This is a genomic window from Nocardia sp. NPDC055321 (assembly GCF_053645575.1).
The window spans coordinates 25,771-82,128 of sequence record NZ_JBSHMS010000013.1; the positions used below are offsets into that span (position 1 = coordinate 25,771).

Below are 56,358 nucleotides of genomic sequence, written 5' to 3' on the forward strand. Positions count from 1 at the left end.
GGTCTCTCTTTTTCTCATATCCCCTGCCGCACGCCGGGCAGAATCCCCCGGGGGTGTCGTGGCCGGCCCGGGGGTTTTGGCGCCCCGGCATGAACCGCCGCTAGCCGCGGGCGTGGACCGCGGCCAGGCGCGCCGCGCGGATCGCGTTCCAGAGCGGGCGCAGCAGGGACTCCTGGGCCGCGATGGCGGTGCCGGACACCGGGGCCGAGGCGGGTGCGCGCTCGGCGACGGTGAGGATGGCGGCCACCTGGTCGGCGGTGTCGAGGATGCGGCGGGCGCGCAGCGGGAGCGAATCGGGATAACCGTGCTGGGAGTAGGCGGCGAGTTCGTCCTCGATGAGATCGCGGGGGCTCGGGCCGTTGGAGTCGACGCGGGTGGTGTGCAACTGCTGCAGGGCGTCCGCGGCGTCGCGCACGGCCTGGCGCATCGTGTATTCGGCTTCGCCGAGCGGCATCTCGGGCTCGGTGGCGAAGGGGATGGGTGTGGTGTAGACCCGCCACTGCAGGGCGTCGTCGTCGGTCCACACCGGGACCAGCCCGGTGCCCCGGGTACCGGGAGCGCCGACGTACAACCCTTCCCCGGCTTCGGTTGCCGCGGCGGCGAATTCGGTGCCGACCGGCAGGCCGCGCACGTCGCCGGGAATCGGCAGCACCAGTCGGACCTGCGCCTCGGGGGACGCGGTCGCCTCGCGAATCAGCTTGAGCAGCACCATGATTCCGGCGCCATCCGAGGTCTCGTCGTCGGCCCACGGTAACCCGGTGTGACCGCCGGTAACCGGGTCGCCTGCGGTCACGCTCTGCCGCGCGGCCCACAGGCGCAGCGCGTCCAGCACGTCATCGGGCGCGCTGCGGCCGGCGACCCAGGAACCGGCCCACACCGTCAATGTGGCACTCGGGCTACTCATGACTACGAGGATAACTGGCTGGCTACTACGCTTCGGTGCGGAAACCGAGGAGCAAAGGATCCGGGATTCGGGCTACTCCGGCTCGGTGACGAAATCGATGAGCCGTTCCACCGCGCCGATGAGCGGGGTCTCGAGATCGCGGAACGATTCGACCGAGTTGTAGACCCGGCGCCAGCCCTCCTGCGGGGTGCCCCATTTCAGGCGCCGGCAGATGCCGGTCTTCCAGTCCTCGCCGCGCGGAACCTCCGGCCACGCGGCGATGCCGACGGCGGCGGGCCGGACCGCCTGCCACACATCGATGTACGGGTGTCCGGTGACGAGGACGTGCGGTCCGAGGCCGGTGGTGAGCCTGGTCTCCTTCGAACCCGTCACGAGGTGATCGACGAGCACGCCCACGCGCGCGCCCGGCCCCGGCCGGAACTCGGTGAGCCGCGCGGCCAGGTGATCCAGGCCCTCGAGCTGTTCCACGACCACGCCCTCGACCCGCAGATCGTGCCCCCACACCCGTTCGACCAGAGCGGCGTCGTGCACGCCCTCGACCCAGATGCGGCTGGCCCGCGCCACCCGGGCCTTGTGGTCGACCACCCGGGTGGATCCCGAGGCGGAGCGCGTCGGCTGCTTCGGCGCGGCGGCGACCGGGCGCACCAGCGTCACCGGGCTGCCGTCGATGAGGAAGGCCGCCTCGCGCATGGCGAACAGGCGCACGCGCCGGGCGCGGTCCTCGAGTTTGACGAAGTCGCCGTCGTAGGTGCGGTCGAAACCCACTACCGCACCGCAGAATCCGGTAGCCGCGTCCTCCACCACCAGATCGCGTTCGGCCGCGACCTTCGGTATCTCGCGTTTGCGGTTCCGTGCGTGCCCGCTGAAGATGTCACCGCCGTAGCTGTCGCGCCCGCTCATCCGATCGACGGTACCGGTGCCCCGCCCGCCCGGCGGTGCTGCGACACGGTGCTTTGCGGGTGGGAATCGGTGAAATCCCTTGTGACATAGCGGACAAGCCGGGCGATTCATATCGGATGCGCATCGAATAGCTGTGTGGCGCAGCGTAAGTGCGGGGTGGCCGGCCGGCGGGTAGATCACGTCCGCTCGGCCGGGTAACGGTGAGTTATCGGATCCGGGGGCCGGGGGTGCGAGGTTGTCGATCTCCGGCCGGGGCGCGCCGGAAGGTTTACTGTGGGTGATGTGGCCGCAATAGTGTGGCTGGTCGCGGGGCTACTTCTCGCGGCGGCCGAAATGCTCGTCGGAGAACTCACGCTGCTCATGCTGGGCGGCGCGGCGCTGGTCACGGCGGGGGTGAGCGCGCTTGCCGATACGAGCATCGTGGTCGACGCCGTGGTTTTCGGTGTCACCGCCGTCGCCCTGCTGCTGCTCGTCCGCCCGATGCTCCTGCGGCGCTACGCGAGTCCCCCTTCCACGCCCACCGGCATGGACGCGCTACCGGGGAAGTCCGCGAAGGTGCTCGAGACGGTGGACGAGCACGGCGGGCGAGTGAAGTTGGACGGTGACGTCTGGAGCGCGCGTCCCTTCGACGCGCAGGAGAGTTATCCGGAGGGAACAACCGTCTATGTCATGCGGGTCGATGGCGCGCACGTCGTCGTTTGGAAGGGGCCGTAAATGGCTGTCCTCATTGTCGCCCTGGTATTGATCCTGCTGGTCGTGGTGGTGATCTTCAAGTCGGTGGCGCTGGTGCCGCAGGCCGAGGCCGCCGTCATCGAACGGCTGGGTCGCTATTCGCGCACGGTCTCGGGCCAGCTGACCTTCCTGGTCCCGTTCGCCGACCGCGTCCGCGCCAAGGTGGATCTGCGCGAACGCGTGGTGTCCTTCCCGCCGCAGCCGGTCATCACCCAGGACAACCTGACGGTGCAGATCGACTCGGTGGTCTACTTCCAGGTCACCAGTCCGCAGGCCGCGGTGTACGAGATCAGCAATTACATTGCCGCCGTAGAGCAATTGACCATCACCACGCTGCGCAACGTCGTCGGCGGTATGACGCTGGAGGAGACCCTCACCTCGCGCGACCAGATCAACAGTCAGCTGCGCGGCGTGCTCGACGAGGCCACCGGCCGCTGGGGTCTGCGCGTCTCGCGCGTGGAGCTCAAGGCCATCGATCCGCCGCCGTCGATCCAGGAATCGATGGAGAAGCAGATGAAGGCGGATCGCGAGAAGCGCGCCATCATCCTCACCGCCGAGGGCCAGCGCGAGGCGTCCATCAAGACCGCCGAAGGTCAGAAACAGGCGCAGATCCTGTCCGCCGAGGGTTCCAAGCAGGCCTCGATCCTCTCGGCCGAGGGTGAGCGGCAGTCGCGCATCCTGCGCGCCCAGGGTGAGCGCGCCGCCGCCTACCTGCAGGCCCAGGGCCAGGCCAAGGCCATCGAGAAGGTGTTCGCCGCCATCAAGAGCGGCAAACCGACCCCCGAGCTGCTGGCCTACCAGTACATGCAGACCCTGCCGCTGGTGGCCAAGGGCGATGCCAACAAGGTGTGGCTCGTCCCCAGCGATTTCGGCAAGGCCCTCGAAGGCTTCGCCCGCAACTTCGGCACCCAGGGCGAGGACGGCACCTTCCGCTACCAGCCCACCCCCGACGACGCGGGATCCGAACGCCCCGAGGACGATTCCGACGAGGTGGCCGACTGGTTCGACACCGCCACCGACCCGGCCGCCGAACGCGCGGTGCGCGCCGCCGAAGCCGACGCCCGCACCCCGGCCGACCCCACGGCCCTGCCCTCGACGTCCCGCCCCCGCGCCGACCACCCCGGCTTCCCGGATCCCGAGGCCCTCCCGCAACGCCACGACGCCCCGCCCCCGCAACAACCCCTCCGCCGCCCGGAGGATCCCCAGCACCAGCCGCCACCCCACCGCCCCGAGCCCCCACAGGGCGACGAGCGCTGGCAGCAGCCCCCGCCCCCGCACCGCCCTCTCGGCCGCTAGCTCCCGCCCCGATGCCGTCCTCCGGATGGGCGGCATCGGAGTTTCTTCGCGGACCTGTGACGCCGCGTCGCTCGCGCTGACCGATCGGCCGGCCCGTCGTGACGGGGAGGACGGTGACGGTGAGGACGCCGGGATCCAACGCACGCGATCCCGGTACCGGACAACTCCGGTACCGGGACCACCGTCGTTCTCGGCTCGCGCCTCAGGCCGCGTCGTGCTCCGGAGCACCCGCGTTCCCCACGAACTTCGCCCCGCTGATCGAGCGCGACGGCTCACCGTCCACGCCGACCGGCACCTCGCCCTCCAGGGTGGTGCGGTACAGCACCCGGGTGACGTCGAGGTGATTCAGGTCGCTGGGGGCCAGGTGCGCGGTCGCGCGGTTGTCCCAGAACGCGAGACTGCCTTGCTCCCAGCGGAATCGGACCGTGTACGCGGTATCGGACAGCTCCGCGTACAGCAGTTCGAGCAGCGCGTCGCTCTGGCGCGGGCTCAACCCGACGATGCGCGTGGTGAAGCCGGGATTGACGAAGAGGATCTTCTCCCCGGTCACCGGGTGCACCCGGACCACCGGATGCTCGGTCACCAGCGGCGCCGCGGCCACCTTCTTGGCGTAGTCGCTCTCGGAATCCCAGGCGGGGTTCTTCCCGCCGAACCGGTGTTCGGCACGCAGCCCGTCCAGCAGCGACTTGAGCGAATCGGGCAGTCCGGCGTAGACGGCGGCCAGATTCGTCCAGTGCGTGTCCCCGCCGCGCTCGGGCGCGATCTCCGCGCGCAGCAGCGAGGCCGCGGGCGGATTGATGAGCGGGGACACATCGGTGTGCCAGTGGTTGGTGTAGCTGAACTTGCGCACCCCGAAACGCTTTTCGTACAGCCGGCTGTCGACGGCCAGGATCTCCGGGTACTCGGTCGGCGCGTCATCGTCGTAGGGATGGGACGGGGTGACCGCGCCGAACCGGCGCGAGAACGCGATCTGCTCGGCGTGCCCGATCCGCTGATCCCGGAAGAACAGCACCTTGTACTCGTACAGCGCCGCGGTGAGTTCGGCGATCTGCGCGTCGGTGAACTCGGTCCGCAGATCGATGTCGGTCACCTCCGCGCCGATGTGCCCGGCGACGGGAACCACTCGGAAGGTCCCGGCGGTGTCGGTGGCGCCGGTGTCGGTGACGGTGGGTTCGGAGACAGTGGTCATGATCGTGCCCTTCGTTCTCGAAAAAGATTGGGGGACATGCGTTGTGCGCATGCCCCCCGGTGCTGCTAGGCGGTGGCCTGAATGTCGGTTCGTGCGGCGAACTGGCTGTCCACGGGCTCGAGCCCGTAGTGCCCGCGCAGCGTGGTGGCGGTGTACTCGGTGCGGAAGAGCCCGCGCTCCTGCAGGATCGGCACCACCTTGTCCACGAAGTCCTCGAGCCCGCCCGGCAGGTACGGCGGCATGATGTTGAAGCCGTCCGCCGCACCCTGCTCGAACCAGGCCTGCAGGTCGTCCGCGATCTGCTCGGGCGTGCCGGCCAGGGTCCGGTGCCCGCGCCCGCCGCCGAGCTTGCCGATGAGCTGGCGCACGGTCAGCTCCTCCTTCTCGGCGAGCTCTTTGACCAGGGTGAACCGGCTCTTGCCGCCCTCGATCTCGCTCTCGTCCGGCAGCGGCGGCAGCGGTGCGTCGAGCGCGTGTTCGGTGAGATCCACACCCAGCAGCGTGGAGAGCTGGCGCAGCGCGTAGTCGGGGGAGATGAGGTCGGTGAACTCCTGCTCGAGCGCGCGGGCCTGCTCTTCGGTGTCCGCGATGAACGGCACCAGACCGGGCAGCACCTTGAGCTCGTCGGCCGAACGCCCGTACTTGGTCAGGCGCGCCTTGAGATCGCGGTAGAACGCCTGCCCCTCCTCGATGGTGCGCTGCGCGGTGAACACGGCCTCGGCGTAGCGGGCGGCGAATTCCTTACCGCTCTCCGACGATCCGGCCTGCACCAGCAGCGGCCGTCCCTGCGGGCTGCGCGGGGAGTTCAGCGGCCCGCGCACCTGGAATCGATCACCGCGGTAATCGATGGTGTGCACCTTGTCCGGGTCGGCGAACACCCCGGCCTCGGGATCGAGCACGATCGCGCCGTCCTCCCAGCTGTCCCACAGCTGGATGGCCACGTCCACGAACTCCTGAGCGCGCTCGTAGCGGCGGGCGTGCTCGGGAATCGAGTCGTAGCCGAAGTTGAACGCCTCCTCCTCGTTGCCGGAGGTGACGATGTTCCAGCCGGCCCGCCCGGCGCTGATGTGATCGAGCGAGGCGAACTTGCGGGCCAGGTTGAACGGCTCGTTGTAGGTGGTCGAGGCGGTGGCGATGAGCCCGACGTGCTCGGTCGCGCTCGCGATGGCGGCCAGCAGGGTGACCGGCTCGAAGACCGCGAGGGTGTTGCGCTTGATCCGCGGGCCCACGGCCAGGCCGTCGGCGAAGAAGACCGAATCCAGCCGGCCGCGTTCGGCGATGCGGCCCAGTTCCTGGAAGTGCTTGACGTCCAGCACCTGGTGCTCGCTGGTGCGCGGGTGCCGCCAGGCGGCTTCGTGGTGGCCCACACCCATGAGGAAGGCATTGATGTGGAAGGGCTTGCGTGACATGAAGAGTGTTCCTTCGGAAGCGTTGTCGAGGGGGAGGGGTCAGTGCTCGGCCTGCACGCGCCAGCGCGAGAGCCTGCGCTCGAGCAGCACGATCAGCCCGTTGAAGGTCAGACCCACCAGCGAGATGGCGACGATGCCGGCGTACATGGCCGGGATCTGGAAGTTCTGCTGCGCCGAGGTGATCAGGTAGCCCAGACCCGCTCGCGCCCCGACCATTTCGGCGGCGATCAGCACCAGGATCGAGGCCGAGGCCGCCATCCGGATACCGGTGAAGATGGCGGGCACCGCGGCGGGCAGCACCACCTTCGCGAACAGCGGAATCGGTGTGAACCCCAGCGAGACAGCGGATTTGATGAGCAGCGGATCGACCGTTCGCACACCGCTGATGGTGTTGAGCAGGATCGGGAAGAAGCTGGCGTACACCACCAGCGCGACCTTGGAGGTCTCGCCGATGCCCAGGATGAGCACGAAGACCGGCAGCAGCGCGAGCGCGGCGGTGTTGCGGAAGAGCTCGAGGAACGGGCTCAGGAACTCCGCGACCGGCCGGTACCAGGCGATGGCGATACCCACCGGCACCGCCGCGGACAGCGCGATGGCGAAACCGACCAGTGACCGCGACAGACTCGCGCCCACGTGCTCGGCCATCTGCCCGGAGCGGATCAGCTCCTGACCCGCGTCGACCACGGTCGTGAACGGCGGCAGGAATACGGGGTCGACGATGCCGACCCGGGGCGCGACCTCCCAGAACACCAGGAACAGCGCGATGACGACACTGGGCTTGAACACCCGCCACAGCAGGTGCGCGGCGGCGCGCGCCAGGCGCGTGGCGGTCTCGCGCCCGGTCGAACGGGCCGGGGTTCGCGGTGGCGCCGTCGTCTCCGGCTCGAAACGGACCGGGGTTTCGGCGATCTGGATCGCGCTAGACATGGGTGTTCCTCCGATCGGCACCCGCGATGGCGGCCGCCTCGAGATCCTGTGCCCGCGCGACCTCGTCGTGCAGGAGCGACCAGATGTGGTGGCGGACTTCCCGGAAGCGTTCGCTCGAGCGCACGTCCGGGTCGCCCGCGCGATCGAGGTCGATGTCGACGATGGCCTTGACCCGGCCGGGCCGCGAGGTGAGCACCGCCACCCGCTGACCCAGGTACACGGCCTCGTCGATGCCGTGGGTGATGAACAGGATCGTCTTGCCGGTGGCCTGCCAGATCCGCAGCAACTCGTCCTGCAGTGATTCGCGGGTCTGTGCGTCCAGGGCCGCGAACGGCTCGTCCATCAGCAGCACCTCCGGATCGAAGGCGAGGCTGCGCGCGATGGCCACGCGCTGCTTCATACCGCCGGACAGCTCGTGCGGGTACCGGTCGCCGAACCCGCCGAGTCCGACCAGCTCGAGGTAGTGCTCGGCGATGGCGCGCCGCTCTTTACGTCGAATTCCCTTGGCCTCCAAGCCGAATTCGATATTGGTGCGGGCGGTGCGCCACGGCAGCAGCGCGTACTGCTGAAAGACGATGCCGCGATCCAGGCCCGGCCCGGTGATGGGGGACCCGTCCAGCAGGATCTGTCCCGAGGTGGGCGAGCTCAGCCCGCCGAGCAGATCGAGCAGGGTGGATTTGCCCGAGCCGCTGGGACCGACCAGGACCAGGAACTCCCCGTCCCGCACCTCGACGCTGATGTCCTCGAGGGCCGTGAACGACTCCCGGGTCCCGCGAATCGCGAATTCCTTGCGTACCTCGCTCAGTGCGAGCTTGACCGCGGTGCTCATTTCGCCGCCACCGCCTCACCGCTCGGCCCGCCGGTGGCGGGGTAGGTGCCATTGCTGTACGGGTTGAACTCGTTGGTGAAAAGATCCTTGGCCGCGAACTTGTCCGCGGGCAGCTCGCCGTTGCGCACGAGCCAGTCCAGCCAGACCTGGAATTCGCGCTCCTCGACCACCGCGCCCGGAATCGGGATGCCCGAGCTGCGCCAGTACTTCAGCAGCGCGACGTTCTCGTTGCGGCCGCGCTTGGCGATGATGTCCTCGAACTTCTTCAGCACCTCATCGCGCGGGGTGAGCTGCAGCCAGCGGGTGGCGCGGGCGGTGCCCTGCACGAAGTCGGCGACCTCCGCCGAATGCTGTTCGACGTAGTCCTTGCGGAAAACGTAGGTGCCGTAGTCGAACTGGCCGAACAGATCCTTGTCGGTGTACAGCGGGTGGATGCCGCCGCGCTCGAGCGCGTTGTCCCGGAAGATCGAGCCGAGGGCCGCGGCGTCGATCTGCCCGGTGCGCAGCGCCTCCTCGGTGTTGGCCGGCGGCAGGACCACCAGCTGCACCTGCTTGATCTCCGCCGCGCTCAGGCCCTGCCGGTGCAGCCATTCGCGGGTGACGAATTCATGATGCGCGCCAAGGGTATTGACGCCGACCTTCTTGCCGATCAGATCCCGCGCGGAGGTAATTCCGGAGTCGTCCTTCACGAAATAGCCGGTGAAGGACTTGTCGTCGGCCCCGTAGGAACTCAGCACCGAGGTGACCGGCGCGCCGCCGGCGACCAGCTTGATGACCGCGCCGTTGAACGCGCTGCCGAATTCGATCTGCTTGGTGGCCGCGGCCTGGATGTTGGCCGGTCCGCTGGTGGTGTCGCCCTCCCAGTGCAGGCTGATCCTGCTGAAGTAGCCGAGGTCCGCGGCCAGCTCGAACGGCGTCACCTGGCCGGTCTGGCCCTGGTACCGCAGCACCGTCTTGCCGTCGGCGGTGGTGGCGGATTCGGAGCCGCCGCAGGCGGTCACCGTCGTGAGGACGGCTGCCGCGGTGAGCGCGGCGGCCACGACGCGCAGCACGCGCGGTGGTCGGAGCGATGAGAACATGGGTGTTTCTTTCGGTGAATGCGGCTGTCGCGTGGGCTGTTTCGGGCGGGGCGATCAGGGCCGACAGGCACCGGGCGCCAGGCGCATGAGATCCACGGCCCGGCGGCGCGTGAGCGGGGTGTGCGAAGTCATTCCAAGCCCTAGGGGAGAGTGCGGAATCGGCGGATCGAATGGCACTCATCGTGCGGGCGGGCCCGTGGGGGAGCAACCGCCATTTCACGATGTGGAAATCAGCGTGATTCTAATTGCACGTCCGAATCCATTGTGTCGCCGCCATTTTGGAAAAGCGGCCCGATGCGCCCGGCGGCGATGCGCATTGCCGGCACGATGCTGCGCACCAGCTCGGCGTCCAGGCGGGCCGAGCGCGCCTGCACGGCCAGCGCCCCGTGCACGCGGCGATCCGAGCCGACGATGGGCACCGCGATGGCGCGGATCGGGTCGGCGGTGTCCAGGACCTGCGAGGCGAACCCGGTGCGCCGGACCCGGTCCAGGTCCGAGTGCAACAGCGTCGGCTGCCGGCGGTCGCGCCGCCGGGCGTCCTGTTCGGCGGCGCGCTCCTGTTCGGCGACCGTTCCGGTGGGGGCGTAGGCCAGCAGCGCGTGCCCGACCGCGCTCGCGCGCAGCGGCTGGCGGGCCCGGGGCACCTGGTTGGCGCAGAAGAGCACGGGCGGGCGGGCCTGGAAGACGGTGACGGCGTCGCGGTCCTCCATCACGCTCACGCTCACGGTGATGCGGATTCCCGCGGCCAGCGCGTACAGGTGCGGCGCGGCCGACTCCAGGCCGAGCCGGGCCAGCGCGGGCCGGGCCAGCGCGGCCAGGCCCTGTCCGACCCGGTAGCGGTCGGTCGTGGGGTCCTGTTCGAGCAGCCGGCCGCGCACCAGCGCCTGGGCGAGCCGGTGCGAGGTGCTCACGGGCAGATCCGCGAGCGCCGCCAGTTCGCTCAGCGAGAGCTCGGGGTCGTCGCCCTCGAAGCAGTTCAGGACCTGTACGGCACGGTCGACGGCGCGGGCGCCGGAGCGCGGTTCCTCGGGGCTCATGGTTCCTCCTGCGAGACCGAAACGGTGTCCCCAGCACTATTTACATGCTTCTGACCGGGGGCAATGGTTCCGTGCAGCCGGATTCCAGCAGGTCGGAAAGGGTATGCGACAACCCCGATAAAGCGACCGATCGTCCGAAAAGATTTTGAATTCGCGACCGGCGTCACGATTTTCCAGTGGTCTCGGTCACAATTTCGGGGGTGAATACCGGCCGTGTAATTAATACCGCGTCCGAATTGTGCTGCGAAAACGACGTGAGTAAGCGCGAGTCCAATTTGTCAACCGGCTGTGATCGCCCCGTGATTAGTTGTGATTGTTCCGTTACCGTCGTTCTCGGCTCGGATCAACGCCAAGCCCGAACTCGAACCGCCGAACATCGGCAACCCCGTCCCGCGGTTCGCAGTGCCATCGACTTCCCTGGGGACGGGGACCCGCAGCACAAGCTCGGAGCGCGGGCCGGATGGGCGCAGGCCAGGAATCCCCTATGACTCGTAAGTTCAGCACCCGCATGCTCGTTGCCACCGCCGCCACCGGCATCCTCGCCGCCGTTCCGTTCGCGGTCGGCACCGCGACCGCCTCGGCCGCCTCGGGCAACTGGGACGCCGTCGCACAGTGCGAGAGCAGCGGCAACTGGGCCGCCAACACGGGCAACGGCTTCTACGGCGGCCTGCAGTTCACCCAGAGCACCTGGAACGCCTACGGTGGCCAGGGTAACGCCGCCAACGCCAGCCGCGAGGAGCAGATCCGCGTCGCGGAGAACGTGCTCGCCGGCCAGGGCGTCGGCGCGTGGCCGCACTGCGGCGCCTACCTCTAAGCAGGCGTCCGCCGGGCTCGGCCCGGCACCCGAACCATCGATGACCCCGTACCCCGCTGACGCGGTACGGGGTCATCGCCGTTTCCCGGCCGAGGTTGTGCTCGGGTCCGAACTGCTGAACGGTGGGGGAGGAGCTTCGCTACCGAAGCTCGCTGTACCGCAAGTGAGTTCGAGACAACTGGAGGGGAATCGTATGAAGGCCATCATCGTCTGTACGTCGGTCTCGCACGGCAACACCCGGCGGGTCGCCGACATCGCCGGGGAGGTCCTGGGCGCGCGGGTGGTCGCGCCCGGGCAGGTCGAGCCCGCCGAACTGGCCGGGTACGACCTGGTCGGCTTCGGCTCGGGGATCTTCCTCGGCAAGTTCCACGCCGACCTGCGCGGATTCATCGACGCGCTGCCGCAGCGCCCCGGCCGGGCGTTCGTCTTCGCCACCAGCGGGTTCGCCGACGCCGGACCGCAGCGCTTCTCACGGCCGCTGATCCGGCAGCTCGAGGGCCGGGGGTTCGAGGTGCTGGACACCTTCTCCTGCCGGGCCCACGACACCTACCTGCCGTTCAAGCTGGTCGGCGGCATCCGCAAGGGCCGGCCCGACACGGCGGATCTGGCCGCCGCGCGCGCCTTCGCCGAGGGCCTGCTGATGCGGGTGAGCACGCCGTCCTGAGATGAACTCGGGCCCCGCGAACGCTCGCGGGGCCCGAGTGTGCGGCACGGTCTACTTCGGGGCGTTCGGGTTGTACTCGTTCGTGTAGAGCTTGCGCACATCCAGCTCGCCGGTGACCGCGCCGGTGTCGCGCAGCCACGGCTCCCAGCGCTGGAAGTCGATATCGGTGATGACGCCGTTCGCCGACGGCACGCCCACCGATTGCCAGTACTTCACCGAGGAGGCGTCCTCACCGGATCGCTTGCGGTCGTTGATGATCTGCGTGAACTTCGCGATGACCTGATCGCGCGGGGTGGTCTTCTGCCATTCGATCGCCTTGGCGATGCCGCCCACGAACGCCTCGACGACGTCGGGATTCTTGGCGAGGAAGTCGTTGCGGAACACGTACTGCCCGCCGTTGAACGGGCCGAACTGCTCGAAATCGGTGAACACGGCACGCAATCCGCCGTTCGAGAGCGCGCGCTGCTGGAACTGGCCGCTGAGCCCCGCGACGTCGATCTGCCCGCGCCGGAGCGCGTCCTCGGTGTTCGGCGGCGGCAGCACCACCAGCTGCACCGAGCGGATCTGCTCCTCGCTGAGCCCGTTCTTCTTCAGCGCGGTGTGCACGTCCGCCTCGGCCTGCCCGCCGAGGGTGTTCACGCCGATCTTCTTGCCCAGCAGGTCGTTCGGCGTCCGAATGGGGCTGTCCTCGGGGACGTAGAAACCGGTGAAGGTCTTCTCGTCCGAGCCGTAGTAGTTGATCACCGCGGTGATCCCGGCGCCGGCCTGGGCGAGCTTGGCCACCGCGCCGCCGAACGCACCGCCGAAATCGACCTGGCCGGTCGCGGCGGACTGCACGTCCTGCGGCCCGCTGATGGTGTTGCCCTGCCATTCCAGCTTCACCTTGCCGTCGAAAAAGCCCAGATTCTCGGCCAATTCGGGGATGGTGACCTGTGAGGCCCAGCCCTGGTAGCGCAGCACCGGCACGCCGCCGTCCTCGCGGATATCCGATCCGCCGCCGCACGCGGTCACCAGCATCGACACCGTCGCCGCGACCAGCGCGCTCGCCAGGAACCTTCTACGGGCCTTCATAGTGAAACCTTCCTCGGTAATGCCGCATCGCCTATATCGCGGTGCGTTGAAAAGAGATTCGAGTACTCGCGACCGCCGGTCGATGGTTGGCATCGCGGAGATTCGAAGAACGTCAACTCGTTCGGGCGGTTGCCCCGAACTGTTCGCCTGGAGATCGCCCCGCGCGCTGCGGCCACGGAATGTACACGGGGATATAGCGACCCATCGTCACCGCGCCGAGAATCGATATCGCGCCGATCGACAGCACCGCCGCCGCCAGCGGTGCGACGGCCACCAATCCACTGATCGCCAAGGGCCCCACGAAGAATCCGCAATCGTGCGTGAGTCGCCAGGCCGCCAGGAATTCGGCCCGGGTCGCCGCCGGGGCGACGTCCGCGCCGATGGTCATGATCACCCCGTTGCCGATGCCGTTGCCCACGCCCATGATGACCGCGGCCAGAGTCAGGGTGAACGCGGTATCGGTGAACGGCACCGCGAAGTAGCCCAGACCCAGAATCACCAGCGACGGCACGGCGATGAAACGGCGGCCGTAGCGGTCCATCAAATGCCCGGCGGGATAGGCGCACAGCACATCCAGGCCCGCGCCGATGCCGTAGATCAGGCTCGCGGTGGCGGCGGTGGTGCCGAGATGATCGGCCCACAGCGGCAGCACCGCTTCGCGCGAGGCCCGCGCCGCGCCCATCAGCAGCGATCCGGTGCCCAGGGTGAGCAGCAGCGTGCGGTGCGCGCGCCCGATACCCAGCAGGGACAGCGGCGGTTGCGCGGCGTCGCGGCCCGCGGCCGATACCGGATCGGGCAGGCGCGCCATCAGATACCCCGCCAGGGCGATGGCCAGCAGTTGCACCACGAAGCCGCCGCGGGTGCCCACCCCGAAGATCACCGCCGCGCCGAGGAACGGGCCGATGAAGAACCCCAGCCGCATGGCCCCGCCGAACAGCGACATCGCGCGCGCCCGGCGGTCGAAGGGAATGACCTCGGACAGGTAGCTCATGCGCGCCAGGCCCCAGATGGCATTGGAGAGTCCGACCACGATGAGCCCCGCGCACAGCACCGGCACGCTCGGCGCGAGCAGGCACAGCAGTACCCCGAGCACCCCCGCGGTGCTCGCCCCGACGATCGAAAGCCGTTCCCCGAGACGGGAAACCACCTGCCCCGCCGGGATGTCCCCGATGATCTGACCGAGCCCGACCAGCGCGACGGTCAACCCCGCCACGGCGGGGGAGGCGCCCAGATCCAGCGCGGTCAAGGTCATGACCGGCGCCGCGGCCCCCATTCCGACCCCGTACGCGGCGGCGGGCACGTACACGGTGAACAACAGCGGCCGCAGGGAACTCACCTCGGCCGGTTTCGCTTCCTGCGGGCAGGAAGTCACTCGACAACTCGACTACTGGCCGACACGACCCTCACGACCTTCGCACACTGGACGACAACAACATCGATCCACTCTGCGAACCGGTCCGGGGCGAATCAACACTCTTTCCACAGTGTGGAAATCACGCTGATCGCAATCCCCGTGCGGGGCCGGTCGTGCCCCGGGAACGGCGACCGGAGGTCCCGGCGGCGTACGCCTCGATCCGATCGCCGTTCGTTCAGCGCCCGATGGCCGTCAGGAGACCTCGGCGGGCGCCGTGAGCGCGGCCTGCATGGCCACGCCGTCGACGTACGAGTGCTTCTCCAGCACCGCGCCGTCGCGGACCACAACGAAGTCCGCGAGGTCGACATCGACCGCCGCCCCGGTGACCGAGGTGCCGCTCAGCTTCCACCGGACGACCCAGAAGTCCTCGCCGACGCGCAGATCGACCTGGGTGAAGGTGAGATCGGGGACCAGGGCGAACGTGCCCGCGGCCGAGGCCCGGATCTCCGCGCGCCCGCGGGCGGGTTCGCTGCCGGAGTGCAGGTGGAAAACCGAATCGGGAGTGTGCATTTCGGCGATGCGGTCCGGGTCGTGATCGGCCCAGCACGCGTGGTAGCGCTCGAAGAGATCCTTGGTGGCATCGGACATGAGAGGAGTCCTTCTAAGATACAAACAGGATGACTGTATGTTCCCGGACGCGGGTGGCGCCGGTCAAGGGCCGAACCGCCTTGCGTCGAAACCGGATTCGGGCTTGCCCTAGACTTCGACGTCGCCATGAACCCTGACCGCCGCACCCAAGCCGAACGCTCGGCCGCCACCCGCGAGGCCGTGGTCCGCGCTGCCCGGGAGCTGTTCGGACAGCACGGCTACGGCGCGGTGAGCACGATCGCGGTCGCCGACGCGGCGGGTGTGAGCCGGGGCGCGCTCTATCACCAGTTCAGCGAGAAGCGCGAACTCTTCGAGGCGGTGTTCGAGGATCTCGAACGAAGTCTGGTGCAGGTCATCGGCTCCGCCGTGGCGCGAGCGCGCGCGGCCGATCCGCTGGCCGGACTCATCGTGGGCTGCCTGGCCTGGCTCGAGGCCTCCACCGCCCCGGAGGTGCGCCGGATCGCACTGCTCGACGGGCCCGCGGTGCTCGGCTGGAAGCTGTGGCGCGAGATCGAGTTGCGGCACACCATCGGCCTGGTGGAGAACGCGCTCGCCGGCGCCATGGCCGCGCGGCGCGTGCGCGAGCAGCCGGTGCGCCCGCTGGCCCTGATCATCGTCGGCGCGCTGGACGAGGCGGCGCAGTGCCTGGCCAACTCCGACGACATCGAGGCCGATACCCCCGCCATTCGCGCGGTGATCGAGCAGCTGATCTCGGGGCTGGCGCTCGACCCGCGCGGTGAGTGAACCGCGTACGTCAGGACTCGGCGCGCGGCTCGGGATCGGCCGCCCCGATCAGGCCCGCGAGCTCGTCCAGTAGTTCCACCGCCCGTGTGCGCTGTGCCGGAGCGAGTTTCGGCAGTTCGGCCGCCAGGGCGGAGTCGATCGGCGCCCGGCCGCGGGTCTCGAAGACCTCGGTGACGATGACCGGATCGACGCTGACGAGCACGCGCCGCCCGTCACCGGGATCGGGCGCGGTGCGCAGCAGGCCGTCGGTGCGGTAGCGCGCCACGATGCGTGAGACCAGGGGCTGGGCGATCGCGGTCCGCTCGGTGATCTCGCGAATCGAGGAATGCGGGTGCAGCGCAACGTCTTCGATCACCGCGTACTCGCTCGGGGGAATGCGCCGCCTGCCGGTCGCGCCGGTCGCGGTGAAGGCGATGGAACGCAGGCGGCGTGCGATCAGGTGCAGGGTGGCGGCGTCCATGGCCGACAATTTACATCACTAGTTATATAAATTAGCATCGAATACCATGTACGGATTGGGCGAGCTCGCCACCCTGATCAAGAACGGTCTCGACACCCAGGTGAACCTGGACCGGCTGCGCCGCAAGCACACCCTCGACGACCGAGTGGCGGGCCGGACGGTGCTCATCACCGGCGCGTCCTCGGGTATCGGACGGGCCGCGGCCATTCGAATCGGCGCGGCGGGGGCGACCGTGGCACTGGTCGCGCGCCGCGAGGCCGAACTGCGCGAGGTGGCCGAGCTCATCGAGTCCCAGGGTGGCAAGGCGGCCGTATACCCGTGCGATCTCAGCGATTTCGAGGCGCTCGACGCCATGGTCGCCCAGGTGCTGGCCGATCACGGCGGCGTGGACATCCTGGTCAACAACGCCGGCCGGTCCATCCGGCGCCCGCTCGAGGAGTCCTACGACCGCTTCCACGACTACGAGCGGACCATGCGGATCAACTACTTCGCGCCCGTGCGGCTCATGCTCGCGGTGCTGCCGGGCATGCGCGCGCGGCGCTCCGGGCAGGTCGTCAGCGTGCTGTCGGTGGCCAACCTGTTCGGCGGCGCGGGCTACTCGGCGTATGTGGCCTCCAAGGCCGCGCTCGACTCGCTCACCTCGAACCTGCAGGTCGAAACGCACGCCGAGAACGTGCGCTTCACCTCGCTCTACATGCCGCTGGTGCGCACGCCCATGATCGCGCCCAACCCGCTGTACCGGGACGCGCTCGCCCTGACCCCCGAGCAGGGGGCGCAGGTCATCTGCGATGCCATCATCGACCGCCCGCGCCGGCTCGGGCCGCTACTGGGCAAACTCGTCTACTTCATGGACGCGATGTCCCCGCACCGCATGGACGCCATGCGGAACGGGCACTTCCAGCGCGGAATCTGACCGCGCCGCGGATCGGGTGTCCGCTGTCGGTCTAGGCCGGCCAGGCGTCCAGATGTGCGCGGCGCAGGCGCTGCAGGAAATCCTCCAGCGGCGCCTCGTTCGGGCGCTGCGGCAGGGCCGGGGTGGCGGCGTCGAACTTCTCCTCGTATTCGGCCAGCAGCGCCTTGGCGGCGGCTTCCCCCGATTCGTCCATCATCTGCCGCCCGAACTCGAAATACGGTTCCGGATCCGGCAATCGGACCGGCAGGACACCGGTCGAGTACAGCTCGTACCCCTGCCACAGCAGCCGCCGGCAGTGCCGGGCGTGCTTGGCCAGCCGCTTGTCCCCGAGCCCCTCGGTCTCGCGCCGGTGCAGCATCCTGCGGAACTGCGCCATCGCGTACCCGAAGTAGGCGTCCCGAACCCGCTGCGCCGAAAGGAAATTCGACCGCAGCCCCACGAGCTCGGTCCCGAAGTCGGTGGCCACGATGTACTCGTCCAGCCACAGCACCTCGGTGACCGTCGGATTGCAGGCCAGGATCAACCCCATCGCCTTACCGACCTCGTGGTAGGTGGCGTCCGCCCCGTCCCGCCCCAGCCGCGTGCCCTTGTCCCGAGCCGGCGGATGCAACCCCAGAAACGTCCCCGTGGGCGCGACATACACCCCGAGGTAGTCGACGTCGCTCTCCGGCGTGTTCAGCCCGTAAGCGAACGACCCGACAACCCCCTCCAACAACAGGTCACTACGCTCACCCATACCGAACCTCTCTCTCGAATGCCCCGAGTATCGACGCTCGCCGCGCGGAACGACACCGAATATCGGTGTGCGGCAGACTCGATGCCATGCCGGTTCCCGAGCAAGTCCTGAACTCCGTCCACGCGTTCTTGGCCCTGGCTGATGCCGAACTACCGGGTCTGGTCGAGGGCCTGTATCTCGAAGGCTCCGTGGCCCTCGATGATTTCCGGCCCGACATCAGCGACATCGACTTCGTCGCCGTCACGGCCGAACCCCCGGCCGCCGACACGGTGGCGGTGCTGTCCGACATCCACGAGCGGCTGCTGCGGCGGCAAGCCCGGCCCACCCTCGACGGGTTCTACCTCACCTGGCGGGACCTCGCCGCGGGCCCAAACGCCGCGCCGGGTGGGCCGATCAGTCTCGAAGGGCGACTGCTGGCGAATTCGGATGCGGGACAGTACTCCCCGGTGACCTGGCATACCCTCGCCGAGCACGGCGTGGTGCTGCGCGGTCCGGCCCTCGGCGACATCGACCTGTGGACCGACCCCGCCGCCCTGGCCGCCTGGCAGAACGCCAATCTCGACGACTACTGGGCGGCGAGCCTGCATCGCGCGGGCCGGCTGTTGAGCGCCCCGGGACTCGGATCGCTCACCGACTACGGCACGGTGTGGACCGTCACCGGAATCTCACGTCTGCACTACACCATCGCCACCGGCGGCATCACCTCCAAAAGCGGTGCCGCGCACTACGCTGCGCGGACCTTTCCCGAACGGTGGCATCGGGTGATCGAGGAAGCGCTGCGCCTGCGGACCGGCGCGCGTTCGCACTACCGGAACCTGCTGACTCGGCGGCGGGACGTGCTCGCCTTCGGGCGCATGGCCATCGACGACGCGCACCGAATCCACGAGAGTCGTTCCACGGCAACCGATGTCTGACTACTCGGTGTCGGACCCGCGGGGTGTCGGGGTGCGCCACTGGCGCAACAGATAGATGCCCGCCGCACAGCCGATCGCTATCGCCAGCGCGGCCCAGCCGGGGGCGGGTTCGGTGGGGAGGGAGGACAGGCGGTACCACTGGGGGGAATAGCTGACCCGGCCGAAGGAGCGGCCGCGCAGGCCCGCGGAGGCGGCGGGGACGAACAGCACGGCAATCGCCACGATCGCGCTGGTCGGGCGAATCGGGAGCGCCGAGGTCAGGCTGTAGCCGCCGATGAGGCCGATGGCCACCACGCCGAACACCGCACCGGGGACGGTCGCGCCCACGGTCAGGGCGAGTAGCGCCGCCATCGCCGACAGCGCGGCCGACGCCGCGACCGCCGTGTAGGGATGCGGGCGGCGCCAGCCCGCGATGAGGCCCGAGGCGGTCGCCACGACGATCAGCGGATCGGCCCACCACGGGCGTGGCAGGGTCACCACCGCGCTCGCCGCGGTGGAGAAGGCGACCATGAGCAGCACCAGGATGCCGTCGCGACCCGGCAGGAGCAGGGCCGAGATCATCGAGCCCACCAGCACCAGGGCGATCGCCATGACGATGACGCTCGAGCGCTGACCGCTGTCCGCGAGCCAGCGCGAGGCGATCGCTATCGAGAGCACCGCCACGACCGCCGAGAAGATGGGCGCGAGGGGCGAGATGAGAACCGGACCTGGCAGCGGGGTCACGTGCCCGCGCACCAGGGCCGTTCCCGCGATCAGCGCGAGCGACAGCACGATCAGCCACAGCGGCGGCGCACCCCCGAGCATGCCCTCGAACTCGTTGGCCGGACCCGTCACGGCCGGGGACTGCACCAGATCACCCATGATGTTCGAGGCCAGACAGCCGAACAGGTACGCGCCCGCGGCGACCGCCTGATTCCACACCACCGGCAGCAGACTGCCGATGATCACCCCCGCCCAGAGCGAATCGATGAAATTGAAAGTGGTCAGCGAATCGATATCGACCCAGGGCAGACCCGCGTGATTGGCGAGAATGCCGAGCATCGCCACCGTCGTGGCGAGCCAGGCGATGCGGCTGCTGCTGAGGCTGACGATCGCGGCCGTGGCCAGCACCGCCACCATCGCACCCGCCTCCATCGCGCGCGGCACGCTGCGAATCATGAGATCGACCTGCTGTGGTTCGGCGTCGAACCAGCCGGTGCTGATGGGCATCATGATCGCGATCCCGGCCGTGGACGTGGCCGTGCATATCGCCGCGAGCCGGATCAGATCCCGCCAGCCTCCCGCCCGGACCCAGGCGGTGAAGTCCGCGGGACCGTACTGTCCCGCGCGGATGCCGGCCGAACTCACCGGCTCACGCGGGTCGGGGCTGGGGGTTGGCAACCATGATGTGCCACGGTAACTACCCGAACCGGGAGCCGTCCACCTGCGTGTTCACTCGCGTTTCGTCGCGAATGACGCGCTGATCTGCGGCAACGCCGGTTGTGTTTGCCAACCTTTTGTCCGAATGGCTACTGATTCGCAACCTCGAGCCGCACGGGCCGATGACACGATGCCGGGTTCACCGGTGATGTCGGTGCCCGCTGAAAGACTCCTGATCATGCGATGGGCAGTGGCGCGAACGAGCGAGGGTGGTGCGCGGCTGTGTCCACTCGGCCCGGACGGGCGGCCCGCCGGGCCCATCCTGGAGGAACCATCACTGGCGGCGGCGGTGTCGTCCCGTCCGGAGGTGGCGCGCTGGGTGTGGCGCTCCACCGCAGATATCTACCGGTACCTGCTCGCGGCCGGCGTCCGCGTCGACCGGTGCTACGACGTCGAGGCCGCGGAATCGCTGCTGATCGGCCACGAGCACGGGCAATCCGGGCAGGCCCGATCCCTGGCGGCGGCCTGGGCGCGACTGCACGATCTCCCGGTGCCGGCCGACGCGCCGGTGCGAGCCGCCGATACCCAGCCCTCGCTGTTCGAATCCGGACCGACCCCACTGCCTTCGGGAACGGACGAATTCACCGCCCTGCTGGAGGTGTACGCCGGCCAGGTCGCCCGCACCGCCCGCGCCGAATTCCCGGACCGCATGCGACTGTTGCTGGCCGCCGAATCGGCGGGCATGCTCGTCGCCGCCGAAATGTCCCGCGCGGGCATTCCCTGGCGAGCCGACGTGCATCGCGAGCTCCTGGAAGAGATGCTGGGCGAACGCCTTTCGGGCAACTCGGAACCGCGGCGCATGGCGGAACTGGCCGAGGAGGTCTCGCGAGCCTTCGGCCAGGGCGTCCGCGTGCGCCCCGATCTGCCCGCCGACATCATCAGGGCGTTCAATCGCGCGGGAATCCTGCTGACCTCCACCCGCAAATGGGAACTGAGCGAAATCGACCATCCCGCGGTCGAACCGCTGCTGGCCTACAAATCGCTGTACCGGCTGTACACCGCGCACGGCTGGTCCTGGCTCGATCAGTGGGTGCGAGACGGGCGCTTCCGGCCCGAATACCTGCCCGGCGGAACCGTGACCGGCCGCTGGACCACCAACGGCGGTGGCGCACTGCAGATTCCGAAGGTGGTGCGGCGCGCCATCCGCGCCGATCCGGGCTGGACACTGGTGGTCGCGGACGCCGATCAGATGGAACCGCGTGTGCTGGCGGCGATTTCGCGCGATGCCGGACTCATGGAGGTGGCCGGGCGCGGGGAAGACCTGTACGCGGATCTGGCCGCACGCGCCTTCGGCGGGGATCGGGCGCAGGCCAAGATCGCCATGCTGGGTGCGATCTACGGGCAGACATCGGGAGACGCGCTCACCCACATGGCCGAACTGCGACGCCGATACCCGGCCGCGGTGGCCTACGTGGACGATGCCGCGACCGCCGGCGAACAGGGCCGACTGGTGCGAACCTGGTTCGGCCGCACCAGCTCTCCCACGGCGACGAGCGCGGACGACGCGGATCCGGTGGGGGAGAACGGCCGATACGGCAGCCAGGCGCGCGCCCGGGGACGTTTCACCCGGAATTTCGTGGTGCAGGGCAGCGCCGCGGACTGGATGCTCCTCGTGCTCGCGGGCCTGCGGCACGCCCTGAGCCAGGCAGGCCTGCAGGCGGAGCTGGTGTTCTTCCAGCACGACGAAGTCATCGTGCACTGCCCCGCCGAGGAGGCGACCGCGGTGGCGGAAGCCATCACGATCGCCGCGGCCGCCGCCGGGCGCATAGCCTTCGGGCCCACACCGGTGCGATTTCCCTTCACCACCGCCATCGTGGAGTGCTACGGCGACGCCAAATGACGTGGTGAGTGGACAACCCGATTCGCACCCGAATTCCGCATACGGCAGGGTGGCACCCATCATGACCGACATCGACGATCCCATTCCGGCCCGCCGCTGGCGGCCCGCCGTACGCCTGGGCCTGTGCGTGGCGTTTCTGCTGGGCATGTTCTACCTTGTGGCCATCGCGCGGGTGATCGATGTCGAAGCGGTGCGCGACGCGGTCGATGCGACGGGCCCGGCAGCGCCCTTCGTCTACGCGGTGGTGGCCGCCCTGCTCGGCGCACTGCTGGTGCCGGGCCCGATCCTGGCCGGTGGCAGCGGAATCCTCTTCGGGCCCTTGGTCGGAACCTTCGTCACCCTGAGTGCCACGGTGGGCACGGCCGTCACCTCGGCATTCCTCGGCCGCCGCGCCGGGCGCGCGAGCGCCCGCGAACTACTCGGAGCCGAACGAGCGGACCGCCTGGACGGGCATATCGAACGGCGCGGCCTGTGGGCGGTGGTCGGCCAGCGCTTCATCCCCGGTGCTCCCGACGCCCTGTCCTCCTACGCCTTCGGCGCACTCGGAATTCCGCTGTGGCAGATGGCGGCCGGAGCTTTCATCGGCTCGGCACCGCGCGCCTTCGTCTATACCGCACTCGGGGCATCCATCGGCGATCTCTCGGCGCCGCTGGCCTACACGGCCATCGCGGTCTGGTGCGTGGTCGCGATCATCGGGGCATTCGCCGCCCACCGCGGCTATCGCGGCTGGCGCAGTGCCCGCGCCGAATCGAGCGCGAAAGCCGTCGGACTCGAGTGAATACCACTCCTGCGCAATATTTCTGGTTGGTAGGGAGCGATATAGGAGGATATTCCCATGGCGGACTCCCTGACCTTTGACCTGACCCTCCCCGAACTACGCGAGGTCACCGCCTTCGCGGCCGCCTGCGCGACCCCCGCACTGCCGCTGTTCGAGCAGACCTTTCCCGATGACGATCGCCCCCCAGCCGCCCTCGCCGCGGCCGCGGAATTCGCCGCCGGCGCCAAACGCGGCAAAATCCTGCGCGACACATCCTGGGCCGCCCACAAGGCCGCCCAGGAAGCGCGCGACGCGGGCCACCAATCCGCCAGCGACGCCGCCCGCGCGGCCGCCCACGCCGCAGGCGCCGCCTACCTCCACCCCCTCCCGAACCCCACCCAGGTCAAACACATCCTCGGCGCCGCCGCCCACGCCGCCCGCGCCTTCGAACTCACGTCGGATGCCGCAGATGAGTACCTCGCCACCGCCGCCGCCCTGGCAACCCCGACTGTCCTCTCGGTCCTGCGTCGCTACCCGCCGTCACCGCCGAGCGGTGGCCGGATCGGCGAGCTGCTCCGCAGCCTGGATACCGCACTGCGCTGAGCGAGGCGGCGGTTGGGCGCTCTGCCGGGGAGAGATGTCTGGATGATGGAGTAGCGACGAAAGACTCGGGTGCCTCGGTCGCAGGTGGGAGCGCTGCCACCGGAAGATAGGCCCGGACAACGGGAGTACCGCGAAGACTCGTCGGGGGCCTCAGCTGTGGTTGGGAGCCCTGCCGCAGGGAAGCCGCCGAGAAAACGGAGTACCGGCGGAGACTTGTTGGGAGCTTCAGCGGCGGTTGGGTGCCTTGCCGGGGGAAAGATGCCGGGATAACGGAGTACCGGCCGGGTTGGGTTGGGTGCCTCGGCGGCGGTGGGCGCGCTACCAGGGGAGAGAAGCCAGGACAACGGAGTACCAGCGGGGGGACGTCGGGAGACTCGACGGCGGTTGGGTGCCCTACCGGGGGAAGACGCCTGGATAACGGAGACCGGCGGGGGCACGTTGGGTGCCTCGGCTGCGGTTGGGTGCCTGGTTGGGAAAGGACGCCTGGATAACGGAGTACCAGCCGGGCCAGGTTGGGTGCCCCGGCGGCGGTTCCAGCCCTTCCGGGCCGATAGGCGGGATCGAAGCCCGTGGATGCGTGGCCGAGTTCCGATCCCTGGACCGGGCACGGCAATCACCGCCCAAGACATAGCCCCATTGTGTTGATGACGAGCCTTTGTCTGTAGGTCTCGAGAAGGTTCCCACGGCCAGTCGACCCGGCTGGAAGGACGAACGCGCTCCCAGCCGGGGAGCCATAAGTCGGGTACGGCAGGCGAAGTGACCAGCACTGCCGCGTCTGTTTTGCCTGCTCTCCCGAACCCCGCTGGGAGCCGGAGTGTGGGTGTGGGGTCGGGCTACGTCGGCCACGGGCGTGAACACTGATACGTGTGGACGCACCAGCCGCACGGGTGAGAAGAGCGCGCCATATGCGTGGGCGCGCGAGGAGCCCCTTCGGCATGGGAAAGCCGAAGAGGCAGAGTCGAAAGCGGCGGTGAGACTCGATACCCAGGGCTGGGGTGGCTAACAGCGCCATCGCGCGGGGATACCCGGAAACTGGGGATGATGACGGAAGTTCACACGTGGTCTACGAGCTCGGTCGATGTGTGGTGGAGGAATCCATCCGGTTTTGCCTGGATTCTCCGAATCCTCGCCCATGACAACGGTTTCCCAGCCGTTCGGGCCGGTGTTGATCTGTGCGTGGCAGGCATCGCAGGCCAGGGTCAGGTTCTCGATGTCGGTTTCGCCGCCATCGGCCCATTCGCGGATGTGGTGTACGGCGGAGCGGCTCGCTGGCGCGTCGCATCCGGGGCGGGTGCATCCGCGTTCGGTGGCGGTGAGCGCCAACCGCTGGGCCGGGTTGGCGAGGCGCTGACCGCGGGACAGGTGCAGTGGGCGGCCGTTGCGGTCGAGCACCACCAGATATGGAGTCGAATTCCTGGCGACTTGGAGTGCTTGGGTGATCGACATCGTGCCACCGGTCGCGGTGGTCGCGACCCCGGCGCGCTTCTCGAGGTCTTCGATGCTCATGGTGATGATCGTCGAGACCGGAAGTCCGCGATGCGATCCCAGTCGCGTGGGGCCCATGTCCGGGCGGAAGAACACCAGCAGGGCATCGTGGTTGCGCTGCTCGGCGTTGCGGTGATCGCGCTTGGCGGCGGCACGCAGCTTCGCGCGAAGGGCGGCGCGGGCACGCTCAGCCGGGGTTAACGCCGGGTCGTTTGCATCGGCGTCGTCGGTGTCATCGCCGTCGTCAAGTTCCGTGTCGAGTCCGAGTTCGGCGGTGGTCCAGGGGCTTTCGGGATCATCGGGGTTGCACATGCCGGGGCGTCCGAATTTCTCGAACATCGGGATCATCACCGCACCCAACTGCGGGGTCAGGAAACCGGAGATCGGGTACATGCCGTCGATGCCCTGATGCCCGATCTTGACGCTCCGGACTCGCTGCCGGTCCCGGTCCTCGGTCAACCGCCCATCGGGATCGACGTGGGCCAGGATATGCACGCCGAGCTTGGTCACACCCTTCGGATCACCCTCGCGGGCATAAGAGGTCAGATGCTCTTCGGCATGATCCTTCACTTCCGGACCGGCGGCGTCGGGGATCCGCGTCAGCGCATCGTGGATCGCCTTCACATGATCGGCGGAGATCTCCCCGGCCCGTTGCGCTTTAGCTACGAGCGGCAATTTCGGCGGCCGGGTGCTCGAACCCGCCGACACCGTCGACAACAGATCAGCGTTGCGAACGCGGGCAGCGGCCTCGGCGTAGGACAGTCGCAGTGTTTGTTGCAGGAACAGGATCAGGCTCTTCACGCCCGCCCGAGGGCCCAAGTCCCGTGCTCCGCACTCGAGTGCGAACCGCTGCTTGACGGCTTCGAGTTTGCGGAAGCTGGTCTCGAGTTCCTGCATGACGTCGATGACCTCGTCCTTGCCCAACGAGTACATCGGTAATTCGAGCAGGTTTTCCACCGCGGCGGCGAGTGCTTTGGCACTGGTCGCGATGGTGGGTACCTCTCTCGAATCCATGCCTCTATTCTACGCCTTGATAGCGAGAATGAATAGCCCAATTCTATTGGGATACAACGCAATTCGGTCAATTCGCCGTCATATCCGTGCCATCGAATCAGCCGCACAGCCTATGCTCGGCGCATGTTCGAGGCCATGCTGTCTTTCGCCCTAGTAGCCGGGCTGCTGACCATCGTCCCCGGCCTGGATACCGCACTGGTCCTTCGCGCCGCAGTCACGAACGGCCGCCGCCACGCCTTCGCCACGGCGCTCGGGATCGGATCCGGCACCCTGGTGTGGGGCGCGGCCGCGGCGGCCGGCGTCTCGGTGCTCCTGACCGCCTCGGAGGTGGCGTACACCGCGCTGCGGATCGCGGGCGCGCTGTACCTGATGTGGATGGGCCTCACCATGATTCGCGCGGGCCTGCGCCGCCCGCCAATGGTCGCGAGCGATATCGGGGACATGCCTAGAGGCATCTTCGCGGCATGGGCGCGCGGCCTCGGGACCAACCTCCTCAACCCGAAGGTCGGTGTCTTCTACGTGGCGATGCTGCCCCAGTTCCTCCCCGAGGGCGTATCCCCGCTCCTGATGGGCTGTCTGCTCGCCCTCCTGCACAACGTCGAGGGCATGCTCTGGTTCACCGCCATCATCGCCGCCGCGACCCTCGCGAGAAGCTGGCTCACCCGAGAATCGGTGCGCCGCAACCTCGATGCCATCACCGGCACGGTCGTCGTCGCCTTCGGTGTGAAGCTGGCCGCCACCGACCGATGATTCGGTCATCACCGGCGCAGGCAGAATGCGCGGCATGCGGATCACGACCTACGACACCCTCGCCCCCGTAACCCGGGAACGGCTGAACACCAACACGGTCGCGCGTTTCGACGAGGTCGAGTCGCTGTCCGGCGTCCTGGACGCGATGGACGAACTGCGCGCCCGGCACGCCCCGGCCCGGCTGCTGTGCACCCTGGACGACAGGCATCAGTGCGGGTACACGAGCATGCACGCGTCCCTGGACGACCGGTTCACCATCGCGGACGACGAGTACGACGAGAACGATGTCGCCGCCGCGCACAGGGTCGACGACGCGAGGTCCGTCCACATCGCGAAAGTATTGGACGACACACGATTCCGCGTGGACTGGGAAGCGCTGGCCCCCGGCCCGCACGTGACCGAGCTCGACGTCGCGGCGCTCGTCGACATCAACGCCCGCTCCGGCGACATGATCGACGATGTCGTTCTGGTCCAGCGCGTGCCGGTCGATCGCGACGACCTGGCGCTCGCCGGAATTCCGAACGGCTACTTCGCCGGTGACCGCGACACGTTCGAGAACCACGCCATCGTGCGCCGCCTGGCCCGCCACGGCTACCGCCACTTCGGAACCGGCGCGGCCCTTCTCGGCTTCGACCGCCCGGCCCCGCTCGACGACAACCCCGCACTCCTGGCCGACCTCATCCACCTGTTCGGCACCCCCGACTCGACCTGCTGGCAGGCTCTCGCCGAGCTGCTCGCAACCCGCCGCACCCTCCTGATCGGCTACACCGAGGACTTCTCCGACCTCCTCGACCGTTGAAGGCGTCGGCGCCCGGCTCGGGAAGGTCACCGGACCCACCGGCGGCACGGTCCCGAAACCCCTGCTGCTGGCCCCGCCGACCGACGCCGCTCGACCAGCGTCAGACCGCCGGCGCCGGGTTCGATAACTGACGCCGCTCGACCGGCGTCAGACCGCCCGCGCCGGTTCGTTTGCCGGCGCGGCCGGTTCGGGCGTCCCCATCCGCGCGTCGACCACCAGCCCCACCAGCCCGAGGCCGAGACAGGCCGCGGTCAGGATCAACTGGCCGGGCGAGGTCTCGGAGGTCAGCGCGTCACCGAGCAGAACGGTGCCGATCGTGCCGGGCAGGATCCCGACGAACGTGGCGGCGAGGTACGGCGTCATCCGAATCGACGACAGCGCCGCGCAGTAGTTGACCACCGAGAACGGCGCCATCGCGATCAGCCGCAGCGAGCCGATGGCCAGCCAGCCCCGGTGCGCCAGGCGGGCGTCGACGGATCGGACCATCGGGTGCGTCAGCCGGGCCCGGACTCGATCCCGGTCGAGCGCGCGAACCAGGAGCAGGGCCAGCACAGCGCTGACCGTCGTCGCGGTGACGGCCAGCGTGAGCCCGAGGACCGGGCCGAAGAGCATGCCCGCGCTGAGGGTGAAGATAGTGCGGGGGATGGGAGCCACGCACAGCAGCGCGTGCACGGCGAAGAACACCAGCGGTAGCAGCGGGCCGACCGAATCGGCCCAGGTCCGGATCTGTTGCGGCGCGGGATGCGGCATCAGCGTCGCGGCGGCGAACAGCACGGCGAGACCGGCGAGCAAGGCCAGTGTCTTGGGTTCGCGGAGGCGTCCGAGAAGGGTCCGCGGAGTTGTTGGCACCGCGCCAGGTTACCGGCTGGTAGCGAGACTCTGTGGACGGTATTGCCCAGGCTGCCGCTAGCATCAGGATGAAGACGAGGAATGCTCGTTAACCGAAACAACCGCTGAGCTGTATGAACGCGGCCCAAATCGGTCATTCGGTCAGTGAGTGGGAGAAGGAACAGCAGCTATGCCGATTGCTTCAGACCCGGACACCGATCCGGTGCCCGGGTACGCCGCCTGGCGCAAAGGCGTCGCCGGAGTGCTCGCCAAGGCCCGCCGGGTGGAGGCCTCTGAGCTTCCGGACGAGCCGGAGACGCTGCTCGCGGTCAAGACCTACGACGGCCTCACCGTCAACCCCCTCTACACCCGTCGTGACGAGCTGCCCGAGCAGCCGCTGCCGGGTGCCTTCCCGTACGTGCGCGGTGGCGACGCCACCCGCGACGTGCATCGCGGCTGGTTCGTCAGCCAGCGCTTCGAAGGCTCCGACGCCGCCATTGTGAATCAGCAGATCCTGCACGCGCTGGAAAACGGCGTAAGTGCGATCTGGCTGGGTGTGGCCGAGCGCGGTGTCCCGGTCGCCGACCTGCCTGCCGCGCTGTCCGGCCTGCTGTTCGAGCTCGCCCCGCTGAGCATCGACGCCGGTCCCGCCGGGCTCGAGGCCGCGGCGCAGGTCTTCTCGGTCTTGGACGGCTATAACGTCCAGGACCGCAAGGGAATTCAGGTCGCCCTCGGCGCGACCCCGCTTACCAGCCTGTTCGCGGGCACCTCCGCCATCGACCTGGACGGCGCCATCGCGCTGGCCCAGCAGGCCGTGGCCCGCCCCGAGACGGTGCGCGCCATCACGGTGTCCGGCGAGGCCTTCCACAACGCCGGCGCCTCCGACGCCCAGGAACTCGGCGCGGCCGTGGCCGCCGGTCTCGAGTACCTGCGCGCGCTCACCGAGGCCGGCGCCGATATCGCGGACGCGCTGGGCCAGTTGGAGTTCCGCTTCGCGGCGACCGACGACCAGTTCGAGTCGATCGCGAAATTCCGTGCCGCCCGCCGTCTCTGGGCCCGCGTGGCCCAGGTCTGCGGCGCACCGGAATTCGGCAACGCCCCGCAGCACGCGGTCACCTCCGACGCGATGATGACCCAGCGCGACCCGTGGGTGAACATGCTGCGCACCACCCTGGCCGCCTTCGGCGCGGGTGTCGGCGGCGCGGACATCGTCACCGTGCGCCCGTTCGACTCCGCCCTGCCCGCGGGCGAACTCGGCGTCTCGCCCGCGTTCTCCGAGCGCATGGCGCGCAACACCCAGCTGCTGCTGCTCGAGGAGTCGCACCTGGGCCACGTGCAGGACCCGGGCGCCGGTTCCTGGTTCGTGGAGTCGCTCACCGCCGAACTCGCCGCCACGGCGTGGGAGTTCATGCAGGAGCTCGAGGCCGCGGGCGGCTACCTGGCCGCGCTGCAGTCCGGCGTGCTCGCCGAGCGCATCGAGGCCACCCGCGCCAAGCGCGATTCCGATGTCGCACACCGCAAGACCGCCGTCACCGGCGTGAACGAGTTCCCGAACCTGGGGGAGGAGCCGCTCTCGGAGGCGGCCCGCATCCAGAGCCCGATCGCCCGCTACGGCGCGGCCTTCGAGGCCCTGCGCAACCGCTCGGACGCCTACCTGCTCGCCAACGGCGCGCGCCCCAAGGCCCTGCTGGTGCCGCTGGGCCCGGTGGCCGAGCACAATGTGCGTGTCACCTTCTCCGCCAACGTGCTGGCCTCTGGCGGCATCGAGCCGATCAACCCCGGCGCGCTGGCGCAGGACGGAATCGGCGCGGCGGCAACCGAATCCGGCGCGACCGTCGCGGTGCTGTGTGGTTCGGACACCCGCTACGGCACTGACGCGGCCGCGGCCGTCGAGGCGCTGCGCGCCGCGGGCGTCACCACGGTGCTGCTGGCCGGACCGGAGAAGGCGGTCGCCGATGTGACCGGCCCGCAACGGCCGGACGGATTCCTGACGGCACGGATGGACGCGGTGACGACCCTGTCCGGCCTGCTGGAAACGCTGGGAGCGTAACGATGAGCGATATCAAGCATCTGATCGGCAACTTCGCCGAGGTTCCGCTGGCCGACGCCGGCGCCGAGACCGCCCCGGTCGCGGCCGAGCAGGTCGAGGCGTTCGTCGCCGAGGCCGCCGCCGCGAATCACTATGCGCCCGAACAGCTCACCTGGGCCACGCCCGAGGGCATCGATGTCCCGCCGGTCTTCACCAAGGCCGACCGTGACGCCATCGTCGCCGAGGGCTACCCCCTGGACAGCGTCCCCGGTCTGGACCCGTTCCTGCGCGGCCCGTACCCGACCATGTACGTGAACCAGCCGTGGACGATTCGCCAGTACGCCGGGTTCTCCACCGCCGCGGACTCGAACGCCTTCTACCGCCGCAACCTGCAGTCCGGTCAGAAGGGCCTGTCGGTCGCCTTCGACCTGGCCACGCACCGCGGCTACGACTCCGATCACCCGCGCGTCACCGGTGACGTCGGCATGGCCGGTGTCGCCATCGACTCCATCCTGGATATGCGCGAGCTGTTCGATCAGATTCCGCTGGACCAGGTCTCGGTGTCGATGACCATGAACGGCGCGGTGCTGCCGATCCTGGCGCTCTACGTCGTGGCCGCCGAGGAGCAGGGCGTCAAGCCCGAGCAGCTGGCCGGAACCATTCAGAACGACATTCTGAAAGAGTTCATGGTCCGCAACACCTACATCTACCCGCCCAAGCCCTCGATGCGGATCATCTCCGACATCTTCGCCTTCACCTCCGCGAAGATGCCGAAGTTCAACTCGATCTCCATCTCCGGCTACCACATTCAGGAAGCGGGAGCCACCGCCGACCTGGAGCTGGCGTACACCCTCGCCGACGGCGTGGAGTACATCCGCGCCGGTGTGGCCGCGGGCATGGAGGTCGACAAGTTCGCGCCGCGCCTGTCGTTCTTCTGGGCCATCGGCATGAACTTCTTCATGGAGGTCGCCAAACTCCGTGCGGGCCGCCTGCTCTGGAGCGAACTGGTCGCCAAGTTCGAGCCCAAGAGCGCGAAATCGCTGTCTCTGCGCACGCATTCGCAGACCTCGGGCTGGTCGCTGACCGCGCAGGACGTGTTCAACAACGTCCCGCGCACCTGCGTGGAGGCCATGGCCGCCACCCAGGGTCACACCCAGTCGCTGCACACCAACGCCCTCGACGAGGCGCTGGCGCTACCGACCGACTTCTCCGCCCGCATCGCCCGCAACACCCAGCTGCTCATCCAGCAGGAGTCCAACACCACGCGTCCGATCGACCCGTGGGGCGGCTCCTACTACGTGGAGTGGCTGACCCACCAGCTCGCCGAGCGGGCCCGCGCCCACATCGCCGAGGTGGAGGCGCACGGCGGTATGGCACAGGCGATTTCGGAGGGCATTCCGAAGCTGCGCATCGAAGAGGCCGCCGCCCGCACCCAGGCGCGCATCGACACCGGCCAGCAGGCCGTGATCGGCGTCAACAAGTACCAGGCCGAGGAAGACCAGGCCATCGAGGTCCTCAAGGTCGAGAACTCGCGCGTGCGCGTGGAGCAGAACGAGAAGCTGGTGCGCCTGCGCGCCGAGCGCGATTCCGCCGAATGCGAACGGGCGCTCGCCGAACTGACCCGCGCGGCGGCCTCGTCCGAGGGCGGCATGGAGAACAACCTGATGGCCCTGGCCATCAACGCCGCCCGCGCCAAGGCCACCGTCGGTGAGATCTCCGACGCGCTGGAGAAGGTGTACGGTCGCCATCAGGCCGAAATCCGTACGCTCTCCGGCGTTTACCGTGAGGAAGCGGGCAAGGTGACCAACATCAGCAACGCGATCTCCCTCGTCGAGGAATTCGCCGAGGCCGAAGGCCGCCGTCCCCGCATCCTGGTCTGCAAGATGGGCCAGGACGGGCACGACCGCGGCCAGAAGGTCATCGCGACCGCCTTCGCCGACCTCGGCATGGACGTCGACGTGGGCCCGCTGTTCCAGACCCCCGAAGAGGTGGCCCAGCAGGCGGCGGACAACGACGTGCACATCGTCGGTGTCTCCTCGCTCGCGGCCGGTCACCTCACGCTGGTGCCCGCTCTCAAGCAGGCGCTGGCCGATGTCGGGCGGCCCGACATCATGGTCGTGGTCGGCGGCGTCATCCCGCCCGGCGACTTCGACGAGCTGTACCAGGCGGGCGCGGCCTCGATCTTCGCGCCGGGCACCGTCATCGCCGACGCCGCCATCGATCTGATCAAGAAGCTGGCCGACGCCCTGGGCCACGAGATCGGCAGCGGCGCGAGCGAATGAGCGACGCCGCACGCGGAACCGAGGGTGGCGCACTGCCCCCTCGGCTCGGCACCACCTCGGGTGTGTCCCTGACCGCCAACGGTCCCGCACCCGCGGCCCGGGGAACCAAACGGGTCATCGACGTCGACCAGCTGGCGGCTTCGGTGCGGGCGGGGGAGCGGGCCGGGCTCGCCCGGGCCATCACCCTGGTCGAATCGAGCCGCGGCGATCACCGCGAGCTGGCACAGCAGTTGCTGCTGCGGGTGACCCCCGATTCCGACGCCACGATCTCGAATCGGGTCGGCATCACCGGTGTTCCGGGCGTCGGTAAGTCGACCTTCATCGACGCGCTGGGCATGAAGCTGCTCGGGCAGGGACACAAGGTCGCGGTGCTGGCGGTGGACCCGTCCTCCACCCGCACCGGCGGCTCGATCCTCGGTGACAAGACCCGGATGGCGCGGCTGTCCCTGGAACGGGACGCGTTCATCCGGCCGTCGCCGACAGCGGGCACGCTCGGCGGCGTGGCCAAGGCGACGCGCGAGACGATCGTGCTGCTCGAGGCCGCGGGCTACGACGTGATCCTGGTGGAGACCGTCGGCGTCGGCCAATCCGAGGTCACGGTCGCCAACATGGTCGACGTGTTCTGCTTCCTGACCCTCGCCCGCACCGGCGATCAGCTCCAGGGCATCAAGAAGGGCGTCCTCGAGCTGGCCGATCTGGTCGCGGTCAACAAGGCCGACGGCAAGCACGAGCTCGAGGCCAAGGCCGCGGCCCGGGAACTGGCCGGGGCCATGCGCCTGATCCATCCCCGCCAATCCCTGTGGCACCCACCGGTGCTCACCATGAGCGGGCTCGAAGGCGTCGGCCTGGACAAGTTCTGGGACACCGTCCTGGAACATCGCCGGGTGCTGACCGACGCCGGCGAGTTCGACGAGAAGCGCCGCCGCCAGCAGATCGACTGGACCTGGAACATGGTCCACGACAGCCTGCTCCGCCGCCTCTCGGACAATCCGGCGGTCAAATCCATTCGCGCGCAGATCGAATCCCAGGTCCGCGCCGGTTCACTCACCCCGGCCCTGGCCGCCGAGGAACTGTTGCGCACCTTCGACGGGGGCTGACGATCATCCGCCCCGGTGTTCTCGACGACGCGGAAGCGGTCGCCACGCTGCACACCCACAGCTGGCGCACCGCGTACGCGGGCATGCTCCCCGCCGCGTACCTGGACGGGGATCTGTACGAGGAGCGCCTGGGCATCTGGCGGTCGCGCCTGAGCGCTCCGGCATTCGGCGCGAGCCTGTTCCTGATCGAGGACGAGTCCGGGCTCGAGGGCTTCGTCTACCTGACTCCCGAGCCCGCGGACCGGGTCCTGCTCGACAATCTGCACGTCCGGGCCACCGGCAAACGCCGGGGGACCGGCACCCGTCTGCTGCGTCACGCGATGCGCTGGACCGCCGAGAACTATCCCGGCCGCGCGATGTACCTCGAAGTGCTGGAGGCGAATACGCCCGCCATCGCCTTCTATGAACGCCACGGCGGCGTCCGCACCGCCCATCGCGTCACCGCGTGGCCCCAGGGCTTCTCGACCCCGGAGTTCGAATACACCTGGCCCGCAACCGCTCTCCTACCGAACGACTCTGCCCGGTAGCGCAGGACCGCCGGTCGGGCAGGTGACTCGCAGCCGCGCAGCCATTCCCAGCGGAACCGGTACGGGCCACGTCATGCCTACGACGGTGATGGCTGCGGGGGCCGTTGCGTCTGTGTGGGCTGTAGCGGGGCCTATGTTCGCGTCGGCCGCCGATCGCGGGATGCAGCCGAGCTTGTATGCGGCGACGTGTATCGGCGCGACGGTGATGTCGGTTGCACCCCCCGGCACCTTTGCCGCGGCCGATGAGTGTCGACGTGAGTCGCGGAACCGAGTCAGCTGGAGCGCGGTACGGCCCTCGGAGCGGGAAGCTGAGGTAGTCGGTCATCGTCAGCGGCGCGAGCGCAGCCCTCTGACGAACTCGAACAGGCGTGGGACGGCCGCGCCGACCGCAAGTGCGGCGACCGGGGCCGCCAGGTGCTCCCACCGGTGAATGCGGCGGAAGCGGGCCTGTCCGTCGCGGATCTCGATGTAGCCCAGCGGCCGGGCCTGAACGCCGCCGCCCACGGTGCCGGCGGCTCCGCCGAGGCCGAGCTGAACGTGGGCGACGGGGACGACGGTGATCCCCTCGGCGGTCACCGGTTCGCCGAAAACCGCTGACGCGCGGGCTCGTTCGCTCAGGAGATCGAGGAGTGGATCCACCTCGGGCGGCGGTGCCGCGTGGTCGGGGTCCGTGATCGTGGCCGGCTCCATGGCAGCGGAGTGCGGCGTAGCCGGAACGCCGGTCGTCGCAGCAGAACCTGTGGTGCCGAAGCCCTCGAGCGACGGATCCGGTGCGGAGGCGAGTGTCGCCGCCGGGTCCGATCGGTGTGCCGGTGGTACGTCCGGTCTGTTCGTCTCGCTCGTCCTTCCGCTGGGTGAAACGCTCCGGTGCCAGGCTATCCGGCGTTGTCACGGGCGACGGCGGTCCTTCGGTAGGCCCGGAGCTCAGCTGTCGAGAACAACGATCCGGGTCCCGCTGCCGAGCAGTGCGCTCGCCGTGAGCCCGCACATGGTGTGGAACGCGTCGCTGAAGTGCGACGGGCTGGCGAAACCGGATTCGATTGCCGCCGTAGTGAAGTCACTGCCCTTCGAGACCAGCGTGCCGACGTTCACCATCCGCGCCCACAGGCGGTACCTGCGGAAGCTGGTGCCGGCCTGGGCCGAGAACAGGTGCAGGAAGCGGGAAGTCGACAGGTGGGCGGCCGCGGCCAGCTCACCGGCGGTGACGGTGACGGCCGGATTCGCGCGCACGGCGGCGATGGCATCGGCGATGCGCGGGTCGATCGGCTCGTGCGCCGCTCCGGACGCGAGGTCCAGGAGCCGAAGGGGATCCGGGTCGGTCGTGCCGCCCAGGTCGATCAACGCCGACTCGGCCGCGTGGGTGTAGCCGATGCCCGCATCGTGCGCGGTCATTCGTTCGGTGCAACTTCGGGCACGCGGTGAGCTCGGGTCGAAGTAGCAGAACAGCATTCGCTCGCCCCGCGCGACGACCTTATGGGTCCGCCGGGGCGGGATCAGCGCGCTGCGCACGGTCCGCTCCCCGAACTCGTTCGCCCACAGCGTGAACGGCGCGTCGACCCCGACCGCCAGGCACTGCACCGATCCGAAGTGGGCGTCCAGTCGCAGCGACGCGCCCAGATACGCGGCGTACCCGGTGCCGAGCCACAGCGTCGATCCCGTCGCGGGACAGCAGGATTCTGGAAGCACGTCGGTGTCCACCCTCGCCATGCTTACACGACTACTCGAACTGCGGAAAGGCAAGTCCCATGCTGCTGGAATCGATCGCCGCGGTGCTCCTGATCCTGGTCGGCCTGCTGCACCTGGTCCCCGGCACGGTGGCGCTGTCGGCGAACCGGGCCCGGACCGCCTACGGCGTCACCGTCGACGGCCCCGATCTCGCGGTCCTGCTCCGCCACCGCGCGATCCTGCTCGCTCTGGTCGGCGCGGGCCTGATCGTCGCCGCGTTCGCCGAGTCCGTCCGCGCCCCCGCCCTGACCGCCGCGGTGATCAGCCTGGTGAGCTTCATCGTGATCGCCACCACGACCGGCACCCTGAACTCGAAAACCCGCCGGGTCCTGAACCTCGACATCGCGGCCCTGGCGGCGCTGGCGGTCGCGATCGTCCTGTACCTGATCGCGCGCTGACCGGGAAAATCCCTGGCCGATCCCGCCCTCGGCGGGCGAGACTGGTCCGGCCCCGATGCCGGATCGTCTAATCGGCAGGACCCCTGACTTTGAATCAGGAAGGTGCAGGTTCGAATCCTGCTCCGGCAGCATCGGGCGCGAGAACTTGTTCCTCTTGGTAACGATTCCGTGTCGGAAACAGACGTAGTGGGCGTTGGGGGCGGCGAAGATCGCGGTCCGTCGGGGACACCACTTGCGACGACGAGCCGACCAGGCCCGTGGACGGGACGAACTGTTCGATGAAACTGACCGCGCTAGGCACCATCGCTCGGCGAAGCACCGTGGCCGCTCTCAGCGTCGCGCTGTCCGGGGCGCTGCTCAGCGGCACCGGATCGGCCGCGCCGGAGAAGGCCTCGGAGATCACCTCGCTGGTCAAGGACGGGCGCACCTGGCATTTGAAGGTCTACTCGGCGGCGATGGACAATGACATCACCGTCGACGTGCAGCGGCCCGCCGACGAGTCGGTGCCCGCGCCGAACCTGTACATGCTCAACGGCCTGGACGGCGGTGAGGGCACCGCGAATTGGAAGGCCCAGACCGACGCCATCGACTGGCTGGCCGACAAGCCGGTCAACGTCATCCAGCCCATCGGCGGCTTCGCCAGCTACTACACCGACTGGCAGCGGCCCGACCCCCGGCTCGGCACCAACAAATGGAAGACCTTCTTCACCGAGGAACTGCCCCCGCTGCTGGACAAGGCGCTCGGCTCGACCGGTCTCAACGCGCTCACCGGCCTGTCCACCTCGGGCACTTCGGTCCTGCAGCTCGCCGAGGCCAAGCCCGGCCTGTGGAAGTCCGTCGCGGCGTACAGCGGCTGCGCGCAGATCGCGGATCCCGTCGGGCAGCAGTACGTCAAGCTCTCGGTCGGTCGCGGCGGCGGCGACACCGTCAACATGTACGGGCCGGACAACGACCCGCGCTGGGCGGAGAACGATCCCGTCATTCACGCCGAGAAGCTGCGCGGCACCCTGCTGTACATCTCCTCCGGCAGCGGCATCCCGCTGATCGAGGACGTGCAGTGGTACCTCAACAGCGCGGAGGGCTCGGACGGCGCGGGCAGCCTCGCCCTCGGGGTGATCATCGAGGCCGCGGTCAACGGCTGCACGGTCAATCTGAAGAACAAGCTCGACTCCCTCGGCATCCCGGCGACCTACCAGTTCAACCCGGTCGGCACGCACTACTGGCCGTATTGGGAACAGGCACTGCACGAGTCGTGGCCGCTGCTGGCGCAGGGCATGGGCCTGCAGGGCTGACGCATCGTGGTACCGCCCGGAGCTGATCGCGTCGCGGTGTCGCCGGGCCGGGGCAGTGGCCCGCACTGCTGATGCCTACCGCGTCGCGGTACCGGCCGGGACCGGATCGAGGCGCGGCCGCCGGGTCGGGGCAGCGCACGCAAGGAGTACTGCGCTCGCAGTACTACCCGGGAACGATGTTCGCGGTCGCCACACCCGTTAGGGTCGGCGACTGTGATCGTTTCCGAAGGCAAGGCCCCGTCGGACGCCCCGTCGGTATCGACCGGCACCGGGCGCGAACGGGTCTGGGGCCCGCCCATTTTCGTGCTCGGTGGGCTGCAACTGCTCGTGGTCCTGGACGGCACGGTGGTCGCGCTGGCCCTGCCGCAGGTGCGGTCGGCGCTGAAACTGTCCGAGGCGGACGGGAATTGGATCATCACCGCCTACGTCCTGGCCTTCGGCGGTCTGATGCTGCTGGGCGGACGGCTCGGCGACACCTTCGGGCGCAAACGGGTCTTCACCGCGGGTGTCGCGTTCTTCACCCTGGCCTCGCTGCTGTGCGGAATCGCCTGGGATCCGGCGGTACTCATCGCCGGGCGGGCGCTGCAGGGCGTGGCAGCGGCCATCGCCGCGCCCACCGCGATGGCCCTGGTCGCCACCACGTACGCGCCGGGTAAGGCACGCAGTCAAGCATTCGCGTTTTACGCCGCGGTGACCGGCATCGGCTCGGTCATCGGACTCGTCGCCGGCGGCGTGCTCACCGAGCTGTCCTGGCGCCTCATCTTCCTGATCAACGTTCCGGTCGGCGTGCTGGTGACGCTCGGCGCGATCCGCTGGCTCAGCGAATCTCGAGGCGCGCGTACGGCTCTCGACGTCAGTGGTGCCGTGCTGGGCACGGTCGGGGTCACCCTGGCCGTGTACGCCATCAACGCGGGCCCCGGCGGCTGGACCCGTCCGGCGGTGCTCGCCCCCGCCGCGGTGGCGGTGGCGGCCCTGATCGCCTTCGTCGTCGTGGAACGGCGGGCGGCCAACCCGCTGCTGCCCTTCGCGCTGTTCCGCAATCCCAGCCGCGTCGCCGCGCTGACCGCCATGGCCTTCGCCGGTGCGATCATGATGTGCCTGGCGGTGTTCATCTCCCTGTATCTGCAAGGGGTGCTGAGCTATTCGCCGCTGCAGGCCGGAATGGCCGTGATTCCCTTCGCCGTCGGCCTGGCGCTCGCCGCGACGGTGTCCGCGCGCCTGGCCCTGCGGGTGCAGCCGCGCTGGCTGGTCGTCACCGGCGGGATGATCATTCTCCTCGGCTGCCTGTACGCCGCCCGCATCGTCGGACAACAGCCCGCCTACTTCCCGGCCATCGCGGTCCCGGTGCTCGTCATCGGTTTCGGGTTCGGCTTCGCCACCATTCCCCTGACCCTGTCGGTCATCGCCGGCGTCGGCGAGTCGGAGATCGGCCCGCTCACCGCACTGGCGCAGGTGGTGCCGAACCTCGGCGGCGCGCTCGGACTGGTCGCGGTCGGCGCACTGGTCACCTCGCGGATCCAGGCCGAGGGCGGCACCACCGACCCGGCCGCTCCGCTGACCGCGCTGCAATCCGAGGCGCTCGCGAGCGGGTACGGCGTCGCGTTCGTGAGCTGCGCCGTCATCGCCCTGCTGGCGGGCGTCGCGGTCCTGTTCATGCGCTTCACCCCGGCCGACGTGGCCGAGGGACAGGCAGCTCAGGAAGCCGCGCACGCGGGAATCTGAGCGCGGCGGTCCGACTCCGGGACTGCGGCGGGGTCACGGCTTTTCGCCCGGAGTGCCCCGGCCATGCGATCCGTAAGGCGCGTGCGCCGGGAGACCTGCGAAGCGCTGCGCGTGGGGGTCGTAGTGGTAGTCGGCCCGGCGGCCGGGTCGGCGCTTTCCGCCCCCTGCACCACCTTGTCATGGTCATCGCGGGCATCCGCCGACGCGATGAGCGCCGGGCACGCTCGACCGCGAGGCGAGGGCGCCCCGGCGGCGGTAATGTCGGTTTCCCATGAGCGATGGTCTGGTTCGCCTGCTACCCGGGCTCGCGCAGTTCCGCGGCTACCGGCCGGCTTGGCTGCGCTCGGACATCCTTGCCGGTGTCACCGTCGCGGCCTACCTCGTACCGCAGGTCATGGCCTACGCGACCCTCGCCGGGCTACCCGCGGTCGCCGGGCTCTGGGCCGTTCTCGGCCCGCTCACCGTCTACGTGCTGCTGGGCACGTCCCGCCGTCTGTCCGTAGGACCCGAGTCCACCACCGCCCTGATGACCGCGGTGGCCCTGGCCCCGCTGGCCGCCGGGGATCCCGGCCGCTACGCGGCGCTGGCCGCCGTGTTGGCTCTGCTGGTCGGCGTCATCTGTGTCCTCGGGGCGTTCGCCCGGCTCGGCGTGCTGGCCGAACTGCTGTCCAAGCCGGTGCTGGTGGGATACCTCGCGGGCACCGCCGGAATCATGATCGCGGGTCAGCTCGGCCGGGTCACCGAGGTGCCGGTCGATGGGGAAACCATTCCCGCCCAGGTGGTCTCGTTCGTGTCCAACCTCGGCGACCTGCACTGGCCCACCACGATCTTCGCGACCTGCGTGCTCGCCGCGCTGCTGGCGCTGTCGCACTGGCTGCCGAAAGTGCCGGGGCCGCTGCTGGTTGTGCTGCTCGCGACCGCGGTGGTGGCCGTGTTCTCGTTACGCGACAACGGAATCGAGGTCATCGGGTCGGTTCCGGCGGGGCTGCCGATCCCGGGTATTCCATCGGTGCCGCTCGCCGATCTGGCGGTATTGCTGCTGCCCGCGCTCGGCATCGCACTGGTCGGATTCTCCGACAACGCGCTGACCGCACGCGCTTTCGCGGCCCGGCACGGGGAACGGATCGACGCCAACCGCGAACTGGGCGCGCTCGGCGCGACCAATCTGGCGGCCGGTCTGTCGCAGGGCTTTCCGGTCAGTTGCAGCGGCAGCCGGACCACCATCGCCGACGCTGCGGGCGCCCGGACGCAGCTCTATTCGCTGGTCACCCTGCTCACCGTGGTGGTCGTGCTGTTCGGCGCGCGCGACATCCTGGCGGCCTTCCCGACCGCGGCCCTGGGCGCGCTGGTCGTCTACGCCGCGCTGCGCCTGATAGATGTCCCCGAATTCCGGCGTATCGCTCGTTTTCGGCGCAGCGAACTGCTGCTCGCGGTGAGCACCACCGCCGCGGTCCTGGTGCTCGGCGTGCTCAACGGCGTGCTGATCGCGATCGCCCTGTCGATCCTCGACCTGCTGCGCCGCGTCGCGCGCGGCCACGACGCGATCCTCGGCTTCGTCCCGGGCCTGGCGGGGATGCACGACCTCGACGACTACTCCGACGCGGAACCCGTTCCGGGCCTTGTCGTCTACCGCTACGACGCGCCGCTGTGCTTCGCCAACGCCGAGAACTTCCGCCGGCGCGCCCTGGCGGCGGTCGAGCACTCGGCGACACCGTCCGCTCCGGTCCGCTGGTTCGTACTCAACGCCGAGGCCAATGTGGAGGTCGACCTGACCGCCCTGGACGCGGTCGATCAGCTGCGCGCCGAATTAGCGTCCCGCGGCGTGGTTTTCGCCATGGCCCGGGTGAAGCGCGACTTGCGGGAGGCCCTGGACGCCTCGGGTCTGACCGACCGCATCGGACCCGAGCGGCTGTACCCGACCCTGCCCACCGCGCTCGCGGCCTTCCGCGCCGACAGTGTGTCCGGCGGAGGAGTTCCGGAGTAGACCGGTCAGTTGGTCAGGTTCATTGTGACGGACTCCGCCGGGCGTGCGATGATGTCGCTCCCGGGCGCGAAAAGCGCTGCGGGTGAGTGATATTCGAGGGGGTGGGCGGCTGTGCCAGGGTGTGACATGACCCGAGTGATGAGCATCATGTTCATGTACATGAGCAAATGGGGCATCTTGCCGCCGATGTCGCTGCGCAAGTAGGCGCGGCGCTCACTCGGTCCGCGCGGTGCGCAGTTTCGACGCGAGCACGGCGGCCTGGGTGCGGCGTTCCATGCCGAGCTTGGCCAGCAGCCGTGAGACGTAGTTCTTGACGGTCTTCTCGGCCAGGAACATGCGCTCGGCGATCTGACGATTGGTCAGACCGTCGCCGAGCAGATCCAGCAGACGGCGCTCCTGGTCGGTCAATCCGGCCAGGGGCCCGTCGGGTTCGGTGCTGCGCCGCAGGCGTTCCATGAGGGCCGCGGCCGCGCGATTGTCCAGCAGCGACCGCCCCGCCCCGACCTCCTTGATGGCCCGGGCCAGTTCCATGCCCTTGATGTCCTTGACCACGTACCCGCTGGCCCCGGCCAGGATCGCGTCCATCATGGCCTGCTCGTCGGTGAACGAGGTCAGGATCAGACAGCGCAGATCATCGAGTTTGTCGAGCAGTTCCCGGCACAGCTCGATGCCGTTGCCGTCGGGCAGGCGCACGTCGAGCACCGCGACATCCGGGCGCAGCGCCGGGATGCGGGCCAGGGCCTGCGCCACGTCCCCGGCCTCCCCGACCACCTTCAGCTCGGGATCACCCTCGAGCAGATCGATCAGCCCGCGACGCACGATCTCGTGGTCGTCGACGAGGAAGACATTGATCATGGCCGTCCCATCCCTAGGAGGTGCTCTGCTCAACCTAGCGCGCGCGAGCGCAGCTGGGGATGGCCCAAAGTCCCTTATTCGATACCGAATATCCGTGCGGCGTTGTCGTGGCAGACCTGCCGCAGCCAGTCGTCGCCCAGATCCAGGCGCTCGAGCGCGTACAGCGCGTGCCCGTACGCGTACGGGATGTTGGGGAAGTCGCTGCCGAACAGGATGCGATCACCGAAGAACCGCAGGCGGCCGCGTTCGGCGACCGGGAACGGATCCTGTGACTCGAAGAAATCGGTGAAGTTCATGGTGGTGTCGAGCAGCACCCCGTCGTGCGCCTTGGCGATGTCGAGGAACTCGGTGTATTCGGGCGCGCCCATGTGCGCGATGATCAGGCGCAGTCGCGGAAAGCGCCGCAGCAGTTCGGCGATCGGCTCCGGACCGGTGAATCGCCCGGCGGCCGGACCGGAGCCGCAATGGATCAGCACCGGCACCCCGGCGTCCTGGATGAGCCCCCAGACCTCGGTGAGCAACGGATCACCGGGATGGAAGGAGCCGACCTGGATGTGCACCTTGAAGATTCGCGCCCCGGCCGCGAGCGCCTCGGCCACGTACGCGGGCGCCCCGGGCTCGGGGTAGAAGGTCGCGGTGTGCAGGCAGTCGGGGGTACGGGCCGCGAAATCGGCCGCCCACGCGTTGAGCCAGCCCGCCATGTCGGGCTTGTGCGGATACACCAGCGAGGTGAACGCCCGGACCCCGAACCCGCGTAGCGTGCGCAGCCGCTCCTGCTCATCGGTGCGATAGGTGATAGGCCACTGCCGACCGACCAGCGGTCCGGCCGAATCGAAGTAGCCCCACACCTTGTCCAGCACCCGTTCGGGCATGAAATGGGTGTGGATGTCGATCAGCGCGTCCAGCCCCAGTCGTTCGCGGAATCCGGTCACGTACTCGAGATCGCCGGTCATCGCGCGCCTTCCGGGTATACCGCGCGGGCGAAGTCGCCCACGTGCCCGATGAGCCGTTCGAAGAACAGCGCGGGATCGGTGCCGATCACGATGTCCGCGTTGGGTTCCCGGCCCCACATCCCCGCCCAGTCCGCGACGGTGGTCGCCCGGGTGATCGTCCCGGCCAGCTCGACGTCCACCGTGGCGGGCCGGGTGCGAGCCAGGTCCGGGTCGAGCGCGACCGCGGCGGCGAAGGGATCGTGCATGTGCGCCAGGTACCCCTGGTCGTACAGGCGGTGGAAGTCGAAGTAGAAGCGCACCGCGTCGACGCAGTACCGCACGATGGGATTGCTCGCCGCCGAACGCACGTCCGGCCCGTCCGCCTCGGACACCAGTTCCACCGGCACGCTGTGCGCCCGTTCGGCAAGCAGCACAAGGTGTTCGGGCTTCATCTCGATCGTCTCGGTGATGTCCAGCGCGCACACCAGCGGCCGCCGATCCGCGGGCGCGGCGGAGAAGGCGTCGAAGACCTCCTTGGCCGCTTCGGGATCCACGTGCACGTTCCACTCGTTGGTCGGGGTGGTGTTGCCCGGGTGGTTGAACGCCCCGCCCATGATCACCAGCCGGCGCAGCAGTCGTGGCAGGTCGGGTTCGATCCGCAGGGCCAGTGCGAGATTGGTGAGCGGGCCGGTGCAGAGTCCCACGATCTCGCCGGGATGGGCCCGGACCAGTTCGACCCACAGCCGCGCGGCGTCGCGCTCGGACACCGACCGCGTCGACACCGGGAGTTCGGCGTACCCGATGCCCTGCGGCCCGTGGGTGTCCTCGGTGGTGCGCAACGGGATCGCCAGCGGTTCGGCCGCCCCGAGCGCCACCTCGATCTCCGGGGCGCGGCACACCTCGAGCCACGCCAGGTTGTTCGCCGCCACCTGTTTCGCCGGTACGTTGCCCGCGGTGGCGGCGATGCCGATGATCTCGGCCTCCGGGGAGGCCAGCAGATAGAGCAGGGCCAGTGAGTCGTCGATACCGGTGTCGACGTCCATGATGATCTTCTGCCGCACCAGGCGAGCCTAGCCGTCGCCGGTCAGTAGCTCGGCAGGGTGTAGTCGTCGGTGGTCTCGAGCATCTTCATCATCACCGGCTTCATCACCTTGGTGGTGAGCAGTTTGCCGACCTGCTGTGCGGCGGCCAGTCCCAGCTTGGTCTTGGGCACCATCATCTGGATGCCGCCGCCCGGAATCTCCTTGGCCTTGTCCAGGAACGGCGTGATCGCGGCCTCGTAGCGGGCGAGCGCGCCCGGGACATCACCCGGGGTTGCGGCGAGCTCGCCGGCCAGGATGTAGGCGCCCACCACGGCCATGGCCGTGCCCATACCGGTCATGGGCGAACCGCAGAAGCCCGAATCACCCAGCAGCGTCACCCGTCCCGCGGACAGCGTCGGCATGTCCACGCGAACCAGCTCGTCGAAGTAGAAGTCGGTCGCGTCCGGCAGCTGCGCCAGAATGTCCGGGGCCAGCCAGCCCGCCTCGGCGAGCATCTCGCGCAACAGTCGCTGCTGGGCCGGAACATCGCGCCGCAGCGCCGGATCGGCGTCGGTGCGCAGGGTGACGATGGCCTTGGAGGTGGCCGGGTCGGCGTCGGGCCGCACACCGACCGAGGCGCGCGGCACCACGTGGGTGATCATCCAATCCGGTTCGGCCTGCGGGGGAGTGGCGATCGTGTAGAAGGACATGTAGCCGCCCAGGTAGGTGGTGAAACGCTCCTCGGGGCCGAAGGCCAGCGCGCGGGTCTTGGAGTGCACGCCGTCCGCGCCGACGACCAGCTCGTAGCGTTCGACCGCACCGGAGGCGAAGGTGACCTCCACCCCGTCGGCGTCCTGGTCCAGCGCCTCGATCCATTCGCCGTAGCGGTAGTCGAGTTCGCCCGGGGCGCCGGCCAATTCGGTGAGCAGCACCTGGTTCAGGTCGCCGCGGCTGATCTCGATGTCCGCGACCGGGCCCTTGCCGTCGAACATGTCCATCGGCATCCGGTACTTCTCGTTGCCATCGTGGTCGACCACGACCATGCCCTTCTCGTGCAGCAGATGCTTGCGAATCCCCTCGGTCAGGCCCATGCGCTCGGCAACCTCCCGGCTGGGCCCGCGCAGGTCGACCGCCTGGCCGCCCGGGCGGGGAGCGGTGGCGCGCTCGACCACGGTGACCGCGATGCCGGTGCGAAGCAGTTGCAGCGCAACGGCATTGCCGGCGATGCCGCCGCCGGCGACGAGGACGCGGGGGGTGGAGATGGCGTTCATGGTGACTCCCTGTGCTGTAGAACGTTTGTCTAAGACATATGTCTAACAGAGTCTGGCACGACTGTCTAGAACAAATGTCTAAGACGCTGGTAACCTGCGACTATGGGAAACCGGGAAGACCTTCTATCGGGTGCGCGGCAGGCCATCCTCGACCACGGCCTGGCCAAGGTGACCGCACGTGACATCGCCAAGGCCGCCGGTGTCAGCCTGGCCGCCATCGGCTATCACTTCGGATCCAAGGACCAGCTCGTCACCGAGGCGCTGACCGAGGGCGTCGGCGCGGCCATCGGCGACGAGATGGACGCGGTCATCAAGCGCGCGGGTCAGGGCGCGAGCGCGGGGGAGTCCGTGGCCGGCACGTGGGACGGCTTCCTCGGCATCCTGCGCGGCAATCAGCAGTCGCTGCTACTGAGCCTCGAGAACGGGCTGCGCATTGCCCGCAATCCCGAATCGCAGTCGTTCATGAACGAGGCGACCAACCGCGCGCTCGGTGAGATGGCCGAGCTGCTGCGCGAGACCCATCCGGAGCTGTCGGTGGGTCAGGCGGCCGCCGTGGCGAAGCTGTATTTCCTGCTGTTCCAGGGAATGTCCCTGCAGTCACTCATCGCGCCCGGCGGGGACCTTTTCGACGGTGACGACCTCGTGACCGCCATCGGCGCCCTGCGCGGGAGTTGAGACCAGGTCCTGCGGGGTGGCCGGCACCGCGTGCTGTGCGGCGGGTGGGATCGCGTGCTGTGCGGCGGGCGAGATCGGTGCGTGCGGCTCGCCCGCGAGCTCACCCGCCTCGATGTGGCGCAGCCGGATCATCGCCATGACCGCCAGCACCAGCGCCGCGCCCGCGGCGATCGCCGAGGTCAGGTGCATCCCGGTCAGGAACGCCTGTTTCGCGGCCTCGGCCACCGCCGACCCCAGCTTGCCCGGCAGCGCGTTCGCGACCTCCATCGCGGCGCCGAGGGTGTCGCGCGCCGCGCGCGCGTCGTCATCGCGCAGGCCGTAGGGCAGGGTGTCGTTCAGCTGCCCGCGATAGATCGCGATGCTGAGACTGCCGAGCATGGAAATGCCGAGCGCGCCGCCGAATTCGGCCCCGGTCTCGGCCAGCCCCGAAGCGGCGCCGGACTGTTCGGGCGGCGCGGTACCCACGGTCAGCTCGGTGGTGATGCCGAAGACCGGTGCGAGTCCGAACGAGACCAGTAGCGAGGCGATCACCGTGATCGTCACCCCGCCCTCCAGGCCGATCCTGGTCAGCAGCAGCAGACCGGTCGCCGCCATGGCCATGCCGCCGCCGATCATGTGGGCGGGCCGGACCACCCGGCTCAGTCGCGGTCCCAGCTGCGAGCCGATCATGAACCCCAAACCCGCCGGGATGGTAGCGATTCCGGCCTGCAACGGCGACATGCCCAGCACCAGCTGGAAATACTGGCCGACGAACAGGAAGTACCCGAAGGCCGCGAAGATCGCGACCATGTTGATCGTCAGTGCCGTGCGAAAGCTGCTGTGCCGGAACAGGCGCAGATCGAGCATGGGTTCGGCCGAGGTCAGCTGCCGCCGCACGAAGATCCCGCCCACGAGCAGTCCGGCGGCCATCGCGCCGACCGCCGACGGCACCGGGCCGTCCTGGGCGAGCTTCTTCATGCCGAACACCACCAGCAGGATCGCGCTCGTGCACAGGGCGGCGCTGAGCAGGTCCAGCCGCCCGGCGTGCGGATCGCGGTACTCGGGCAGGACCCGCGGGGCCAGGATCAGCAGCAGCACCATGACCGGCACGGCGAGCAGGAACACCGCTCCCCACCAGAAGTGCTCGAGCATGATCCCGCCCGCGAGCGGGCCGATGGAACCGCCGACGGAGAACGCTCCCACCCAGACCCCGACGGCGACCGAGCGCTGCGCGGGGTCGCGAAACATGGTGAATATCAACGAGAGTGTGGACGGCGCGAGGGTGGCGCCCGCGACGCCGAGCAGGGCGCGGCAGGCGATCAGGACCGGGGCCGAGGGGGCGAACGCGGCGATGATCGACACCGCGGCGAAGGCCGCCGCCCCGGCCATGAGTAGTCGTCTGCGGCCGATCCGATCGCCGATGGTGCCCATGGTCAGCAGCAGGCCCGCGACCAGAAAGCCGTAAACGTCGATTATCCAGAGTAATTGGGAGCTCGTCGGTCTGAGCTCGGCGCTGATCTGGGGCACGGCCAGGTGCAGGACCGTGAGGTCCATCGAATACACCAGACACGCGAGGGCGAGCACCGCCAATCCCGTCCACTCGCGGCGCCCCACCTTTCCGGTGGGGTATGTGTCCGCCGCAGCAGTCAACAGGGGGGCCGGTGTGTCCACGATGACGTCCTCCATTCGCTTGCCGGCAGGGAGCCGACAATCACGATGTCGGTTTCAGCATCTCATTTATTAACGGGAGAAATAGCCGGTGTCCGAAGGGAATTCGCATGATTCGCCGATGTGTTTGCGGGTGTGCGTGCAGCTGTGCCGAACACTGTTTCGGCTACTGAAAACCGGCCGGTCGGACTGTCCAGGTCGGGGTGTGTGTGCCATATTGCGAAGCAGGCCACGGATGGTCCGGATACTCGCGCAGCGCCGGCGTCGCGGTGGTTATGCCGTGGTGGGTGCTGGTGTAGGCCGCCGAGGGCGGGTCGGCGGGTGGGTGATCGGGTGTGCGGCCGGGTGCCGACAGCAGCCAGGAACCCGTCCGGGCCAGGGCAACTCGCACGTCACGGCCGTGTCCATCGCACCGGCGGGCGGTCAGCGCGTCCAGGATCCCGGCGGCCAGCAGGTACCCGCTCGCGTGATCCAGGGCCTGCGCGGGCAGGGCCCCGGGTGGGTGTCCGGCGCCGGAATTGCGCTGTGCGCCTTCGATAAGTGATATTCCGGACGCGGCTTGCACAATACTGTCGAAACCGCGGCGGTCACCCCACGGACCGGCTTCGCCCCACGCCGAAACTCGGCCGTGCAGAATTCCGGGGCGAATTCTACTCGCGTCCAACCCGGCTCGTTTCAAAGCGCCCGGTCGGTAACCTGTAATCAATACGTCCGCATTGCTCAGCAATTCCTGTAATTCGGACCGGTGGGTGCGCAAATCGACCAGTGCGGAACGCTTTCCCTGGCAGGTGTCCAGAAACTGCCACTCGATCTCGGGCAGCCACGGCGGATCCACCCGCAGCACGTCCGCACCGAGCAGCGCCAGGGCGCGCGTGGCGACCGGACCTGCGATGACGCGCGTCAGATCGAGTACCCGGACACCGAGCAGTGGATGCATTTGCGTTGCCGCAGAATGGGATTGGATCATGACAAGATCATCCCGCCGGTGCGTGGCGACCAGCGGGCCCGCGGCGGCCGCACGCCCCTGCGCGGTGGCGGCCCATTCGCCTTCGGTGCGCACCCCGGCCACGATGGCCCCCAATTCCGCGGCGCGCTCCTCGATAACATCGGCGGGCAGCGCGGCGATGCGCGCGGCGACCGCGGCCCGGTCCGCGGTATCGGGCAGGTCCAGCACCCTTAACAGCTTCGCTCGATGGTGCGGATAATTGGCGTGCGTTCGCAACCAGCCATTCGCACACTCGAAGAAGCCCGAGAATTCGGCGAAGGCGTTCACCGGCGTGCCGCCGTCCCGGAAGAGCCGGTCGCTCTGGAACGCCGCGGCCACCCGCGCCGGGTCGAGGACGCTGTGCGATGGGGGTAGTCCCAGGGCGACCCGCCACCGATCCGCCGCGGCGGCGAAGCTCGCCACCGAACCACCGGCGAGTGCCCAGACGGGCAGCGTCGCAGCCAGATTCGCGCCCGGATCGACGGCGGGCATACTCGACTCCGGCACCCCCGCGGCGGACTCGTACTCTCGGACCAGGGCTGCGTAGGCGCTCACGACAGCGACACTAATACTCGAAGGAGAACCCGCCGTGGTGGCACATCTCACCGGCACACCCTGGTTGCGTGAGCTGCGACGCGACCTGATCGCGCGCACGGTCCTGGTGTGCTTCCCGCCCGGTGGCGGTGCGGTCACCGCCTATCGCTCACTCGCCGGGCTGATCGGTCCCGGCACAACGGTTTTCGCCGTCCAGTACCCCGGCCGCCAGGATCGCTACGCCGACGAGCCCGTCGGTGTCCTGACCGACCTGGCCGCCGCGATCGCCGATGATCTGCTGTCCTGGCCCGCCGGCACCCGCCCGGCCCTGTTCGGCCACAGCATGGGCGCGACCGTCGCCTACGAGACCGCCCGCCGCCTCGCCGACGCCGGTCGTGCTCCCGCCCATCTGTTCGTCTCCGGCCGGCCGGTGCCCGCCTACGCGGACCCGGGCCGCGTCCATCTCGGCACCGATGCCGACCTCATCGTCGAACTGGAACGCCTGGCCAACGACCCGGCCTCGGTCGCCATCCTGCGCGAGGAGCCGGGCCTGGCCGAGCTCGTCCTCCCCGCCGTCCGAGCCGACTACACGGCCGTCGAAACCTACCGCCACCGGCCGGGCGACCCGCTGCCCTGCCCGATCACCGCGCTCGTCAGCACCGAGGATCCGACCGTCACGGTCGAGCAGGCGGGGGAGTGGGCGAGCTATACGACCGCGGACTTCGACCTGGTGACGTTCCCCGGCGCGCACTTCTACCTGGACCTGCCCGACCAAACCCCGGCGGTCGCGAAGACCCTTACCGACCGCTTGGCCGCTGTTGAAAGCAGCTGACCGCGTCGGGATGCGGCGGGCCTAGCGCTGTTGCGCCGGGTTTGGGCCGTGGTGATGGCGCGGCGGCATGAGTTCGTCGACCACCACCAGATTTCCGCCGGCCTGTTTGGCCCGGTACATCGCCGCGTCGGCCGATTGCAGCAGCCGGTCGGCCGTCGGGCGCGGACATCGAGGGCAGGTCGTGGCGTCGAAGAGCGCCGCGCCGACACTCGCGGTGACCGTGGTGTCGGCCGGTTCGGCGACGACCTGACGCAGCCGCTCGGCCTCGGCGCGTGCGGCGGCCGCGGCGATCGGCAGCGCGACCACGAATTCCTCACCGCCCGTACGCGCTACGACCGCCTCGTCACCGGCGGCCTCTCGAAGCCGCCGCGCTGTGCGCACCAGCACGCGGTCGCCGACGCTGTGCCCCCAGGTGTCGTTGACGCTCTTGAATCGATCGAGGTCCAGGTACAGGACACAGACCGCGGAATGGCGTTCGACCAGCAAGGGCAGCCGCGTCTCGAGGCCCCGCCGATTCAGCAGTTCGGTCAGCGGGTCCGCCAGCGATTCGATGCGCAGCAGCCAGTACAGGATCTTGAACGCCGGCAGCGCGGTAATCGCCGCGAGCAGCAGCAGCGCGACCGCGACGGCCAGGCGGACATCCTCGCCGCCGGTGGCGATCCGCACCGAGAACAGCGTCACCGACAGCACCGACCACGCCGAATGCGCGAGCAGGGCCGGGGCGCCGTGGAAGACGCACAGGTAGCTTCCGGTGACCACGAGCAGCACCGTGCCCGTCGCCCCGAACAAGCGGTTCGGCACCTGCAGGAACTCGATCGTGAAAAGCACGTCGGCGCAACCGATCAGCACGAGCGACTCGATCCTGCTCGGCCACGGCAGCAGCCACCACCGCAACGCCCACGCGGTCCCCGCCACCACCCCGACCGTCGAGGGGATGCCGGGATGCCCGGGCGGTCCCACCGGCGTGCCCGCGATCACCGCGCCCATGACCGCGATCGCGGCCCCCGTGGTGCCGATCAAGATCTTGAGCGGGGTGAGGGCAGATCGGGCTCCCAGGGTGCGTACCAGCCAGTTGTAGTCGACTGCGTCGTGCCACCACGCCCGCAGTGTCCTGCTGTCACTCATCGACTCACCCTCGGTCCCGACCGCGTTGCCCGGTGTCGCTCGAACCGAGCGCTGACAACCGTCGACGTCTTACCGGCGCATCGGCGGCAACTCGGGTCGCCCTCAGTCATACCCGATGCGGACAAATGTGTCGTGAGGCACAACGGTGTGTCGGTGTCCGTCGTGGTTGGCGATCGCCCATCGGCCGCGGGGTGCGTGACTCGCCTATGTAATGGCCAGTCTGTGTCGGCGACGCGAGGTTCGGAGCCAGAACCCGGTCCACGAAATCACGACGAGTGCCGACGCGGGTGTCGAAGTCACGGTGGCGGTAATCGTTGCGTGAGTTGACGCGGTCGCCGCTGCGTTCGCCGTAGCCGGCGCCGCAGACGGTGTCGGCCTCGACGCTCATCAGGGTGTGAATGAAGGTGTACAGCAGCTCTCGCTGAAGGTCAGGCTGGCAGCGGCCAAGTTGCTCGGACAGCACGGTGCCGGGGTATATACGCTGAATATCGGTCGTCGCGTGGTCTTTCATTCTTCAGTGACTTTGGTCGGTCTCTTGAAGAATCATGCGATGACCACCCTCATGTCCGGGGATTGACCTGATCGGCCGAGCTAGGAGCTGCTACACCACTCTGCTGGACGCTCCCCTCGAGAAACCCTGATGCGGCCAGGCGCCTCCGAGAAAAGCGGAGAAACTTCACATGGTCGAGTCGAGGGACAATTCGCAGCTGATCCCTGTTGATCCAACACCTCGGCACCTGCGACATCCGACCATGCGCCAGCAGGTGGCAGTAGCTACGTCGAGCCGCAGCATGTGTATGTTAACTAAGTCAATAAATGCCGTACGATGTACGGTACGTACCCACTGCTCCGGAGAAGTTGATGTCTGAGCCCGACGCAATACCGGTGACGTTGGCCGAGATCGCCAGGATCGCTGGCGTGGGACGGGCCGCAGCTAGTAACTGGCGGCGGCGACACGACACCTTCCCCCAACCTATTGGCGGTACGGATGTCAGCCCACAGTTCTCCTTGACGGAGGTCGAGGTATGGCTTCAAGAGCAGGGCAAGCTTCTGAAGGTTGGCGCGAAGGAGCGCCTGTGGCCGCAGTTCGACGCCTTGGAGGATCGCGCCGAAACCGGTCGGGCGATCGCTGTGACAGCGTTGAAGCGAGAGCACCCCAATGTGGTCCTGGAGTGCGAACCGCAACTCTCGCTGTCGCAATCGGCTGTGCGAGTGGCACTTCAAGCCATCGACTTGGCGGAGCGGGAGGGGCCACAGGAGATCTTTGAGTTTCTGCTGGGGCGCTGGCTGGATACCCATGTGCGCCAGATCAGTTCTACTCCCGAACCGTTGGCGTGGTTGATGGCCGAGATCGCCGAGCATGTCCGCGGCGTCCGTGGAAGCGAGGTTCCGTGCACCGTGCTCGACCCGGCCTGCGGTTCGGGTGGTCTACTTCGCGCCGCGGCCGATGTCTGCCTCCGCGATAACGATGGTAGGGGCTCTGTGCGATTGGCGGGAGCGGAGAAGGATCCGGTTCTGGCAGCCTTGACTGCAGCGCGTTTATCCTTGACCTCGTTGGGAGCTAATGCGTCCCAGCCGTGTTCGGTGGATATCCGGACCGCCGACTCGCTGCGGGCGGATCCTCATAGTGACCTGCGGGCCGATCTCGTACTCTGCAACCCGCCATTCAACGAGCGGGACTGGGGATACGAGGAACTGGCAACGGATCCTCGCTGGGTGTACGGGCTTCCACCACGCACAGAACCAGAGTTGGCGTGGGTCGAGCACGCAGTGTCGAAGCTGCTCCCCGGCGGAGTCGCGGTGCTGTTGCTTCCTCCGGCCGTCGCGTCGAGAAAGGCGGGCCGGAGAATTCGCGGAGCCCTGTTGCGCACCGGTGTGCTACGGGCGGTCATCGCCTTGCCGTCAGGTTGTGCCCCGCCATACAGTGTGGCTCTGCAGCTGTGGGTGCTTCAGGCTGCCCGCCAAGGGCAGAGCGTCGGTGCAGTTCACTCGATTCGTCTGTTGGACGTCGACGACGTGGTGAAGGCTGCCGAAGGCATCGATTGGCATGCCCTGCGCGGCGAGGTTTTCGCGGCGATGGGCGAGAACGGTGTTGTGCCAGAACAGGATCCTGTGGAAAACCACGCGCCGCGACGGATCCGCGCCGTATCGCTCCCTGTGATCGATCTGCTCGACGAAGAAGTCGATCTCACCCCCGCGCGCCACATCCCGGTCAGACCGACCGGCAACGTCATCGAACTGCGAGACACCTGGGCGCGTATGTCAACATTGCTTGCAGAGGTGCAGGAGTCGGCGATCTCGTTGTCCTCCATCGGGTTGCGCGCGAAAGGGGACGAGCAGCCCGGAACGATTACGATCGGGGAATTAGCGCGAGCCGGCGCGCTGGTCGTCCACGTCGGACAGCTGCCGACGGAGAGCTACGTTCGAACCGGTGTGATCGGCAAGGGCGGAGTGCCTTACTTGACAGTGTCGGACCTGTTGATGGAAGGCAACCCGGGCGGCTGGGTTCCAGTGCAACAGGTGGCAGATGCCGGGCTGACAGCAACGGAGCGGAACGATGTGATTGTGTCGGGAGTGACACGGGCGTTCAGCGCCTGGGTGGAGGATCGGACTACGACAGTGCTGGGACCGCAGTTGTATGCGCTGCGAGTGGATCCGGGGAAGCTGGATCCCTGGTTCCTCGCGGGTTGCCTGCGTGCGCCCGCGAATGGCCGTCAAGCCGGAACGCACACGTCGAGCTCTGCTCGGGTCGATATTAGGAAGCTGCAGGTTCTGCAGGTACCCCTCGCGGAGCAGCGTCGGTACGGTGAGGTCTTCCGCCAGGTGACGCAGTTCGAAGAAGCTGTTCGTGGGCTTGGCGACCTGGGCGTGATGCTCGTAGGGGAGCTCGGCAACAACCTGTCCGCGGGGCGTCTGTCGCCGAGCTGAACCTGCGCCGGGTTGTGTCAGTCGTTATCGGTGGTGTAACCAGATTCGGTCAAATTGGTGTCGAGTTCGCGGCAGATCGCACGGACCATTTCGGCGTCCTGCTCGGGCAGAGCTTCGGCCGCCGCGACAGTTTCGCGCAATGTTTCGACGGCGAGATCGACCTCCCCGAATGGCAGACGGCATTCGGCCACTCGCAAACGACAGATCAAGGCCGCCGCCTGATCTCGTGGATCGCGGCTGTGTGACAGGTCGTCAGACATTTGCTGATACAGCGGGGCTGCGCGGCCGCAATCGCCCAGTATGCGCAATCCCTCGGCGGCCAAACGCCAGACGCGTCGAACCAGCGGTCGGCCCGGTCCCCACTCCCTCCTTGCCACCACCGCGATCTCCGCCAGCCGGGCCACCGCGGCGCCGGGCTCGAACGCGGCCAGCTCGCGCTCCGCATCATCGCAATCCTGCTCGACGAGGCGCACCTTCAACCAGCCCGAGGATTCCGGCCGACGTGGTTGCGTCACCGCAGATCCGCCGAGAGGCGGGTCTTCCGTATCGCTTTGCGAGATTCGATACGGCAGCGTCGGGTCGGGTTCCAAACGCGGGACGGGTGCGGGCGAACCTGGCGCCGGCAAATGGGGCCGAAGCCCGCGCTGAATCTCTGCCATGTCCGGTCGTCCGTCCGGAATCTTGGTGAGCATCTCCTGTACGAGCTCATCGAGCTCGGGCGGCACCTGCGGCGCGAACACATCCAAGGGGAACGGAAGCTTGTCCAAATGCTGGCCCTGTAGTCCGCCGTGCTCCTCGAGGAACGGTGTCCGGCCCGTGAGCAATTCGTAGCAGACGCAGCCAAGCGCGTAGCTGTCGGTCTTGGGAACGACCATATCTCCGCGAATTTGCTCTGGCGCTTGATATCCGGGACTGCCCAGACTGGAGCCGTGCTGCGTATACCGTGTCACGGAGGCGCCGAGCGGCCTGGCGATTCCGAAGTCGAGCAGCATCGCGATCCCCCGTGCGGAGATGATCACGTTCTGCGGCTTGAGGTCTCGATGCACCACAGGGCGTTCGTGCGCGCATTCCAGTGCGGACGCGATCTGCATCGCGATGGCGACGGCCGGTCCGACGGTGAGCGGGCGGTACCGCGCCAGGAAGTCGTTGAGTGGGGTGCCGTCGATGAACTGCATGACCAGGTAAGGCGTGCCCTCGTGGTTGCCTTCATCGTACAGGCGAGGGATGCCAGGATGGTCGATTTGGCCCAGCAGGTTGCCCTCGCGCCTGAACCGCTTGCGCATGATGGCGAGTTCTTCCGAGCGGTAATGCGTGTCGATACCGCTCATGAGTTCATCGGCAGGGCTGAGGAACTTGATGGCGACCACGTCATCGTTCTGAATGTCCATGGCTCGCCACACCTCTGCCATGCCCCCCTTCCCCGCTCGCGATTCCAGTCTGTACCGGCCGCTGACCAGCACATCACGCTGAATCTCCCGCGTTCGCATTGTTATCCCTCCGACCAGCTATTCCGGTCTCAGATCCCGGTCTGTGAATGACTCTAGCAACAAAGCATCTATGGACTATGTTCACATCGTATGTCACCATCGTGTATCCGCCCGATCTGCAGGGGAGTACTCGATGACCGATTGGCCGCGCCCGAGTGGAACTCAGGGAGACGTGTGGCTAGTGCGGGCAAGCAGCGTCGCCGTCCGCGAGAATCCGAGGGACTGTCCGACGGCCGCAAGTGCTGCGCTGCGGCCGCTCCTGAAGTCTGATCCCGTTCCACCTCGTAGCTCAAAGGCATTGGAGGACTTCACTTTCGCGCCAATGATGGGTGGACTCGACCTGATCGAACACGACGGCTGGTCGCAGGCCGACGCCATTGCCGAGCTAATGCGCACCAAAGGAAAGTTTGACAGCAACCGCGCACCGGCACACCCATCTCTGCTCGAGTGGACCGTGCAGGCGATTCCGCGCTATCTCGCGGCCCGTGAGGCGGAGCAAGCGGAGCGCGAAGGTTCGGTCCCGCAGACGATTCCGATTCGATTCGAGTGGGCGGCGCTCTATGACCGCAACGGGGATCCGGATTCTCGTGGAGCCACCCGCTACGAGCGGTCGGTATGGGGCCGTCGCTACGGTTCGGCCGACGGATCTGTTCGCGATATATGGCTGCCGTCCATCAAAAGAGCGCGATCGAATCGGTCGGAAGCCGAGAAAGCTGCCGTGGCAGGCGTACTGGCCACGGGCGAGGTCTGTCCACGCCCGGGTTTCGAGCGTCCTTATCGGCCACTGCGCATCCAGCCACCCCTGCGGCCTGTACGGGTAAGAGCCTTCGGGTACGGATGCGGCGACAACAAGGTGGTGCCGATCCTGGATTGGGACCAGGACGAGGTACGTCG

Annotated in this window: 49 protein-coding genes, 1 tRNA gene and 2 pseudogenes (1 of these 52 only partly in view); 25 read left to right on the forward strand and 27 right to left on the reverse strand. The window is 68.5% G+C overall.

From position 1 onward, the window contains the following. Window positions 1-100: 100 nt before the first annotated feature. Both ACWIGI_RS21460 and ACWIGI_RS21465 read right to left on the reverse strand, forming a co-directional pair. Entirely contained in the window at window positions 101-904 is an 804-nt protein-coding gene (locus tag ACWIGI_RS21460) for a hypothetical protein (RefSeq protein ID WP_454204199.1), read from the reverse strand. A 72-nt stretch (window positions 905-976) separates the two neighbouring features. Then, a complete protein-coding gene (locus tag ACWIGI_RS21465) occupies window positions 977-1,804 on the reverse strand; it encodes a DUF3097 domain-containing protein (RefSeq protein ID WP_454204200.1) in 828 nt (275 codons plus the stop codon). A 282-nt stretch (window positions 1,805-2,086) separates the two neighbouring features. Here ACWIGI_RS21465 and ACWIGI_RS21470 point away from each other — a divergent pair, with 282 nt between their 5' ends. Further along, window positions 2,087-2,518 (forward strand): NfeD family protein, encoded by a 432-nt coding sequence (locus ACWIGI_RS21470; RefSeq protein ID WP_454204201.1) that lies wholly within the window; start codon window positions 2,087-2,089, stop codon window positions 2,516-2,518. Next, window positions 2,519-3,832 (forward strand): SPFH domain-containing protein, encoded by a 1,314-nt coding sequence (locus ACWIGI_RS21475; RefSeq protein WP_454204202.1) that lies wholly within the window; start codon window positions 2,519-2,521, stop codon window positions 3,830-3,832. Window positions 3,833-4,034: 202 nt separating this feature from the next. Here ACWIGI_RS21475 and ACWIGI_RS21480 read toward each other — a convergent pair whose 3' ends face one another. The 6 genes from ACWIGI_RS21480 to ACWIGI_RS21505 form a co-directional block, all read right to left on the reverse strand. Further along, the gene (locus ACWIGI_RS21480) at window positions 4,035-5,021 is read right to left on the reverse strand and encodes a TauD/TfdA dioxygenase family protein (RefSeq protein ID WP_454204203.1); all 987 of its coding nucleotides are present in this window, start codon (window positions 5,019-5,021) and stop codon (window positions 4,035-4,037) included. A 65-nt stretch (window positions 5,022-5,086) separates the two neighbouring features. Continuing rightward, a complete protein-coding gene (locus tag ACWIGI_RS21485) occupies window positions 5,087-6,430 on the reverse strand; it encodes an LLM class flavin-dependent oxidoreductase (protein WP_454204204.1) in 1,344 nt (447 codons plus the stop codon). 39 nt (window positions 6,431-6,469) lie between these two features. Next, complete coding sequence (locus ACWIGI_RS21490) at window positions 6,470-7,357, reverse strand: ABC transporter permease (RefSeq protein WP_454204205.1); 888 nt, start codon at window positions 7,355-7,357, stop codon at window positions 6,470-6,472. Continuing rightward, a complete protein-coding gene (locus ACWIGI_RS21495; RefSeq protein ID WP_454204206.1) occupies window positions 7,350-8,186 on the reverse strand; it encodes an ABC transporter ATP-binding protein in 837 nt (278 codons plus the stop codon). The genes ACWIGI_RS21490 and ACWIGI_RS21495 overlap by 8 nt, the downstream gene beginning before the upstream one ends. Beyond that, on the reverse strand, window positions 8,183-9,265 hold the full coding sequence (locus ACWIGI_RS21500; protein WP_454204207.1) for an ABC transporter substrate-binding protein: 1,083 nt from the start codon (window positions 9,263-9,265) through the stop codon (window positions 8,183-8,185). The genes ACWIGI_RS21495 and ACWIGI_RS21500 overlap by 4 nt, the downstream gene beginning before the upstream one ends. A 230-nt stretch (window positions 9,266-9,495) precedes the next feature. Beyond that, a complete protein-coding gene (locus tag ACWIGI_RS21505) occupies window positions 9,496-10,302 on the reverse strand; it encodes an IclR family transcriptional regulator (protein ID WP_454204208.1) in 807 nt (268 codons plus the stop codon). A gap of 484 nt (window positions 10,303-10,786) precedes the next feature. On the opposite strand from ACWIGI_RS21505, the gene ACWIGI_RS21510 reads away from it, so the two are divergent. Both ACWIGI_RS21510 and ACWIGI_RS21515 read left to right on the forward strand, forming a co-directional pair. Next, entirely contained in the window at window positions 10,787-11,116 is a 330-nt protein-coding gene (locus ACWIGI_RS21510) for a transglycosylase family protein (RefSeq protein WP_454204209.1), read from the forward strand. Between the two features lie 193 nt (window positions 11,117-11,309). Then, the gene (locus tag ACWIGI_RS21515; protein WP_454204210.1) at window positions 11,310-11,780 is read left to right on the forward strand and encodes a flavodoxin family protein; all 471 of its coding nucleotides are present in this window, start codon (window positions 11,310-11,312) and stop codon (window positions 11,778-11,780) included. 51 nt (window positions 11,781-11,831) lie between these two features. Here ACWIGI_RS21515 and ACWIGI_RS21520 read toward each other — a convergent pair whose 3' ends face one another. From ACWIGI_RS21520 to ACWIGI_RS21530, 3 genes are all read right to left on the reverse strand, one after another. Continuing rightward, entirely contained in the window at window positions 11,832-12,851 is a 1,020-nt protein-coding gene (locus ACWIGI_RS21520) for an ABC transporter substrate-binding protein (RefSeq protein WP_454204211.1), read from the reverse strand. Window positions 12,852-12,963: 112 nt separating this feature from the next. Continuing rightward, entirely contained in the window at window positions 12,964-14,187 is a 1,224-nt protein-coding gene (locus ACWIGI_RS21525) for an MFS transporter (RefSeq protein WP_454204212.1), read from the reverse strand. A 270-nt stretch (window positions 14,188-14,457) separates the two neighbouring features. Next, window positions 14,458-14,853, reverse strand: a complete 396-nt coding sequence (locus ACWIGI_RS21530) for a nuclear transport factor 2 family protein (RefSeq protein ID WP_454204213.1) — start codon at window positions 14,851-14,853, stop codon at window positions 14,458-14,460. Between the two features lie 126 nt (window positions 14,854-14,979). Here ACWIGI_RS21530 and ACWIGI_RS21535 point away from each other — a divergent pair, with 126 nt between their 5' ends. Further along, window positions 14,980-15,597: a TetR/AcrR family transcriptional regulator gene (locus ACWIGI_RS21535; protein WP_454204214.1), complete on the forward strand. Its 618-nt coding sequence runs from the start codon at window positions 14,980-14,982 to the stop codon at window positions 15,595-15,597. Window positions 15,598-15,607: 10 nt separating this feature from the next. On the opposite strand, the gene ACWIGI_RS21540 is transcribed toward ACWIGI_RS21535, so the two are convergent. Then, window positions 15,608-16,057 (reverse strand): MarR family transcriptional regulator, encoded by a 450-nt coding sequence (locus ACWIGI_RS21540; protein WP_454204215.1) that lies wholly within the window; start codon window positions 16,055-16,057, stop codon window positions 15,608-15,610. 46 nt (window positions 16,058-16,103) lie between these two features. Between ACWIGI_RS21540 and ACWIGI_RS21545 the strand changes: the two genes are divergently transcribed. Further along, complete coding sequence (locus ACWIGI_RS21545) at window positions 16,104-16,970, forward strand: SDR family NAD(P)-dependent oxidoreductase (RefSeq protein ID WP_454204216.1); 867 nt, start codon at window positions 16,104-16,106, stop codon at window positions 16,968-16,970. Between the two features lie 31 nt (window positions 16,971-17,001). Here the strand turns inward: ACWIGI_RS21545 and ACWIGI_RS21550 are convergent, their stop codons facing one another. Next, window positions 17,002-17,706: a nucleotidyltransferase domain-containing protein gene (locus ACWIGI_RS21550; protein ID WP_454204217.1), complete on the reverse strand. Its 705-nt coding sequence runs from the start codon at window positions 17,704-17,706 to the stop codon at window positions 17,002-17,004. An 86-nt stretch (window positions 17,707-17,792) separates the two neighbouring features. Between ACWIGI_RS21550 and ACWIGI_RS21555 the strand changes: the two genes are divergently transcribed. Then, window positions 17,793-18,620 carry an aminoglycoside adenylyltransferase domain-containing protein gene (locus tag ACWIGI_RS21555; protein ID WP_454204218.1) on the forward strand — a complete coding sequence of 276 codons (828 nt, stop codon included), beginning with the start codon at window positions 17,793-17,795 and terminating at the stop codon, window positions 18,618-18,620. Here the strand turns inward: ACWIGI_RS21555 and ACWIGI_RS21560 are convergent, their stop codons facing one another. Then, window positions 18,621-20,000: a hypothetical protein gene (locus ACWIGI_RS21560; RefSeq protein WP_454204219.1), complete on the reverse strand. Its 1,380-nt coding sequence runs from the start codon at window positions 19,998-20,000 to the stop codon at window positions 18,621-18,623. A 217-nt stretch (window positions 20,001-20,217) separates the two neighbouring features. Between ACWIGI_RS21560 and ACWIGI_RS21565 the strand changes: the two genes are divergently transcribed. The 3 genes from ACWIGI_RS21565 (at window position 20,218) to ACWIGI_RS21575 (ending at window position 23,239) form a co-directional block, all read left to right on the forward strand. Next, window positions 20,218-21,879, forward strand: a complete 1,662-nt coding sequence (locus tag ACWIGI_RS21565) for a bifunctional 3'-5' exonuclease/DNA polymerase (protein WP_454204220.1) — start codon at window positions 20,218-20,220, stop codon at window positions 21,877-21,879. Between the two features lie 61 nt (window positions 21,880-21,940). Then, window positions 21,941-22,657, forward strand: coding sequence for a TVP38/TMEM64 family protein (locus tag ACWIGI_RS21570; protein WP_454204221.1), 717 nt, complete (start codon window positions 21,941-21,943; stop codon window positions 22,655-22,657). 57 nt (window positions 22,658-22,714) lie between these two features. Continuing rightward, complete coding sequence (locus tag ACWIGI_RS21575; RefSeq protein WP_454204222.1) at window positions 22,715-23,239, forward strand: putative immunity protein; 525 nt, start codon at window positions 22,715-22,717, stop codon at window positions 23,237-23,239. A 999-nt stretch (window positions 23,240-24,238) separates the two neighbouring features. On the opposite strand, the gene ACWIGI_RS21580 is transcribed toward ACWIGI_RS21575, so the two are convergent. Further along, complete coding sequence (locus ACWIGI_RS21580) at window positions 24,239-25,738, reverse strand: DUF222 domain-containing protein (protein ID WP_454204223.1); 1,500 nt, start codon at window positions 25,736-25,738, stop codon at window positions 24,239-24,241. 123 nt (window positions 25,739-25,861) lie between these two features. On the opposite strand from ACWIGI_RS21580, the gene ACWIGI_RS21585 reads away from it, so the two are divergent. Together ACWIGI_RS21585 and ACWIGI_RS21590 are read left to right on the forward strand one after the other, a co-directional pair. Beyond that, a complete protein-coding gene (locus ACWIGI_RS21585) occupies window positions 25,862-26,488 on the forward strand; it encodes a LysE family translocator (protein ID WP_454204224.1) in 627 nt (208 codons plus the stop codon). 34 nt (window positions 26,489-26,522) lie between these two features. Beyond that, entirely contained in the window at window positions 26,523-27,287 is a 765-nt protein-coding gene (locus tag ACWIGI_RS21590; protein ID WP_454204225.1) for a hypothetical protein, read from the forward strand. Between the two features lie 147 nt (window positions 27,288-27,434). Here ACWIGI_RS21590 and ACWIGI_RS21595 read toward each other — a convergent pair whose 3' ends face one another. After that, on the reverse strand, window positions 27,435-28,136 hold the full coding sequence (locus tag ACWIGI_RS21595; RefSeq protein WP_454204226.1) for a TVP38/TMEM64 family protein: 702 nt from the start codon (window positions 28,134-28,136) through the stop codon (window positions 27,435-27,437). A 169-nt stretch (window positions 28,137-28,305) separates the two neighbouring features. Between ACWIGI_RS21595 and ACWIGI_RS21600 the strand changes: the two genes are divergently transcribed. The 4 genes from ACWIGI_RS21600 to ACWIGI_RS21615 all read left to right on the forward strand — a co-directional run bounded on the left by ACWIGI_RS21600 (window position 28,306) and on the right by ACWIGI_RS21615 (window position 34,050). Next, window positions 28,306-30,165, forward strand: a complete 1,860-nt coding sequence (locus ACWIGI_RS21600) for a methylmalonyl-CoA mutase family protein (protein ID WP_454204227.1) — start codon at window positions 28,306-28,308, stop codon at window positions 30,163-30,165. Window positions 30,166-30,167: 2 nt separating this feature from the next. Next, window positions 30,168-32,426: a methylmalonyl-CoA mutase gene (gene scpA, locus ACWIGI_RS21605; RefSeq protein WP_454204228.1), complete on the forward strand. Its 2,259-nt coding sequence runs from the start codon at window positions 30,168-30,170 to the stop codon at window positions 32,424-32,426. Then, complete coding sequence (meaB, locus tag ACWIGI_RS21610) at window positions 32,423-33,523, forward strand: methylmalonyl Co-A mutase-associated GTPase MeaB (protein ID WP_454204229.1); 1,101 nt, start codon at window positions 32,423-32,425, stop codon at window positions 33,521-33,523. The genes scpA and meaB overlap by 4 nt, the downstream gene beginning before the upstream one ends. A gap of 83 nt (window positions 33,524-33,606) precedes the next feature. Beyond that, window positions 33,607-34,050 carry a GNAT family N-acetyltransferase gene (locus ACWIGI_RS21615; protein WP_454204230.1) on the forward strand — a complete coding sequence of 148 codons (444 nt, stop codon included), beginning with the start codon at window positions 33,607-33,609 and terminating at the stop codon, window positions 34,048-34,050. Window positions 34,051-34,377: 327 nt separating this feature from the next. On the opposite strand, the gene ACWIGI_RS21620 is transcribed toward ACWIGI_RS21615, so the two are convergent. Beyond that, window positions 34,378-34,740, reverse strand: a complete 363-nt coding sequence (locus ACWIGI_RS21620; RefSeq protein WP_454204231.1) for a hypothetical protein — start codon at window positions 34,738-34,740, stop codon at window positions 34,378-34,380. 234 nt (window positions 34,741-34,974) lie between these two features. Then, window positions 34,975-35,748, reverse strand: coding sequence for a helix-turn-helix domain-containing protein (locus ACWIGI_RS21625; protein ID WP_454204232.1), 774 nt, complete (start codon window positions 35,746-35,748; stop codon window positions 34,975-34,977). Window positions 35,749-35,795: 47 nt separating this feature from the next. On the opposite strand from ACWIGI_RS21625, the gene ACWIGI_RS21630 reads away from it, so the two are divergent. The 5 genes from ACWIGI_RS21630 (at window position 35,796) to ACWIGI_RS21650 (ending at window position 41,171) form a co-directional block, all read left to right on the forward strand. After that, window positions 35,796-36,173 (forward strand): hypothetical protein, encoded by a 378-nt coding sequence (locus ACWIGI_RS21630; RefSeq protein ID WP_454204233.1) that lies wholly within the window; start codon window positions 35,796-35,798, stop codon window positions 36,171-36,173. A 56-nt stretch (window positions 36,174-36,229) separates the two neighbouring features. Next, window positions 36,230-36,302, forward strand: a tRNA-Gln gene (locus ACWIGI_RS21635). Window positions 36,303-36,451: 149 nt separating this feature from the next. Continuing rightward, on the forward strand, window positions 36,452-37,465 hold the full coding sequence (locus ACWIGI_RS21640; protein WP_454204234.1) for an alpha/beta hydrolase: 1,014 nt from the start codon (window positions 36,452-36,454) through the stop codon (window positions 37,463-37,465). A gap of 213 nt (window positions 37,466-37,678) precedes the next feature. Further along, entirely contained in the window at window positions 37,679-39,187 is a 1,509-nt protein-coding gene (locus ACWIGI_RS21645; protein ID WP_454204235.1) for an MFS transporter, read from the forward strand. 271 nt (window positions 39,188-39,458) lie between these two features. After that, window positions 39,459-41,171 carry a SulP family inorganic anion transporter gene (locus ACWIGI_RS21650; protein WP_454204236.1) on the forward strand — a complete coding sequence of 571 codons (1,713 nt, stop codon included), beginning with the start codon at window positions 39,459-39,461 and terminating at the stop codon, window positions 41,169-41,171. 213 nt (window positions 41,172-41,384) lie between these two features. On the opposite strand, the gene ACWIGI_RS21655 is transcribed toward ACWIGI_RS21650, so the two are convergent. From ACWIGI_RS21655 to ACWIGI_RS21670, 4 genes are all read right to left on the reverse strand, one after another. Next, entirely contained in the window at window positions 41,385-42,026 is a 642-nt protein-coding gene (locus tag ACWIGI_RS21655) for a response regulator transcription factor (RefSeq protein WP_354985556.1), read from the reverse strand. A gap of 74 nt (window positions 42,027-42,100) precedes the next feature. Continuing rightward, window positions 42,101-42,979, reverse strand: coding sequence for an amidohydrolase family protein (locus ACWIGI_RS21660; RefSeq protein WP_454204237.1), 879 nt, complete (start codon window positions 42,977-42,979; stop codon window positions 42,101-42,103). Next, a complete protein-coding gene (locus tag ACWIGI_RS21665) occupies window positions 42,976-44,001 on the reverse strand; it encodes a nucleoside hydrolase (protein ID WP_454204404.1) in 1,026 nt (341 codons plus the stop codon). Before ACWIGI_RS21665 ends, ACWIGI_RS21660 begins: the two co-directional genes overlap by 4 nt. Before the next feature lie 41 nt (window positions 44,002-44,042). Further along, the gene (locus tag ACWIGI_RS21670) at window positions 44,043-45,251 is read right to left on the reverse strand and encodes an FAD-dependent monooxygenase (protein WP_454204238.1); all 1,209 of its coding nucleotides are present in this window, start codon (window positions 45,249-45,251) and stop codon (window positions 44,043-44,045) included. 102 nt (window positions 45,252-45,353) lie between these two features. Here ACWIGI_RS21670 and ACWIGI_RS21675 point away from each other — a divergent pair, with 102 nt between their 5' ends. Continuing rightward, the gene (locus tag ACWIGI_RS21675; protein WP_454204239.1) at window positions 45,354-45,926 is read left to right on the forward strand and encodes a TetR/AcrR family transcriptional regulator; all 573 of its coding nucleotides are present in this window, start codon (window positions 45,354-45,356) and stop codon (window positions 45,924-45,926) included. A gap of 126 nt (window positions 45,927-46,052) precedes the next feature. Here the strand turns inward: ACWIGI_RS21675 and ACWIGI_RS21680 are convergent. Both ACWIGI_RS21680 and ACWIGI_RS21685 read right to left on the reverse strand, forming a co-directional pair. Next, window positions 46,053-47,576, reverse strand: a pseudogene (locus tag ACWIGI_RS21680) (MFS transporter); the annotation flags it as partial. 163 nt (window positions 47,577-47,739) lie between these two features. After that, window positions 47,740-49,113 (reverse strand): CoA transferase, encoded by a 1,374-nt coding sequence (locus tag ACWIGI_RS21685; protein ID WP_454204240.1) that lies wholly within the window; start codon window positions 49,111-49,113, stop codon window positions 47,740-47,742. A gap of 34 nt (window positions 49,114-49,147) precedes the next feature. Between ACWIGI_RS21685 and ACWIGI_RS21690 the strand changes: the two genes are divergently transcribed. Further along, window positions 49,148-49,924, forward strand: coding sequence for a thioesterase II family protein (locus ACWIGI_RS21690; protein ID WP_454204241.1), 777 nt, complete (start codon window positions 49,148-49,150; stop codon window positions 49,922-49,924). A 21-nt stretch (window positions 49,925-49,945) separates the two neighbouring features. Here the strand turns inward: ACWIGI_RS21690 and ACWIGI_RS21695 are convergent, their stop codons facing one another. Continuing rightward, window positions 49,946-51,049: a GGDEF domain-containing protein gene (locus ACWIGI_RS21695; RefSeq protein WP_454204242.1), complete on the reverse strand. Its 1,104-nt coding sequence runs from the start codon at window positions 51,047-51,049 to the stop codon at window positions 49,946-49,948. A gap of 274 nt (window positions 51,050-51,323) precedes the next feature. Beyond that, window positions 51,324-51,560 (reverse strand): annotated as a pseudogene (locus ACWIGI_RS21700) (transposase); the annotation flags it as partial. A 350-nt stretch (window positions 51,561-51,910) separates the two neighbouring features. Between ACWIGI_RS21700 and ACWIGI_RS21705 the strand changes: the two are divergent. Further along, on the forward strand, window positions 51,911-53,977 hold the full coding sequence (locus ACWIGI_RS21705; protein WP_454204243.1) for an N-6 DNA methylase: 2,067 nt from the start codon (window positions 51,911-51,913) through the stop codon (window positions 53,975-53,977). A gap of 17 nt (window positions 53,978-53,994) precedes the next feature. Here the strand turns inward: ACWIGI_RS21705 and ACWIGI_RS21710 are convergent, their stop codons facing one another. Continuing rightward, complete coding sequence (locus ACWIGI_RS21710) at window positions 53,995-55,464, reverse strand: serine/threonine-protein kinase (protein WP_454204244.1); 1,470 nt, start codon at window positions 55,462-55,464, stop codon at window positions 53,995-53,997. A 298-nt stretch (window positions 55,465-55,762) separates the two neighbouring features. Between ACWIGI_RS21710 and ACWIGI_RS21715 the strand changes: the two genes are divergently transcribed. Further along, window positions 55,763-56,358, forward strand: partial view of a PD-(D/E)XK nuclease family protein gene (locus ACWIGI_RS21715; RefSeq protein WP_454204245.1) — the start only. Its footprint extends 973 nt past the window's final position; the window shows 596 of its 1,569 coding nt (coding positions 1-596); it begins with the start codon at window positions 55,763-55,765; its stop codon lies beyond the right edge, outside the window.

What these genes read in the sequence shown, in the direction of transcription:
- ACWIGI_RS21675 (WP_454204239.1), top strand. Translation starts at nt 45,354, where the DNA reads ATGGGAAACCGGGAAGACCTTCTATCGGGTGCGCGGCAGGCCATCCTC.
- ACWIGI_RS21650 (WP_454204236.1), top strand. Translation starts at nt 39,459, where the DNA reads ATGAGCGATGGTCTGGTTCGCCTGCTACCCGGGCTCGCGCAGTTCCGC.
- ACWIGI_RS21590 (WP_454204225.1), top strand. Translation starts at nt 26,523, where the DNA reads ATGCGGATCACGACCTACGACACCCTCGCCCCCGTAACCCGGGAACGG.
- ACWIGI_RS21620 (WP_454204231.1), bottom strand. Translation starts at nt 34,740, where the DNA reads ATGGAGCCGGCCACGATCACGGACCCCGACCACGCGGCACCGCCGCCC.
- ACWIGI_RS21585 (WP_454204224.1), top strand. Translation starts at nt 25,862, where the DNA reads ATGTTCGAGGCCATGCTGTCTTTCGCCCTAGTAGCCGGGCTGCTGACC.
- ACWIGI_RS21570 (WP_454204221.1), top strand. Translation starts at nt 21,941, where the DNA reads ATGACCGACATCGACGATCCCATTCCGGCCCGCCGCTGGCGGCCCGCC.
- ACWIGI_RS21640 (WP_454204234.1), top strand. Translation starts at nt 36,452, where the DNA reads ATGAAACTGACCGCGCTAGGCACCATCGCTCGGCGAAGCACCGTGGCC.
- ACWIGI_RS21670 (WP_454204238.1), bottom strand. Translation starts at nt 45,251, where the DNA reads ATGAACGCCATCTCCACCCCCCGCGTCCTCGTCGCCGGCGGCGGCATC.
- ACWIGI_RS21485 (WP_454204204.1), bottom strand. Translation starts at nt 6,430, where the DNA reads ATGTCACGCAAGCCCTTCCACATCAATGCCTTCCTCATGGGTGTGGGC.
- ACWIGI_RS21505 (WP_454204208.1), bottom strand. Translation starts at nt 10,302, where the DNA reads ATGAGCCCCGAGGAACCGCGCTCCGGCGCCCGCGCCGTCGACCGTGCC.
- ACWIGI_RS21510 (WP_454204209.1), top strand. Translation starts at nt 10,787, where the DNA reads ATGACTCGTAAGTTCAGCACCCGCATGCTCGTTGCCACCGCCGCCACC.
- ACWIGI_RS21575 (WP_454204222.1), top strand. Translation starts at nt 22,715, where the DNA reads ATGGCGGACTCCCTGACCTTTGACCTGACCCTCCCCGAACTACGCGAG.
- ACWIGI_RS21490 (WP_454204205.1), bottom strand. Translation starts at nt 7,357, where the DNA reads ATGTCTAGCGCGATCCAGATCGCCGAAACCCCGGTCCGTTTCGAGCCG.
- ACWIGI_RS21710 (WP_454204244.1), bottom strand. Translation starts at nt 55,464, where the DNA reads ATGCGAACGCGGGAGATTCAGCGTGATGTGCTGGTCAGCGGCCGGTAC.
- ACWIGI_RS21520 (WP_454204211.1), bottom strand. Translation starts at nt 12,851, where the DNA reads ATGAAGGCCCGTAGAAGGTTCCTGGCGAGCGCGCTGGTCGCGGCGACG.
- ACWIGI_RS21535 (WP_454204214.1), top strand. Translation starts at nt 14,980, where the DNA reads ATGAACCCTGACCGCCGCACCCAAGCCGAACGCTCGGCCGCCACCCGC.
- ACWIGI_RS21600 (WP_454204227.1), top strand. Translation starts at nt 28,306, where the DNA reads ATGCCGATTGCTTCAGACCCGGACACCGATCCGGTGCCCGGGTACGCC.
- ACWIGI_RS21500 (WP_454204207.1), bottom strand. Translation starts at nt 9,265, where the DNA reads ATGTTCTCATCGCTCCGACCACCGCGCGTGCTGCGCGTCGTGGCCGCC.
- ACWIGI_RS21565 (WP_454204220.1), top strand. Translation starts at nt 20,218, where the DNA reads ATGCGATGGGCAGTGGCGCGAACGAGCGAGGGTGGTGCGCGGCTGTGT.
- ACWIGI_RS21660 (WP_454204237.1), bottom strand. Translation starts at nt 42,979, where the DNA reads ATGACCGGCGATCTCGAGTACGTGACCGGATTCCGCGAACGACTGGGG.
- ACWIGI_RS21460 (WP_454204199.1), bottom strand. Translation starts at nt 904, where the DNA reads ATGAGTAGCCCGAGTGCCACATTGACGGTGTGGGCCGGTTCCTGGGTC.
- ACWIGI_RS21495 (WP_454204206.1), bottom strand. Translation starts at nt 8,186, where the DNA reads ATGAGCACCGCGGTCAAGCTCGCACTGAGCGAGGTACGCAAGGAATTC.
- ACWIGI_RS21655 (WP_354985556.1), bottom strand. Translation starts at nt 42,026, where the DNA reads ATGATCAATGTCTTCCTCGTCGACGACCACGAGATCGTGCGTCGCGGG.
- scpA (WP_454204228.1), top strand. Translation starts at nt 30,168, where the DNA reads ATGAGCGATATCAAGCATCTGATCGGCAACTTCGCCGAGGTTCCGCTG.
- ACWIGI_RS21630 (WP_454204233.1), top strand. Translation starts at nt 35,796, where the DNA reads ATGCTGCTGGAATCGATCGCCGCGGTGCTCCTGATCCTGGTCGGCCTG.
- ACWIGI_RS21530 (WP_454204213.1), bottom strand. Translation starts at nt 14,853, where the DNA reads ATGTCCGATGCCACCAAGGATCTCTTCGAGCGCTACCACGCGTGCTGG.
- ACWIGI_RS21545 (WP_454204216.1), top strand. Translation starts at nt 16,104, where the DNA reads ATGTACGGATTGGGCGAGCTCGCCACCCTGATCAAGAACGGTCTCGAC.
- ACWIGI_RS21580 (WP_454204223.1), bottom strand. Translation starts at nt 25,738, where the DNA reads ATGGATTCGAGAGAGGTACCCACCATCGCGACCAGTGCCAAAGCACTC.
- ACWIGI_RS21465 (WP_454204200.1), bottom strand. Translation starts at nt 1,804, where the DNA reads ATGAGCGGGCGCGACAGCTACGGCGGTGACATCTTCAGCGGGCACGCA.
- ACWIGI_RS21515 (WP_454204210.1), top strand. Translation starts at nt 11,310, where the DNA reads ATGAAGGCCATCATCGTCTGTACGTCGGTCTCGCACGGCAACACCCGG.
- ACWIGI_RS21550 (WP_454204217.1), bottom strand. Translation starts at nt 17,706, where the DNA reads ATGGGTGAGCGTAGTGACCTGTTGTTGGAGGGGGTTGTCGGGTCGTTC.
- ACWIGI_RS21695 (WP_454204242.1), bottom strand. Translation starts at nt 51,049, where the DNA reads ATGAGTGACAGCAGGACACTGCGGGCGTGGTGGCACGACGCAGTCGAC.
- ACWIGI_RS21475 (WP_454204202.1), top strand. Translation starts at nt 2,519, where the DNA reads ATGGCTGTCCTCATTGTCGCCCTGGTATTGATCCTGCTGGTCGTGGTG.
- meaB (WP_454204229.1), top strand. Translation starts at nt 32,423, where the DNA reads ATGAGCGACGCCGCACGCGGAACCGAGGGTGGCGCACTGCCCCCTCGG.
- ACWIGI_RS21555 (WP_454204218.1), top strand. Translation starts at nt 17,793, where the DNA reads ATGCCGGTTCCCGAGCAAGTCCTGAACTCCGTCCACGCGTTCTTGGCC.
- ACWIGI_RS21540 (WP_454204215.1), bottom strand. Translation starts at nt 16,057, where the DNA reads ATGGACGCCGCCACCCTGCACCTGATCGCACGCCGCCTGCGTTCCATC.
- ACWIGI_RS21480 (WP_454204203.1), bottom strand. Translation starts at nt 5,021, where the DNA reads ATGACCACTGTCTCCGAACCCACCGTCACCGACACCGGCGCCACCGAC.
- ACWIGI_RS21615 (WP_454204230.1), top strand. Translation starts at nt 33,607, where the DNA reads ATGCTCCCCGCCGCGTACCTGGACGGGGATCTGTACGAGGAGCGCCTG.
- ACWIGI_RS21705 (WP_454204243.1), top strand. Translation starts at nt 51,911, where the DNA reads ATGTCTGAGCCCGACGCAATACCGGTGACGTTGGCCGAGATCGCCAGG.
- ACWIGI_RS21665 (WP_454204404.1), bottom strand. Translation starts at nt 44,001, where the DNA reads ATGGACGTCGACACCGGTATCGACGACTCACTGGCCCTGCTCTATCTG.